Raw genomic sequence first — 56,840 nt, forward strand, 5'->3', positions numbered from 1 at the left:
TGGTGGATTGATGGTCGAGCGCGCGATATTCGATCTCGCCGAAGGGTATGGTGAGCTTCAGCCCCGCGAACGCCTTGATGAGCGCTTCGGTTTCGACGGAGCCCGCCGCCTTCATGCCGGCTGCCAGCGATTTGATGGCGCTGTAGCCCACCACCGAACCCAGCCGGGGGTAATCGTCGAACTTGGCCTGGTAGGCCTTGAGGAAGGCCTGGTGCGCGGGCGTGTCGATGAACTGCCACGGATAACCCGTGACGATCCAGCCCTGCGGCGTTTCGTCGCGCAGCGGATCCAGGTACTCGGGCTCGCCGCTCAGCACGCTGACCACCGGCATGTTCTGGAACAGCCCGCGCGTGGTGCCTTCGCGCACGAACTTCGCCAGGTCGGCGGCGAACAGCACGTTGAAGATGGCATCGGGTTTGGCATCGGCCAGCGCCTGCGCCACGCTGCCTGCATCGACCTTGCCCAGGGGCGGCGCCTGCTCGACCACGAATTCCACGTCGGGCTGGCCCGCCTTCATCAGGGTCTTGAAGGTGTCGACCGCCGACTGGCCGTATTCGTAGTTGGGATACACGATGGCCCAGCGTTTCTTCTTCAGCTTGAGCGCCTCGGGCACGAGCATGGCCACCTGCATGTAGGTCGACGTGCGCAGCCGGTAGGTATAGCGGTTGCCGTTGGCCCACACGATCTTGTCGGTGAGCGGCTCGCTGGCCAGGAAGAACACCTTCTTCTGCTTGGCGAAGTCGGTGAGGGCCAGCCCGATGTGCGACAGGAACGAGCCCGTGAGCACGTCCACCCGTTCGCGCGACACCAGCTCCTCGGCCGCCCGCACGGCCTCGCCCGGATTGGCGTTGTCGTCGCGCGTGATGAGCTCGAGCTGCTTGCCGTTGACCCCGCCCGCGGCATTGACTTCGTCGACCGCGAGCTGCATGCCCTTCTTGTATGGATCGAGGAATGCCGGCTGGGCCTTGTAGCTGTTGATCTCACCGATCTTGATGGTGCCCTGCGCGCCTGCCGAGGCGGCCAGCGCTGCCAGGCACATCGCGCCCAGCAGCTGGACGTAGCGCTTGCAACCCTTCATCGATTTCCCCTTGAATGACCGCCCGGCCGAACGCCGGAACGAAGCGCCGGACCCGGCTGTGCGGCCCCGACAATAAAAGCGTACACACTCGAATCGCGCCTGTAAATGCAGGCTAGCCATGAGTAAGACTAACGCATTGGAATCCGGAATGGCCAGTCCTACGGGATTACCCGGGTTCGTCCCAATACCAGTGCATTGAGGCTTGCCTGAATGCACCATTCCCACCCATCGCCAGGCCGCTCCCGGCACACCGGCCGCACGCCGCACGGCAGCGGCAATTCGAGCGATGACGCTTGATCTTCCCGCCATGCCGGCGCCTATCGCCCGGCCTCGTCGGCGCTGGCGTCCTCGTCTGCGCCGCACATCTTGCGCAGCAGATACAACATGGCCACCCGCTCGGCCGGATTGAGCTCGCCGAAGGTGCTCTCGGTGATCTGCAGCGCGAAGGGCACCATCTGCCGCACCAGGTTCAGGCCGGCGTCGGTGAGATCCACCAGCACCTTGCGGCGATCCGCAGGATCATGCGAGACGGTGATGAGCGCACGCGACTTCAGGCGTTCGATCACGCCTCTCACGGTGGCCTGGTCTATGGCCGTGTGCTTGACGATCTCGATCAGCGAGCACGCGCCGCGGTCGCGCACCGCGCACAGCACCACGAACTGCGCCGCCGTGAGCTGCGAATCGGGAATGGTCTGCTGGAAGATGGCGACGTGGCGCTGGTAGGCGCGACGCAGCAGGTGGCCGACCTGCTCGGAAAACTGGTAGTCGGGCGCGGGCGTGGCGGGACGTTTGGCGGCTTTCGTCATGGTCGGGAGCGTCGTGGAGAGTCGGTGCACGGCACGCCCGGCGCCTCGCGTCCGGCATGCGGCCCGGGACCGATGGTAACAGCAAGGCCCGCGCCACGCGGCCGCGGGGGCCGGCCACGCGGCGCCGCGGCCGCCCCTGCCGTCAGGCCAGCGCCTTCGCCACGTGGTAGCCCGAAGCGCCCGACAGGCCCGGACCGGGATGCGTGGCGGCGCCGATGTGATACAGGCCCTTGACCGGCGTGGCGTGGTTCCTGACGCCGCCCACGGGCCGCCAGAAGAAGTACTGGTCCATCGCGCATTCGCCGGAGTATGGGTCGCCGCCCACCAGGTTGATGTTCAGCCTGGCGAGGTCGGCTGGTGAAATCACCTTGCGGCCCACGATGCTGCGCTGGAGGTTGGGCACGTGCCGCGCGATGCGGCCCACGATGCGGTCGGCATAGGCTTCGCGCAGTTCCTCGGTCCAGCTGCCATCGGACGGCACGGCGATCTCGCCGGCGGCATCGCCGCGCACGACGCGCGGGCACTCGGGCACCTGCACCCACAGCACCCAGCCACCCTGCGGCGCACGCCCGGGATCCACGGCGCAGGGCTGGGACAGGCAGATCGTGCCTTCGGCGGGCAGCAGTCCGCGCTCGGCCTCGTTCACCGAACGCGATACCGCGTCGAGACCGCCGCTCAGGTGCAGGTAGATCACCTCGCGCAGCCTGGCATCGGCCCACTGCGGCGGCTCGGACAGGGCCAGGTGGATCTGCATGTTGCCCTTGCCGTAGCGGTACTGCGCCGCCTGGCGGCGCACCGGCTCGGGGATGTGGGCGGCAGGCAGCAGGCGGCCATAGAGCTGGGTGGGCGTGACGTTGCAGACCACCAGGCCCGCTTCGAAGCTGCGGCCATCGGCCGTGCGCACGCCGCGGACACGGCCCTGTTCGACGAGGACCTCCGTCACGTCGGCGCCCGTCTCGAAGCGTCCGCCCGCCGCCTCGATGACGGCGCGGAAGGCGTCGACGGTGCGGGCGTTGCCGCCCTTGACCAGGGGCAGCCCCACGGCTTCCAGCGTGAAGGCGATGACTTGCATCATCAGGGCCGACATGGCGCTTTCCGGCCCCAGGCCGGTGTGCAGCACCCAGGGCGCCAGCAATGCGCGCACCAGGTCGGATTGCACGTGCGTCTGGAGCCAGGCACGACAGCTTTGCATCGCGGGCCCGAAGAAGGCCACGGTGTCGTGGGCGCCCTGCTTCCACAACCGGCCCAGCAGTGTCCTGGCGACCTGCGCGCTCCAGAGCTCGTTGCCCAGGAGGGAGAAGATCAACGGTGCATTCTCTTCCACGAAACGCATGCCGGCCGCGTAGGCATCGCCGTCCCCGGGGGCCAGCGCATTCATGGCCGCGATATTGGCGGCCCTGTCGCGCCCCAGGATCAGGCTGCGGCCATCGGGCAGCAGCACGCCGGTGGGCGTGGCATTGGCGCCGTATTCCAGGCCGTTGGCATGCAGCGCGTCCTTCAGCTCGGCATAGGCGGGCGAAGTCACGAAGAGCGGATGCGCAGCCGAGAGGGTGTCGTGCAGATATCCCGGCGCGGTGAGCGCCTCGGTGCGGATGCAGCCGCCCAGCACGTCCTCGCGCTCCAGCACCAGCACCCGCTTGCCGCGGCGGGCGAGCAGGCTGGCGCACACCAGGGAATTGATGCCGCTGCCGACGAGGATGACGTCCTGGGCGCTCATCGGCAGGCTCCCTGCCAAGGCGGAACGGCGGCGTACGCGGGCGCGGCGGAGGCAATAAACGCGCTGGGCTTCATGGCGGAGTCCGTATCGGTGTGGCGGTATCGGCTTGCAAGGTGCCACGCAGGGCAGGCGCCGGCTAGCCGTTTTACGCCGCCGTTGTCCAGTTTGGTCACGCTCAATGCCGCAGCATGCCCCGCTCGCGGGGCAGCTCGCCGAAGCGCTCGCGGTAATAGGCGGAGAAGCGGCCCAGGTGGCCGAATCCGTATTCCAGCGCAACCTCGGTGACGCTGGCCCGCGGATCCGCCAGCAGGCGGGCACGCGCGGCGTCCAGGCGCACCTGCCGCAGCAGCAGCATGGGCGTGACGCCGCGCAGGCGGTGGCACAGCACGTTGAGCTTGCGCGCGCTGACGCCGGAAGCCTGCACCAGGTCGGCCAGCGAGATCGGCGCATAGGGCCGGCTGCGTATGTATTCTTCCACCGCCTCGAGGGCGCGACGCGCCTGGCGCATGGCGCCGGCAGGCATGACCAGGGCGGATCCGCCCTCGGCATCCGCGGCCAGCGCCGCCGGACGATGGGCCAGCAGGAACAGGGCGACAGTCTGCTCGAAATGCTGCAGCCAGGCCGGATCCAGCGCGGCATCGCCGGGCGCCGGCAGGAAATCGAGCAACTGCTGCACCAGCCTGCGCCACTGCGCCGTGACGGCCGGGTGCAGCACGAATGCGGACTCCCATTCGGCGGCCCGGGGCCCGTGCGGGTCGCCCTGCGCAAGGGCGCCGCTGCAACAGGAGAAGTCGCGCAGCAGGGCATGCGGCACCCGGAGCAGGAGCTGCTCGCAGTTGCGCTCCCAGCGCAGGCGGATCTGGCGTCGCGGCGCCACGAGCGCGGCCTGGCCCGGCTCGACCGACAGATGCGTGCCGTCGCATTCGATGTGGGCAGCGCCGCGCAGCGGCATCTGCACCAGGGCAAATCCCTTGAACGGCTCGGGCCGCACCTGCACCTCGGCGCCATAGCGCAGCACGAAGAAGCTCATGCGGCTGCCTTCGGCGCGAAACAACGCGGTGTCGACGCTGCCCCGCCCCCAGTCGAGGTCGTGGCGGGCCAGTTCCTGGCTGAGCTGGGCGTGGGAGGCCACAGCCGAGCGTGACTGGAAGACGCAGTTGCGGTAGACCTTGCTCAGGTCCAGGTTTGCCGTGGAATTCATCATGCCATGCCCCTTGCCGGCCATCTGCCCGCGCCAGCCGGGGCACTTGCGAGCCGCCCGGGCAAGCGCGCTATTAGTTTATGGTTAAAACTTTTACCCCTGGCGCACGGGGATGGCAATGGGCATTTTCCAGGGGACGCAGTCCGTGCCCGGCAACGGACCGGCAGCGCACGGCGGGCGGCACGAAAAAAAACCGCCGGCACGCGGCCGGCGGTTCTTGGTGGCGGGCGCCGGGCCGAAGCCTGGCGCCTGCGACAGGGATCACTCTTCGCTGGGCGCAGCGCCCTCGCCGGAGCCGGGTTCGGCGTCCGGTTCGGAGCCCATGGTGACCGGGGCTTCCTCGAAGGGGTTGGCCAGCTGGCGCGCGGCTTCGCGTTCGGCCGCTTCCAGGGCTTCCTTGTCCTTGCGGGCCAGGTGATAGGCCAGGCCGGTGCCGGCGGGGATCAGGCGGCCGACGATGACGTTCTCCTTGAGGCCACGGAGATCGTCGCGCTTGCCCATGATGGCGGCTTCGGTCAGGACACGCGTGGTTTCCTGGAACGAGGCGGCCGAGATGAACGAATCGGTCGACAGCGAGGCCTTGGTGATGCCCAGCAGGACGTTGTCGTACACCGCCGGACGCTTGTCCTCGGCAATCACGCGGTCGTTCTCGTTGAGCAGCTCGGAACGCTCGACCTGCTCACCCGGGATGAACGAGGTATCGCCCGGATCGACGATGTGCACGCGGCGCAGCATCTGGCGGACGATCACCTCGATGTGCTTGTCGTTGATCTTCACGCCCTGCAGACGGTAGACGTCCTGGACTTCGTCGACGATGTAGGTCGCCAGCTTCTCGATGCCCTGCAGGCGCAGGATGTCGTGCGGGTCGGCCGGGCCGTCGACGATCATCTCGCCCTTGTTCACCACCTGGCCGTCGTGCACCAGCACCTGCTTTTCCTTCGGGATCAGGAACTCGTGGCTCACGCCTTCCAGGTCGGTGATGACCAGGCGCTGCTTGCCCTTGGTGTCCTTGCCGAACGAGACCGTGCCGGTGACTTCCGCCAGCATGCCGGCATCCTTGGGCGAACGGGCTTCGAACAGCTCGGCCACGCGCGGCAGACCGCCGGTGATGTCGCGCGTCTTTTGCGATTCCTGCGGAATACGCGCCAGCACCTCGCCCACGGACACCTGCTGGCCGTCGCGCACCGTGATCAGGGCGCCGACCGGGAACGAGATGTTCACCGTGTGGTCGGTGCCGGCGATCTTGACGTCCTCGCCGTTCTCGTTGACCAGCTTGATCTGCGGACGCATGGCCGCCTTGCCGCCACGGGTCTTGGGCGTGATGACGACCAGCGTCGACAGGCCGGTGACCTCGTCGACCTGCTTGGCCACCGTGACGCCTTCCTCGATGTTCTCGAAGCGCACCGAGCCGGCGTATTCCGACACGATGGGACGGGTCAGCGGATCCCAGGTCGCCAGGCGCGCGCCGGCCTTGACCGCCTCGCCGTCGCCCACCAGCACGGTGGCGCCGTAAGGGATCTTGTGGCGCTCGCGCTCGCGGCCGTTGTCGTCGTAGATCGCCAGTTCGCCCGAGCGCGAGATCGCCACCCGTTCGCCCTTGGCATTGGTGACGTAGCGCATGGTGCTGGCAAAACCGACGGTACCGGCGGACTTGGTTTCCACCGCGCTGGCCAGGGCCGAACGCGATGCCGCGCCACCGATGTGGAACGTACGCATCGTGAGCTGCGTGCCCGGTTCGCCGATCGACTGGGCTGCGATCACGCCCACGGCCTCGCCGACGTTGACCATCGAGCCGCGGCCCAGGTCGCGACCGTAGCAGTGCGCGCACAGGCCATGGCGGGTTTCGCAGGTCAGCGGCGTGCGGACCTTGACTTCGTCGACGCCGAGGCGATCGATGGTGTCGACCAGGTCTTCGTCGAGCAGCGTGCCGGCCGGGATGGCGGTTTCCTGGGTGTCGGGGTTGACGATGTCGACCGCCGCCACTCGACCCAGGATGCGGTCGCGCAGCGGCTCGATGACCTCGCCGCCCTCGACCAGGGCCTTCATCGAGTAACCGTGCGAAGTGCCGCAGTCGTCCTCGGTGATGACCAGGTCCTGGGTGACGTCGACCAGGCGACGCGTCAGGTAGCCCGAGTTGGCAGTCTTCAGTGCCGTGTCGGCCAGGCCCTTGCGGGCGCCGTGGGTCGAGATGAAGTACTGCAGTACGTTCAGGCCTTCGCGGAAGTTCGCCGTGATGGGCGTCTCGATGATCGAGCCGTCCGGCTTGGCCATCAGGCCGCGCATGCCGGCGAGCTGGCGGATCTGGGCGGCCGAACCGCGCGCGCCCGAGTCGGCCATCATGTAGATGGAGTTGAACGATTCCTGGCGCACTTCCTCGCCGTGACGGTTGACCACCGGCTCGGTGGCCAGCTGCTCCATCATCGCCTTGCCGACCTTGTCGCCCGCCTTGCCCCAGATGTCGACCACGTTGTTGTAGCGCTCCTGGGAGGTGACCAGGCCCGACGAATACTGCTTGTCGATTTCCTTCACCTCGCGGCTGGCCTCGGCCAGGATGGTTTCCTTGGCCGCCGGGATCAGCATGTCTTCCATGGCGATCGAGATCCCGCCGCGCGTGGCCAGGCGGAAGCCCGACTGCATCAGCTTGTCGGCGAAGATCACCGTGTCGCGCAGGCCGCAGCGGCGGAACGACTGGTTGATCAGCTTGGAGATCTCTTTCTTCTTCAGGGCCTTGTTCAGCACCGTGAACGGCAGGCCGCGCGGCAGGATCTCGGACAGCAGCGCCCGGCCGACCGTGGTCTCGTAGCGCCGCACGACCGGCTGCCATTCGCCCTGCTCGTCGCGCTCGTATTCCTTCAGTCGCACGGTGATGCGGCTCTGCAGCTCGACTTCGCCGTTGTCGTAGGCGCGCTGAACCTCGGCCACGTCGGCGAAGAAAATGCCTTCGCCGCGGCCGTTGATGCGCTCACGCGTGGTGTAGTACAGACCCAGCACGATGTCCTGCGACGGCACGATCGACGGTTCGCCGTTGGCCGGGAACAGCACGTTGTTCGACGCCAGCATGAGGGTGCGGGCCTCGAGCTGGGCTTCGAGCGACAGCGGCACGTGCACGGCCATCTGGTCGCCGTCGAAGTCGGCGTTGAACGCCGCGCAGACCAGCGGGTGCAGCTGGATGGCCTTGCCTTCGATCAGCACCGGTTCGAACGCCTGGATGCCCAGGCGGTGCAGCGTCGGCGCGCGGTTGAGCATCACCGGGTGTTCGCGGATTACCTCTTCGAGGATGTCCCACACCACCGGTTCCTGGCTTTCCACCAGCTTCTTCGCGGCCTTGATGGTCGTGGCCAGGCCCATCATTTCCAGGCGATTGAAGATGAAGGGCTTGAACAGCTCCAGCGCCATCAGCTTGGGCAGGCCGCACTGGTGCAGCTTGAGCTGCGGGCCCACCACGATGACCGAACGGCCCGAGTAGTCGACGCGCTTGCCCAGCAGGTTCTGGCGGAAGCGGCCGCTCTTGCCCTTGATCATGTCGGCCAGCGACTTCAGCTGGCGCTTGTTGGCGCCCGTCATGGCCTTGCCGCGGCGGCCGTTGTCGAGCAGCGAATCGACAGCCTCCTGCAGCATGCGCTTCTCGTTGCGCAGGATGATCTCGGGCGCCTTGAGCTCCAGCAGGCGCTTGAGGCGGTTGTTGCGGTTGATGACGCGACGGTAGAGGTCGTTCAGGTCGGAGGTGGCGAAACGGCCGCCATCGAGCGGCACCAGCGGACGCAGGTCCGGCGGCAGCACGGGCAGCACTTCCATCACCATCCACTCGGCCTTGATGCCGGACTTCTGGAAGCCTTCCAGCACCTTCAGGCGCTTGGAGATCTTCTTGATCTTGGCTTCCGAGCCGGTGGCCTTGAGCTCGGCCCGCAGCGTCTCGACTTCGCGGTCGATGTCGATGGTGCGCAGCAGTTCGCGCACGGCCTCCGCGCCCATCAGGGCACGGAAGTCGTCACCGTATTCCTCGGTCTTGGCGAGGAAGTCGTCGTCGGACATGATCTGGCCGCGCTTGAGCGGCGTCATGCCGGGCTCGATCACGCACCAGGCCTCGAAGTACAGCACGCGCTCGATGTCGCGCAGCGTCATGTCGAGCACCATGCCCAGGCGCGACGGCAGGCTCTTCAGGAACCAGATGTGCGCCACCGGGCTGGCCAGCTCGATGTGGCCCATGCGCTCGCGGCGCACCTTGGCCACCGTGACCTCGACGCCGCACTTCTCGCAGATCACGCCGCGGTGCTTCAGGCGCTTGTACTTGCCGCACAGGCACTCGTAGTCCTTGATGGGACCGAAGATCTTGGCGCAGAAGAGACCGTCGCGCTCGGGCTTGAACGTGCGGTAGTTGATCGTCTCGGGCTTGCGGACTTCGCCGTAGGACCAAGAACGGATTTTCTCCGGCGAGGCGATGCCGATCTTGATGGCATCGAACTGCTCGTCTTGGGAGACTTGCTTGAAAAGGTCGAGTAGCGCTTTCATCAGTTACGCTCCAAATCCATGTCCAGGGCCAGCGAGCGGATTTCCTTGACCAGCACGTTGAACGATTCCGGCATGCCGGCATCGATGACGTGGTCGCCCTTGACGATGTTTTCGTAAACCTTGGTACGGCCGGTGATATCGTCGGACTTCACGGTCAGCATTTCCTGCAGCGTGTACGACGCGCCATAGGCCTCCAGGGCCCACACTTCCATCTCGCCGAAGCGCTGGCCGCCGAACTGCGCCTTGCCGCCCAGGGGCTGCTGGGTCACCAGCGAGTACGGGCCGGTCGAACGGGCGTGCATCTTGTCGTCGACCAGGTGGTGCAGCTTCAGGTAGTGCATGTAGCCCACGGTGACCGGGCGCTCGAATTTCTCGCCGGTGCGGCCGTCGAACAGCCAGGCCTGGCTGCGCGACGGCGTGAGCTGCAGGCGCTCGGCCACGTCGTCGGGGTACGCCAGCTCCAGCATCTTGCCGATTTCTTCCTCGGTGGCGCCGTCGAAGACGGGCGTCGCGAAAGGCACGCCGTTCTTCAGGTTCTGCGCCATCTCGATGACCTCGTCATCGCTGAGCTCGTCCAGGCGCGCGCCGGTGCCCGTGGTGTTGTACACCTTCTCGAGATAGGCGCGGATTTCCTTGGCCTGGGCCGTGCGCGCGTCACGCAGCATCTCGGCGATGCGGTGGCCCACGCCCTTGGCGGCCCAGCCCAGGTGCACTTCGAGAACCTGGCCCACGTTCATCCGCGAAGGCACGCCCAGCGGGTTCAGCACGATGTCGACGGGGGTGCCGTCGGCCATGTGCGGCATGTCCTCGACCGGGGTGATGCGCGACACCACGCCCTTGTTGCCGTGGCGGCCGGCCATCTTGTCGCCGGGCTGCAGGCGACGCTTGACGGCCAGGTACACCTTGATCATCTTGAGCACGCCCGGGGGCAGCTCGTCGCCCTGCGTGAGCTTCTTGCGCTTTTCCTCGAAGGCCAGGTCGAACTGGTGGCGCTTCTGCTCGAGCGATTCCTTGGCCTGCTCGAGCACCACGGCGTGCTGCTCGTCGGCCAGGCGGATGTCGAACCACTGCCAGCGGTCGAGCTCGGCCAGGTAGGCCTTGGTGATCGTGGCGCCCTTGGCCAGCTTCTTCGGACCGCCATTGACCGTCTTGCCCACCAGCATCTTCTCGATACGGTCGAACTGGTCGTTCTCGACGATGCGCAGCTGGTCGTTGAGGTCTTGCCGGTAGCGGCGCAGTTCATCGTCGATGATGGACTGGGCGCGCTTGTCGCGCACGATGCCTTCGCGGGTGAAGACCTGCACGTCGATCACGGTGCCGGTCATGCCGGAGGGCACGCGCAGCGAGGTGTCCTTCACGTCGGAGGCCTTCTCGCCGAAGATCGCGCGCAGCAGCTTCTCTTCCGGCGTGAGCTGGGTCTCGCCCTTGGGCGTGACCTTGCCCACCAGCACGTCGTCGGCGCTGACTTCGGCGCCGATGTAGACGATGCCCGAGTCATCCAGGCGGTTGAGCTGGGTTTCGGCCAGGTTGCTGATGTCGCGCGTGATTTCCTCGGGTCCGAGCTTGGTGTCGCGCGCCACGACCGTCAGTTCCTCGATGTGGATCGAGGTATAGCGATCGTCGGCCACGACCTTCTCGGAGATCAGGATCGAGTCTTCGAAGTTGTAGCCGTTCCAGGGCATGAACGCGATCAGCATGTTCTGGCCCAGGGCGAGCTCGCCCAGGTCGGTCGATGCGCCGTCGGCCAGCACGTCGCCCTTGGCGACCCGGTCGCCGCGCTTGACGATGGGACGCTGGTTGATGTTGGTGTTCTGGTTGGAACGGGTGTACTTGATGAGGTTGTAGATGTCCACGCCCACTTCGCCGGCGACGTTCTCGTCGTCGTTGACGCGGATCACCACGCGCTCGGCGTCGACGTGGTCGACGATGCCGCCGCGCAGCGCCTGCACGGTCGTGCCCGAGTCCACCGCCACGGTGCGCTCGATGCCGGTGCCGACCAGCGGCTTCTCGGGACGCAGGCAGGGCACGGCCTGGCGCTGCATGTTGGCGCCCATCAGGGCACGGTTGGCGTCGTCATGCTCCAGGAACGGGATCAGCGAAGCCGCCACCGACACGATCTGCGACGGCGCCACGTCCATGTAGTGCACGTTGGCGGGCGAGGTCAGCATGGTTTCGCCGGCCTCGCGGCAGGCCACCAGGTCGTCGATGAACCGGCCTTCCTCGTCGAGCGCGGCGTTGGCCTGCGCAATGACGTAGTGGCTTTCCTCGATGGCCGACAGGTAGTCGATCTGGTCGCTGACCTTGCCGTCGATGATCTTGCGGTAAGGCGTTTCCAGGAAGCCGTACTCGTTCAGGCGGGCATACAGCGCCATGGAGTTGATCAGGCCGATGTTCGGGCCTTCCGGCGTCTCGATCGGGCAGACGCGGCCATAGTGCGTGGGGTGCACGTCGCGCACTTCGAAGCCCGCGCGCTCGCGGGTGAGACCGCCCGGGCCCAGGGCGGAAACACGACGCTTGTGCGTGATCTCCGACAGCGGGTTGGTCTGGTCCATGAACTGCGACAGCTGGCTCGAGCCGAAGAACTCCTTGATCGCCGCGGAAATCGGCTTGGAGTTGATCAGGTCGTGCGGCATCAGGTTCTCGGTCTCGGCCTGGCCCAGACGCTCCTTGACGGCACGCTCGACGCGCACGAGGCCGGCGCGGAACTGGTTCTCGGCCAGTTCGCCCACGCAGCGCACGCGGCGGTTGCCCAGGTGGTCGATGTCATCGATCTGGCCACGGCCGTTGCGCAGCTCGACCAACACCTTGATGGTCTCGAGGATGTCGTCGTTGGTCAGCGTCATGGGGCCGTTGGCGTCGTCGCCACGGCCCAGGCGGCTGTTGACCTTCATGCGGCCCACGCGCGACAGATCGTAGGTTTCCTCGCTGTAGAACAGGCGCTGGAACAGCGCCTCGACGGCCTCCTCGGTGGGGGGCTCGCCGGGGCGCATCATGCGATAGATGGCCACGCGGGCAGCGGTCTGGTCGGCGGTCTCGTCGGTGCGCAGCGTCTGCGAGATGTACGGACCGCGATCCAGGTCGTTGGTGTAGAGCGTCTGGATCTCGCGCACGTTGGCGGCGCGCATGGCGGCCAGCACGCTCTCGGTGATCTCGTCGTTGGCGTGCGCAATGAGCTCGCCGGTGTCGGGATCGACGATGTTCTTGGCGAGCACGCGGCCGTACAGGAACTCCTCCGGCACGGATACGCGCTGGATGCCGGCATTGGCCATGTCGCGCAGGTGCTTGGCGTTGATGCGCTTGTCCTTCTCGACCAGCACCTTGCCGTCGCGGTCGGTGATGTCGAAGCGCGCCATCTCGCCCTTCCAGCGCTCGGGCACGAATTCCATCAGCCCGCCTTCGCTCTTCAGTTCGAAGTTGTCGAAGTCGAAGAAGTGCGCCAGGATGGCCTCGGGCGTCATGCCTATCGCCTTCAGCAGGATCGTCACCGGCATCTTGCGGCGGCGGTCGACGCGGAAGAACAGCACGTCTTTCGGATCGAACTCGAAGTCGAGCCAGGAGCCGCGATAGGGGATCACCCGCGCCGAGAACAGCAGCTTGCCGGAGCTGTGCGTCTTGCCGCGGTCGTGCTCGAAGAACACGCCGGGGGAACGGTGCAGCTGCGAAACAATGACGCGCTCGGTGCCGTTGATCACGAAGGAGCCGGTGCTGGTCATGAGCGGAATCTCGCCCATGTAGACTTCCTGCTCCTTGACTTCCTTGATGGTGGGCTTGCTGACTTCACGGTCGAGCAGCACCAGGCGCACCTTGGCACGCAACGGCGAGGCATAGGTCAGACCGCGCTGCTGACATTCCTTGACATCGAACACCGGTTCGCCCAGCGTATAGCTGACGAACTCCAAGCGCGCCATTCCGTTATGGCTGACAATCGGGAAAATCGACGAGAACGCCGCCTGCAGGCCTTCGTTCACGCGCGCGGCAGCGGGCGTATCGGATTGCAGGAAAGTTAGGTAGGATTGAAGCTGTGTCGCCAGCAGGAAAGGAACGTTCTGCACGTCCTCACGCTTGGCGAAGCTTTTGCGGATGCGCTTTTTTTCGGTGTACGAGTAAGGCATGAGCACTCCGACTCGAGGTTGCATGGGCCGTCAACCACGGCCCGGGGTGTTACGACTCCAGGAAACCCCTCCGAATTCCATCCGGACGGCAGGGGTTTCCTGGAAACGCAAAAGCCCGGGGACGGCCTGAAGCGCTGTCCCCGGGCAGTCGACGCAGGTCTTACTTGACTTCGACCTTGGCGCCGGCTTCTTCCAGCTTCTTCTTGGCGGCTTCGGCATCAGCCTTGGCAACGCCTTCCTTCACGGGCTTCGGAGCGCCGTCGACCAGGTCCTTGGCTTCCTTCAGGCCCAGACCGGTCAGCTCGCGCACGGCCTTGATCACGCTCACCTTGTTGGCGCCGGCTTCGGTCAGCACGACGGTGAACTCGGTTTGCTCTTCGGCAGCGGCGGCGCCAGCGCCACCAGCGGCCGGAGCGGCCACGGCCACGGCAGCGGCAGCAGCCGACACGCCGAACTTCTCTTCCATTTCCTTGATCAGCTCGGACAGCTCGAGCACGGTCATGCCAGCGATGGCGTCAAGGATTTCAGCTTTGCTAAGTGCCATTTTCTTTAGAACTCCAAAATTGGGTAATGCCAGGGTTGGGTGTCGCTTGGTCGTTCAGCGAATATCCGCAGACCGCGCCTGTCAGGCGGCGGCCTTCTGGTCGCGCACGGCAGCGAGGCCGCGGGCGAACTTGGTCGGAACTTCGTTGAGCGTACGCACGAATTGCGCGATCGGGGCTTGCATGGTGCCCAGCAGTTTCGAGAGCAGCTCTTCGCGCGAGGGCATGGTGGCCAGGGCCTTCACGCCTTCTTGCGACAGCAGGCTGTTGGGCAGCGAACCGCCCTTGATGACCAGCTTGTCGTTGCTCTTTGCGAAACCAGCGAGAACCTTGGCCGCCGCTACCGGATCGTCGCTGATGCCATAGATCAGCGGACCGGTCAGTTGCTCGGCGAGCGGCTCGAAAGCCGTGCCGGCAACTGCACGACGGGCCAGCGTGTTCTTCAGAACACGCAGGTAGACGCCCGATTCACGCGCAGTTTTGCGCAGTACGGTGACAGAGGCGACGTCCAGACCACGGTACTCGGCGATAACGATCGATTGGGCCTTGGCAACCTGCGCCGAGACTTCCTCGATCACCACCGCTTTCTCTTGGCGATTGAGACTCACGGTTTGAACACTCCATCAAAAGACGCCTGGGGCCGGGGCCTTGCGCGTCAACCGAATGCGGCGCCTGGTTGAGTTCTTCGGGTAAAGAAATCTTCCTGGGGACGCCGTCTACGCTGGATCCGAACACAACGGGCTTCGGGATTAAGCGCGCGGCCTGGTGTTGCGGGCCTTGCGCTCCAGCGGTCTTTGACAGCAGCATCCGGCGTATCCGGATGCAGCCCAAAGTACAGTACGTGCCGCGGCTGGCTTACGCCTGGGCCGACAGCGAAGCAATTTCCACGCGAGCACCGCCGCCCATCGTGGACGAAACGGCCAGCTTGCGCAGGTAGATACCCTTGGCAGCGGCGGGACGGGCCTTTTGCAGCGCGTCGACCAGCGCAGCCAGGTTGGTCTGCAGTTGTTCCACGCCAAAGGAGGCGCGGCCGATGGTGGCATGGATGATGCCGGCCTTGTCGGTGCGGTACTGCACCTGACCTGCCTTGGCATTCTTCACGGCGGTGGCCACGTCGGGCGTGACGGTGCCGACCTTCGGGTTCGGCATCAGGCCACGCGGACCGAGCACCTGGCCCAGGGTGCCGACCACACGCATGGTGTCGGGCGAAGCGATGACCACGTCGAAATCGATCTGGCCACCCTTGATGCGCTCGGCGAGGTCATCCAGGCCGACGATGTCGGCACCCGCGGCCTTGGCGGCCTCGGCCTTGTCGCCCTGGGCAAACACGGCCACGCGGACGGACTTGCCGGTACCGGCGGGCAGCACCACGGAGCCACGGACCAGCTGGTCGGACTTCTTGGGGTCGATGCCGAGCTGCACGGCCACGTCGATGGATTCATCGAACTTGGCGGTGGCGGTTTCCTTGACCAGGGTCAGGGCCTCACCCACCGGATACAGCTTGGTGCGGTCGATCTTCTGCGCAATGGCGGCGGCGCGCTTGGACAGTTTTGCCATGATTACACCCCCTCAACCGTGATGCCCATGCTACGGGCGCTGCCAGCAATCGTACGGACGGCGGCGTCGAGATCGGCCGCGGTCAGGTCGGGTTGCTTGGTCTTGGCGATTTCCTCGGCCTGGGCGCGCGTGAGCGTGCCGACCTTGTCGGTATGGGGCTTGGGCGAGCCCTTCTGGACGCCCGACGCCTTCTTGATGAGGACCGTCGCGGGCGGGGTCTTCATGATGAAGGTGAAGCTCTTGTCCGCGTAGGCGGTGATCACCACCGGAATCGGCAGACCGGGCTCCATGCCCTGCGTCTTGGCGTTGAACGCCTTGCAGAATTCCATGATGTTCAGGCCACGCTGACCCAGCGCCGGGCCGATCGGGGGGGACGGATTTGCCTTACCAGCCGGTACTTGCAGCTTGATAAAGCCGACGATCTTCTTCGCCATGCTTTGCTCCTTGCGGGTTCATGCGCCCGGCGTCGTGCGCCGCGGCTCCCCGGGGTTGAAAATCAGGTCTTCTCGACCTGGCTGAAATCGAGCTCGACGGGCGTGGCGCGACCAAAAATGGTGACAGACACGCGCACCTTGCTCTTTTCGTAATTGACTTCCTCGACGTTGCCGTTGAAGTCTGCAAACGGACCTTCCTTGACGCGAACCATCTCGCCCACCTCGAAGAGGATCTTGGGCCGGGGCTTCTCGACCCCCTCTTCCATCTGGGAGAGGATCTTCTCGACCTCGCGCTCGGAAATGGGCGTGGGGCGGTTGCCCGAGCCACCCAGGAAGCCGGTGACGCGGTTCGTGTTCTTGACCAGGTGCCAGGTCTCGTCGGTGAGGTCCATCTCGACCAGGACATAGCCCGGGAAAATGCGACGCTCGCTGATGGACTTCTGGCCGCCCTTGACCTCGACCACCTCTTCGGACGGCACCAGGATGCGGCCGAAGGAGGTCTGCAGGCCCGCGCGCTCGATGCGCTCGTTCAGGGCCTTCTGGACACTTTTTTCCATGCCGGAATACACATGGACGACATACCAACGTTTACTCATGCGCCGTCCTCATTTCCAGCCCAGCAACAGGCCATATAGAATCCACTCGATGCCTTTGTCCAGCAGCCACATGAACAATCCCATGACGGCGACGAAGGCGAAGACGATCCCGGTCATCTGGATCGTTTCCTTGCGCGTGGGCCAGGCAACTCGCTTGACTTCGTTGTACGATTCGCCGGCAAAGCTCAGGGTGCGGCGACCGGGCTCGCTGGACCAGGCGATCAGCGCGGCGACCACCAGACCGCCGATGAACACCCCCACGCGCGCAACCATGGGTTGCGTGGCGAGCACGGAAAACCCCACGATGCCAGCAATGACGACGAGTACCGCCAGACCGAGCTTTACGCGGTCGGCAGTACTGGTTACGGTTTCTACGCTGGTATTAGACATTTTTCGACGCGGCCCGCCGTGATGCGCGGCTCGCGATGATCTCCGGCAGGCTGAGCCGATGGCGAGATGGCAGGGGCAGTAGGAATCGAACCTACAACCTTCGGTTTTGGAGACCGACGCTCTGCCAATTGAGCTATACCCCTATACGCTACGCACGGCGCCTCGCGGAACCATACATAGTACTACTTTTTCAGCAAACATGGACAGGGGGCCTTGCGGCCCCTCCATCCATGCTGAAAATCGTCTTTTGGCGTAAGACTTACTTGATGATCTTGGCGACGACGCCGGCACCCACGGTGCGGCCGCCTTCGCGGATGGCGAAGCGCAGGCCTTCTTCCATGGCGATCGGCGCCAGCAGCTTGACCGTCATCGACACGTTGTCGCCCGGCAGCACCATCTCCTTGTCTTGCGGCAGGTCGATCGTGCCCGTCACGTCCGTCGTGCGGAAGTAGAACTGCGGACGGTAGCCGTTGAAGAACGGCGTGTGGCGGCCGCCCTCTTCCTTCGACAGAATGTACACCTCGGCCGTGAAGTCCGTGTGCGGCGTGATCGAACCCGGCTTGGCCAGCACCTGGCCACGCTCGACTTCCTCGCGCTTGGTGCCGCGCAGCAGAATGCCCACGTTGTCGCCCGCCTGGCCCTGGTCCAGCAGCTTGCGGAACATCTCCACGCCCGTGCAGGTCGTCTTCAGCGTCGGCTTGATGCCCACGATCTCGATTTCCTCGCCGACCTTGATCACCCCGCGCTCGATACGGCCCGTGACCACCGTGCCCCGACCCGAGATCGAGAACACGTCTTCCACCGGCATCAGGAACGCGCCGTCGACCGCACGCTCCGGCGTCGGGATGTACGTGTCCAGCGCCTGCGCCAGCGCCAGGATCGCCTGCTCGCCCAGCTCGCCCTTGTCGCCTTCGAGCGCCAGCTTGGCCGAACCCTTCACGATCGGCGTGTCATCGCCCGGGAAGTCGTACTTCGACAGCAGTTCGCGGACTTCCATCTCCACCAGCTCGAGCAGCTCGGCGTCATCGACCATGTCGGCCTTGTTCAGGAACACGATGATGTACGGCACGCCAACCTGGCGGCTCAGCAGAATGTGCTCGCGCGTCTGCGGCATCGGGCCGTCGGCGGCCGACACCACCAGGATCGCCCCGTCCATCTGCGCCGCACCCGTGATCATGTTCTTCACGTAGTCAGCGTGGCCCGGGCAGTCAACGTGCGCGTAGTGACGCGTCTCCGTCTCGTATTCCACGTGCGCCGTGTTGATCGTGATCCCGCGCGCCTTCTCTTCAGGCGCCGCATCGATCTGGTCGTAGCCCTTGGCTTCGCCGCCGAACTTCGTCGACAGCACCGTCGTGATCGCCGCCGTCAACGTCGTTTTGCCGTGGTCAACGTGACCAATCGTACCCACGTTCACGTGCGGCTTGGTACGTTCAAACTTACCCTTTGCCATGGCTGACTCCCTGACCTGGATTGAAGCTTCTGACTTGAAGAAGAACTGGAGAGAATAGTGGTGCCCATGACGCGGATCGAACGCGTGACCTCTCCCTTACCAAGGGAGTGCTCTACCACTGAGCCACATGGGCATTTAAAAACCGGCCCACACCCACACAGGCCGGCTTGCAACACTTGGAGCGGGTGAAGGGAATCGAACCCTCGTCGTAAGCTTGGAAGGCTTCTGCTCTACCATTGAGCTACACCCGCGGCATACCCTTTCACCTTGCTACACCCATACTGGCATCTGCTTCGGCTCGGAAAGCGCCAGCCCGAAAGTTTTCCAAAAGGCTTTCTTCCAGGGCTTCTTTCGCAAACCAGCCGCTCCAGACTGCAAATCCAGGCCAACTGCGCCTGGATTCTGAGCATGGTTTCTCTGGTGGAGGAGGTTGGATTCGAACCAACGTAGGCGCAAGGCCAACAGATTTACAGTCTGCCCCCTTTAACCACTCGGGCACCCCTCCAGCGGAGAACTTGAGATTATGCAGAGTTCGAAATCGCTTGTCAAATCAGGTGGCGCTATCCTGAACTGAATCCAGCCACCCCTGCGACGACGCCGCGTCGAACAGGGCCTGCAGGCCGCCAGGCGGCGGATGCGGCAGCGCGAGCAACAGCAGGATGCGCGCCTTCTGCGGGCTGAGGGACCCCGCCGCCACGAATCCCAGCCTGCCGTCGTCGACTTCGACGTCGCGCCCCACCCAGCCGGACCCGGTACGCGTGGCGCGCACCACCACCACGCCCGCGGAGGCGGCGCGCGCCAGGGCCTGCAGCACTGCCTCGCACGCATTGCCGGCTCCCACGCCGGCCAGGACGATGGCCTGGGCCCGCGCAGCCATGAAGTCCACCACATCGGGGCCCTGGTCGGCGCACGCGTAGAACACCTCCACACGCGGCCATGGGCGGACGCCCGAGCCGGGAGTCCTGCTGGGCAAGGGCAGCCGCGCTGGCAGCGCGGCGTCGGCCGGCGCCACGAAGCGCGGCGCACCGCCATGCAGGGAACCGATCCGACCTCCGTCGGGCGAGCCGAAGGCGCCGACGCCGCTGGCCGACATTTTCTGCACCAGGCGGGCAGCGTGGATCTCGTCATTCATGCAGACCAGCGGACCCCGCCCCGCGGCCGCCGGATCCGCCGCCAGACGCACGGCGCCGTACAGGTTGGCGGGGCCATCGGCACTGCGGGCCGTGGCCGGGCGCATCGCGCCCACCAGCACCACCGGCTTGGTCCAGGGCACGGTGAGAGCCAGGAACCAGGCGGCTTCTTCCAGGGTGTCGGTGCCATGCGTGACCACGATGCCGTCGATGGCCGGATCGCCGCACAGCGTGGTGATGCGCTCGGCAAGATCGGCCCAGATGTCCAGGCGGATGTCCTGGCTGCCCACGTTGGCGAGCTGTTCGGCGCGCAGGCGGGCGACGTGTTCCAGGCCCGGCACGGCGGCCAGCAGCGACGCCACCGGATACGTGCCTGCGCGGTAGCCCTTGCCTGCAGGATCGGCCTGGGCGCCGGCAATGGTGCCTCCGGTGGCCAGAACAGCGACACAGGGCAGCATGGCGTCAGGCATCGAAGACACCGGCCAGGCCCTGGCGCTCGAGCAGCGCATTCAGGTGCTCCCAGCCGTGGAAGTCGATGACGATCTGACCCTTTTCGCGTGCGCCGACCTTGAGCGCCACGCGCGTGCCGAGATGGTCGGAGAGCGCCTCCTCGAGGCGCGTGAGATCGCGCGAGGCGCCATTGGCCTTCTTGCGCGGCGCCGCCTCGGGCGCGTCTTTCTGCGCATTGGCAACCAGCTTCTCGGCTTCCCGCACCGACAGGCGTTTGGCGATGATGTGGTTGGCCAGCTGGATCTGGGTGGCGGCGTCGACGGACAACAGCGCGCGCGCATGGCCCATGTCGATGTCGCCGGCGAGCAGCATGGTCTGTACCGGTGCGGCGAGATTGAGCAGGCGCAGCAGGTTGCTGGTGGCCGAACGCGAACGGCCGATTGCCTGGGCCGCCTGTTCGTGCGTAAGGCCGAATTCGTCGAGCAGACGCCGGACGCCGTGCGCTTCTTCGAGCGGATTCAGGTCTTCGCGCTGGATGTTCTCGATCAGCGCCATGACTGCAGCATTTTCATCCGCGACTTCGCGCACCAGCACCGGCACTTCCTTCAGGCCGGCCAGCTGCGCGGCACGGAAGCGCCGTTCGCCCGCAATGATTTCATACTCGCCCGGCGCTTCGTCGCCCAGGGCGCGCACCAGGATGGGCTGCATGATGCCCTGCGTGCGGATGGATTCCGCCAGCTCGGCCAGCGCGCCCTCGTCCATGCGGGTGCGCGGCTGGTATTTGCCGGCGCGCATGCGCGCCACGGGCAGCACGGAAGGCGGCCCTTCGGGCTTGGCAGGCGCCTTGCCCATGCTGTCGAGCACCGGGGCATCCGCGCCGAGCAGTGCGTCCAGGCCGCGGCCGAGACCTTTGGGTTTCTTGGTCGCCATAGGAATTCCTCTTTCTCTGTCTGGGCAATGTCGCTTGCGCTGGGCGATCTCAGGCCGACATGCGCTTGACGCGTTCTATCATCTCGGCGCCGAAGGCCAGGTAGGCCTTCGCGCCGCGCGACTGGCGATCGTAGACCACCCCCGGCATGCCGTAGCTGGGCGCTTCGGCCAGCCGCACGTTGCGCGGGATCATGGTCTTGAATACCTTCTCGCCGAAGTGTTCCTCGAGCTGGGCCGACACTTGTTGCTGGAGGGTCACGCGCGGATCGAACATCACGCGCAGCAGCCAGATGACATGCAGGTCGCGGTTGATGTTCATGTATACGCGCTTGATGGTGTTGACCAGGTCCGACAGCCCTTCCAGCGCGAAGTATTCGCACTGCATGGGGATGATGACGCCGTTGGCGGCCGCCAGGCCGTTGAGCGTGAGCAGGGAGAGCGTGGGAGGGCAATCGATCAGCACGAAATCGTATTGGTCTTTCACGCTGTCGATGGCCTGCCTGAGGCGCTTCTCGCGCGATTCCATCTCGACCAGGTCGATTTCCGCGCCCGAGAGTTCACGGTTGGCAGGCAGGACGTCGTAGCCGCCGGATTCCGAATGCACGCGGGCCTGCTCGATGGTGGATTCCCCGATGAGCACCTGGTAGAGATTCGCCTGCAGCGTGCTCTTGTCGATGCCGCTGCCCATGGTGGCGTTGCCCTGCGGATCCAGGTCGACCAGCAGTACCCGCTGCGAATGCGAGGCCAGGCCCGCGGCCAGGTTGATGGCGGTGGTGGTCTTGCCCACGCCGCCCTTCTGGTTGGCGATGCAGAATACTCGGGCGGACTGGCTGGGCGGAATCTTGGTCATGGGTTTCCTTAACGGCGGCGCATCCAGATCAGGCAACGTTGGGCCTGCAATTCGGGCACGGCCAGCGTCTCCACGCGCTGCACCTGCCATGTATCCTGCGCGTGCAGCGCATCGATTTCTTCTTCGGGCAGCTTGCCCTTCATCGCCACGAGGGTACCATCCGGCCCGACGTGACGGCCTGCCAATTCGGCAAAATCCGACAGGGACGCAAAGGCCCTGGAAATCACCACGTCGCACTCGCCGGGTGGCAGCGACTCGACCCGCGCATGCACGCCCCGCAGGTTGCCCAGGTGCAGCACGCCGCTCATCTGGCGCACGAACGTGGCCTTCTTCTCGACCGCGTCGATGCAGGTCACTTGCCAGCCTTGCCTCAGGATGGCGATGACGGCGCCGGGCAGCCCGCCGCCGGAGCCCACGTCGTAGAGCCGGGGCGCAGGCCGATCGGCGAGCGCGGCACTCAGCGGCCCCACCACCGACAGGCTGTCGTGGATGTGCTGCACCAGGATCTGCCCGGGATCGCGGATCGCCGTGAGGTTGTAGGTACGGTTCCAGCGCTGCAACTGGCCGGCATAGCCCAGCAGCGTCTCGACCTGCTGCGGCGTGACGTCCAGCTGCAGCTGGCCGCATGCCTCGGCCAGCCGGCGCGGGGCGTCGGCGGGGATCGACGTACCGACGGTCATGCCGCTTGCTTGCGCGAGCCGTAATGCAGGCGCTTGAGATGGATCAGCAGCAGAGAAATCGCCGCGGGCGTGACGCCGGACACACGGGCTGCCTGGCCTATGGTCTGGGGCCGATGCGTCTTGAGCTTCTGCCGCACTTCGAAGGACAGGCTGGTGACCGCGTCGTAGTCGATGTCTTCGGGTATGGGCTGCTGTTCCTGGGACAGATGCTTGCGGACCTCGTCCTGCTGGCGCGCGATGTAGCCCGCGTACTTGATCTGGATCTCGACCTGCTCGGCCAGCACCGCGTCGCCCTTCAGGCCGGGCCCGGCCAGCAGTGCGCCCCCCGCGTCGCAGACCTCCATCAGCTTTTCGTAGCTGACGTCCGGGCGTTTGAGCAGGTCTGCTAGTGAGTACTCACGTTCAATAGCCTTGCCCAGCAGGGATTCGGCCTGCTCCGCGGGCAGAAGCCGCGGGTTCACCCAGGTGGATTTGAGGCGCTCCACTTCGCGCTCGATGGCGTCACGTTTGCGTTGGAAAGCGTCCCAGCGGGCATCGTCCACCAAGCCCAGACGACGCCCCGTCTCGGTAAGGCGCAGGTCGGCATTGTCTTCGCGCAGGCTGAGGCGATACTCCGCGCGCGATGTAAACATCCGATAGGGCTCGCTGACGCCGCGGGTGACCAGGTCGTCGACCAGGACTCCCAGATAAGCCTCATCGCGGCGAGGTATCCAAGGCTCCTCGCCGCGTGCCTGGCGTGCGGCGTTCACGCCGGCCAACAGGCCCTGGGCAGCCGCTTCTTCGTAGCCGGTGGTACCGTTGATCTGGCCGGCGAAGTAAAGCCCGGCGATGGACTTGGTTTCCAGCGAGGACTTCAGGCCGCGCGGGTCGAAATAGTCGTACTCGATGGCGTAGCCGGGCCGCAGAATGTGCGCCTGCTCGAGCCCGGGCAGGGAATGGATGAGCGCATACTGGACGTCGAACGGCAGGCTGGTGGACACGCCGTTGGGATAGACCTCATGGGTATCCAAGCCCTCCGGCTCCAGGAACACCTGGTGCGAAGACTTGTCGGCAAAGCGATGGATCTTGTCTTCGATGGAGGGGCAGTAGCGGGGCCCCACTCCTTCGATCACGCCGCTGTACATCGGTGAGCGATCCAGCCCGCCCCGGATGATCTCGTGGGTCCGCTCGTTGGTGTGGGTGATCCAGCACGGCAGCTGCCGCGGATGCATCTCCGCACGGCCCATGAACGAAAACACGGGCACGGGATCCAGGTCGCCCGGCTGCACCTCGAGCACGCTGTAGTCGATCGTACGGCCATCGATGCGGGGTGGGGTTCCGGTCTTGAGGCGACCTTGGGGAAGCCTGAGCTCCTTGAGCCGAGCGCCCAGCGAGACGGCGGGGGGATCACCCGCACGACCCGCAGCGTAGTTCTGCAGCCCCACATGGATCAAACCATTGAGAAACGTCCCTGCAGTGAGCACTACGGTGCGGGCATGAAACTTCAGACCGATCTGGGTGACAGCGCCTACGACGCGATCCCCCTCCACCATCAGGTCGTCCACAGCCTGCTGGAACAACCATAGGTTGGGTTGGTTCTCGAGCCGCGTGCGTATGGCCTTGCGGTACAGCACTCTATCGGCCTGGGCACGCGTGGCACGAACGGCTGGACCCTTGGAGCCATTGAGGATCCGAAACTGGATCCCCGCTTCATCGGTTGCGATGGCCATAGCGCCACCCAGGGCGTCCACTTCCTTCACCAGATGGCCCTTCCCTATCCCGCCGATCGACGGGTTGCAAGACATCTGTCCGAGTGTCTCGATATTGTGCGTGAGCAGGAGCGTCGATGCGCCCGTGCGCGCCGAAGCCAATGCCGCTTCCGTGCCGGCATGGCCACCACCGACGACGATCACGTCAAACTCGCGGGGAAAATCCATGATGAAGTGAAGATAAAGAGCTGATCAGAGCCATTATAGAGCGAGCGGCCTCGATGTTTCACGTGAAACATCGATGTACTCGGGATATGTATATTTGAACGACGTGGACGGCTATGTCGCAAGGTACCGGCCTCGGGAAATGTTCCACGTGAAACACCCGTTGTCTTGTTTCACGTGGAACATCCACCATGCACCCTGACCTTATTCGGCAGCGCGAGAGCGCGGCGACTTAACCGGGGATGAACCATCGGCGATGCCACGAGAACTTTCCGATGCGCCCATTGGGTCGCTGCGATCGAATAGCAGGACTCTCGGAACGGGAAATGGTTCCCAGCCCGAGCGGCTCCAGCTCCTATCTAGCTCCCAAATAAGCTGCCGTACGTCACGCACATGGGAAGGTTCTGGACACTGTCAGCTAACGCGCTTGGTTACCGCGCCCAGAGTAGGATGTGCCGCCCCGGGGCCTGCTGCGCAATCCACAAGGTAGAGCGTGAGCATCATTGCATTGGCCCGCAGTGTGCCCTACTCCTGCCTGATTCCCCGCAGATTGGGTCTGGGTACGGACGCCACCCGGGCCGGCGTGTGTGCCAGGGCGGCAAGGCGGTCTTGCACCCGCGAGCTCTCCCTCGCTTAGCCGGAAAGGTGGTTTCCGGAAAGCGTAGAAAGAGCTCACCCTTGTCCCACCCAGGGCGGTGCCCGCATCTATCCCGGCTACATTCCGTGCGCGATGCCAACGCTACCCCTGCGACCACGGCTCAGCCTCACAGCCGCCTTGGGTGTCCTATCGGACAGGCAAGCCTGTTGAAGCAGGAATGCACATTGGCAGGTCTACCACCATCTCGATACAGGCCATGGACCTCCAGTAGGCAGCTCGAGACAGGTTGTTCCCGCCGCCCCACTCGTGGAGCTGCGGAGGATGTTTCACGTGGAACGTGCCATCACCTGGCGCTATCGAGGCTATAGCCGACGACAAACATCTACGGCAAATATGGTCTTGGGAAGTGCCATAGCCCCCAGTAATCCCCAGAACTATCCACAGGGAAGAGCACCGTCCCACCCGGTGCGAGCGGCCTGCATTCCAGCTCAAAACTACGTGGGGATATCTTTGTGAATAATTTGGCCGGCACCGATCGCGCCGTGAGTGCGTTCCATGGGCACCGGACCACCAGGATCGATCTTTGGGGTGCTTTTCCCCACTTTGACCCCAAAATTTCGGTTCGAACTACACCTGGAAGTAGAAAAAGCGGGTATTTACGACAATACGCCGACCGCCGACTACTGGTATTGCCGCCGGGAGATATGCTCTGCCCTGTGTAAAACCCCGGAAGCCGCTTCGTTGCCCATGAAGCCAGGACACGGCTGGAGGGCCGCTGTTATCCCCATGCCGGGAAGACCTATCCACAAGGTTATCCACCGACGTGCGCACCCAGGCCCATGATGTGACAACGCCCCGCAGCACGGGGCTGTCGGGGCGTTGCGCCAGGGCGGCCAGGCCGCCTCTGGTTCCGGGAAAACGGGATTTCCCGATTAGAGCGGACGGATCTCCGCTGCCTGCGGCCCCTTGGGGCCGTCTTTCACTTCGTATTCGACTTCCTGGCCTTCATTCAGGCTGCGATAGCCACGGCCCTGGATTGCCGAGAAATGTGCGAACACGTCGGTGCCACCGCTATCCGGCGTGATGAAACCGTAACCCTTGTCGGCGTTGAACCACTTGACTTTGCCCTTTTGAGCCATTTGTATAGCGTCCTGATAGTTAAAACGAAATGCAAGTGAATCAAGGACGCTGGAACCAAGCGGGAGTAATCTCCCTTGCAACGTTGCGTTCCCCGCGGACGTAGCATTACCGCCTTGCGCACTGCTTGAGTCAACTGCAAGGGCAGCATACTCAGCGCTTTTCTGGGATACAAATAGCTGTTTTCCCTAATGTCGTTTTTTTCATCCTGGCGTACCGCAGCACCACTTCCCACATGACGATCCGTTCCAAACTTCCCGACGTCGGCACCACCATTTTCACGGTGATGAGCCGGCTTGCCATCGAGCACCGTGCCATCAACCTCGGCCAGGGCTTTCCCGACTTCGATCCCGATCCCGCCCTGTGCGAACGGGTCACGCAGGCCATGGCGGCCGGGCACAACCAGTATCCCTACATGCCGGGCGTGGCGCCGCTGCGCACCGCCATCGCCGACAAGGTGCGCACGCTGTACGGCCGCACCTACGATCCCGAAACTGAAATCACGGTCACCAGCGGCGCCACCGAAGCGCTGATGGCCACCATCCTGGCCGCTGCCGGGCCCGGGGACGAAGTCGTGGTGATCGAGCCCTGCTATGACTCCTACCTGCCCGCGATACGCCTTGCGGGCGCCACGGCGGTTCCGGTGCCCATGCAACCACCCACCGAGACCGATCCCCGCTACCGCGTGGACTGGCAACGCGTGCGCGACGCAATCACGCCTCGCAGCCGCCTGCTGATCCTGAACTTCCCGCACAACCCCACGGGCGCCGTGCTGGAGGAGGCCGACCTGGACGCCCTGGAACAGATCGTGCGCGATACCGGCATCCTGCTGCTGTCCGACGAAGCCTACGAGCACATCGTCTTCGACGGCCAGCCGCACCGCAGCCTGGCCCGCCGGCCGCTGTTGTCCGACCATGCATTCGTGATCTCGTCCTTCGGCAAGACTTATCACATCACCGGCTGGAAGATCGGCTATTGCTGCGCCCCGCGCCAGCTCAGCGCGGAACTGCGCAAAGTGCACCAGTTCATGGTGTTCACCGTGTCCTCGCCCATGCAGCACGCCCTGGCGGAATACATGCAGGATCCACGCCCCTACCTGGACCTCGCCGCGTTCTACCAGGCCAAGCGGGACAGGTTGGCCGCGGGCCTGGCACAGACGGCGTTCCGCCCCCTGCCCAGCCCCGGCACCTTCTTCATGCTGGCAGACTACAGTCGCATCTCGGACCAGAAGGAAGCCGACTTCGCCCTGTATCTCACCGAACACGTCGGCGTCACCGTCATACCGGTTTCGGCGTTCTATCGGGATCCGGACGCCGCGTCGTCGAATCGCCAGACCGTACGCTTCTGCTTTGCCAAGCAGGACGCCACGCTGGACGCGGCGATCGAGCGACTCAAGCGGCTGGCCGCCTGAACAGGCGCGCGAACAAAAAAAAGGGGCCGCATCAGCGGCCCCTGCAGATTGCAGCCGAGATGGTTCAGCCCACAGCGGGCGCCTCGCGCCGGCGGCGCAGACGCCGCAACATCTGCGGCACGACCACCACGGCCACGGCGGCAATCCACAACCCGACGGAGACATTGCTGGCATACAGCACTTCCACATCCCCGTTGGTGATCGACAGGGCACGGCGCAGGTTCTGCTCCATCATGTCGCCCAGCACTACCCCCAGCACCAGCGGAGCCATCGGCACCCCGAACTTGCGCAGGAAGTAGCCGATGGTTCCGAGGCCCACGACCATCAGCAGGTCGAACGTGCCGGCGTTGATGGCATACACGCCCACATAGCTGATGCACAGGATGCCGGGCACCATGAGCCATCCCGGCACCGACAGCACCTTGGAGAACACGCGCACCATCGGCACGTTCATGATGAAGAGCAGCACGTTGGCGATGAGCAGCGAGGCGATCAGGCCCCACACCAGCTCGGGTTTGCTGTCGAACAGCACCGGCCCGGGGGTGATGTTGTAGAGCGTGAGGGCTCCCATCATGACGGCCGTGGTGCCTGAGCCGGGCACGCCCAGCGTGAGCATGGGCACGAAGGAACCGATGGCGGAAGCCGTGGCGGCGGACTCGGGCGCCACCAGGCCCCGCATGTCGCCCTTGCCGAACTTGGCGTCGGGATCCTTGCTCTCGATGATGCGCTTCTCCTGCGAATAGGCCACCGCCGCCGCCACGCTGGCCCCGGCGCCCGGCAGCACGCCCACCACGAAGCCCACGAGCGAGCTGCGCACCACGCTCCACCAGGTGAACGCCAGCTCTTTCAGGTTGAACATCTTGCGTCCGCTGGGCGTGACCTCGACGCTCTGCCCGCCGACGACCTTCTCCAGCATTTCCAGCATTTCGGCCACGGCGAACAGCGCGATCACCACCACCACGAAATCGATGCCATCCGACAGGTGGACGAGGTCGAAGGTGTAGCGGTAGACGCCCGAATTGGCGTCCACGCCGACCACCGAGATGGAGAGGCCTATCATGGCTGCCAGCACGCCCTTGACCGGCTGCTTGCCCAGCAGACTGGTCAGGCAGCAGAAGGCAAACACCATCAGCACGAAGTATTCGGCCGGGCCGAAGGCCAGCGCCCAGCGCGCCAGCAGCGGCGCCAGCAGCGTGATGCCCACCACCGAGACGATGGCGCCGAAGAAGGCCGACCAGGCCGACAGCGAGAGCGCCACATTGGCCAGCCCCTGGCGTGCCAGCGGGTATCCGTCCAGCGTGGTCATGATGGCGCTGGCTTCCCCGGGCACGTTCAGCAGGATCGACGTGATGCGCCCGCCGTATTCCGCGCCCACATACACCGCAGCCAGCAGGATCAGCGCCGTTTCCGGCGGCAGGTTCATCGCGAAGGCGATGGGAATCAACATGGCCACGCCGTTGATGGGACCCAGGCCGGGCAGCACCCCCACCATGGTGCCGAAGAACGACCCTATCGCTGCCACCAGGATGTTGGTCCAGGAGAAAGCAACGCCGAAGCCGATCGACAGATGATCCAGGATGCCGTTCATATCAGCCCCTCCAGCACGCCGCCGGGCAACACCACGTCTAGGGCCCGGTCGAACAGAAAGAAGAAAAACAGGCCCATCACCACGCCGCCCAGCGCACACTTGCCCCAGCCACCGCCGAACAGGCGGCCCACGAGAACGGTGATCAGGGCCGTGGAAAGCACGAAGCCGAGCCACTGGAAGAGGAACGCGTAGAGGGCCGCGTACACCACCATCATGGCAATGCGCCCGTTGGCACCCGCCGGATTGGGCTCTATGGGATTCCCGCCCTTGTAGACCAGCCACAGCCCGCACAGGGCAATGATCAGCGCCACCAGCAGCGGGAAAGCCCGCGGCCCCACAGGCTCATAGGAAAACGGTGCTTCGATGCCCCAGCCGGCCCAGGTCATGAAGGCGGCAAAGGCCAGGGCGCATGCGCCCAGGAATCGATCGTTCATGATCAGATCTTCCGATATGGGTTGGCGGACCGCGCATCCTGCCCACGCGGCGCGAGCGCCGGTCCCGCTCATTCTTCGCCGGGTGCGCCGGGCATGACGCGCCCGGCGCACCCCGGCAACCGCACGGCTACTTCTTCACCAGGCCGAAGCTGTCGGCCAGCTCGGCGTAATGCCGGACCTGCTGCTTGACGTATTCGTCCAGATCCTTGCCGGTCTTGTTGAAGGGAAACAGGCCTTGCTGCTCACGCAGCCTGGCGAACTCGGGCGCCGCCATCATCTTGTCGAAGGCCGCAACCCAGAACTGGTAGTCGGCATCCGAGACCTTGGGCCCCACGTAGAAACCGCGGATGATGGGCCAGACGATGTCGTAGCCTTGTTCCTTGGCCGTGGGCACGCTGTTGAGCTTGCCCGGCAGGCGCTCGTCGTTGAACACCGCGAGTATGCGGATGGGCGCTCCCCCTTCCAGCATGGTGAAGGCCTCGGCCGCATCTCCCATGTAGGCCTGGATGTGGCCGCCGCGCAGCGCGGTGACCGCCTCGCCGCCGCCCTCGAATGCCACGAAGCGCATCTTCCTGAAGTCCACGTCGGCCGCCTTGGCGGTGAGCGCGGCCTTCATCCAGTCCTGGCTGCCCACGGTGCCGCCCGCGCCCAGCACGATCTTGGTGGGATCTTTCCTGAAGGCCTCCATGAGGCTCTTGAGATCCGTGTACGGCGAATCGTTGCGCACCACCGCCACGCCGTAGTCGGTGCCGATGCCGGCCAGCCAGCGCACGTCGTCGACGGTGTACTTGCCGAACTTGCCTTGCGCCAGGTTGAGCAGCGAACCGCCCGAGAAGGCCACGATGTTGCCGGGTTCGTCGGGATGCTGCGCCACCACGTTGTTGTAGGCCACGGCGCCGATGCCGCCGGGCATGTAGACCACGCGCATGGGCGTCTGCAGCGCACCGCTTTGCTTCAGGCCTTCCGTGGCCAGGCGGCAGGTCAGGTCAAAGCCGCCTCCCGGCTGCGCCGGGGCGATGCACTCGGGACGACGGGGTTCGTCGGCGGCTTGGGCCGTCAGGCCGGTCAGCGCGAGCGCGCACGCGCCCAATACCGCGGCAAGGCGGACTTTCAGCGATGTCTGCATGATTGCGGTCTCCGTAAGGGATTTGTTGGTTATCTCGGCAGGCGCGGGCGATGCGTGATCACCGGCTGCTGGAGCGCAACCGTACCGGAGCTTGCCTTTCCGGACCCTTTCAAAAAACCGCTTTTTCGTGACGCGCCGCAGCATCGGGCGGCACGCCGAGAGGAAACGCCAGGCCCACTCTCAAGCCTGGCCGCGAGGAGCGGTTCTCGAGCACGAGCCGCGCGCCATGCAGCTGGACGATGGTACCCACGATGGCCAGCCCCAATCCTGCGCCCGGCTTGTTCTTGCCGGAAGCGCCGCGGCGAAAACGCAGGCCTGCACGCGCCAGGTCATCCTCCGACATGCCGGGGCCGTTGTCTTCCACGGCAATGCCTGCCCCTGCCTCGTCGTGCCAGACCCGCACGGTGACCTCGCCGCCAGCCGGTGTATAGCGGATGGCGTTGTCCAGAAGATTCGACAGCGCTTCGCGCAGCAGCCATTCGACCCCGTTGACCACCACCGCATGGTCCGGCAGGTCCAGGCCCAGGTCGAGGTGGCGCAACCGGGCCGTCGGCAGCAGGGCGCGTATCACGCTGTGGGCCAGCTCTCCGAGGTCCACGGGGCCGAAGACCAGGTCCTCGGCCAGCGAGGCGTCTTTCGCCCGCGCGAGCGCCAGCATCTGGTTGGTGGTGCGCACTGCGCGGTCCAGGCCTTCCTGCATGGCCTGCAGGGCCGCCCGCACTTCGGCAGGATCGGTTTCGCGCAGCGCATACGCAGTCTGCGTACGCAATACGGACAAGGGCGTGCGCAACTGGTGCGAGGCATCGTCGAGGAACTGTCGCTGGACCCTCACCTGGGCCGTAAAACGGGCCATATGGACGTTTACGGCGTCGACCAAGGGGCGGACCTCACCCGGCATCCCGGAAGCCTCTATGGGGCTGAGATCGTCTGCAGAGCGCCTTTGCAGATCGTCGCGCAGGCGTTCGAGCGGACGCAACGCCATGAAGACGCTCCAGATCACCACCAGCACGCAGATGGCCACCACCATCAGGTCCCGTCCCATGGACTGCAGCAGCGCCTGGTCGAGGAAGTCCTGGCGGGTTTCCAGCGTCTCGGCCACCTGCACCACGACGCGTCCGCCGGTGTCGTTGTAGAGCGGCGGATCCATCGGCCGGGCCAGTGCGGCCACGCGTACCGGCTGCCCTTCGTATTCGGCGTAGAAGAACTGCGGCCTGCCGGACACCAGCGGGCGTTCCGGCATGGGCAGGCCGGGATAGCCGATCTCGGCCAGGCCGTCTTCGGTGGCGACGCGGTAATAGACGTTGCCGTTGGCCGTGAGCTCGAAAAATTCGAGCAGCAGGTAGGGCTGCTCCATCGACAGCCCGCCGCTGGCTGTGGATATGTTGTGGTCGATGGACCGGAGCGCCCCTGCAAGAGAGCGATCGTAGGCCGCGTCGACCTGATTGCGCAGCTGGTGGTTGGACAGCCACAGCCCGCCCACCATGACCGCCACCAGCGCCGGGATCAGCCACCAGAGCAGCAGCGCCTTCAGCGTGGAATTACGGCCGGACACCGGGGTTGGCTTCGGGGTTGGCTTCGGATTGGGCTTCGTTCGACGGGTTTTCAACAGCCGCAGCCTCCAGACTATAACCCATGCCGCGCAGCGTCACGATCTGTACCCCGGTATCGGCCAGCTTCTTGCGCAACCGGTGCACCAGCACTTCCACGGCCTCGAGATTGACGTCGCTGTCGTCCGGCTGGACGCGGTCCAGGATCTGCTGCTTGCTCACCGGTTCGCCGCTGCGCTGGATCAGCACGCGCAGCACGGCGTGCTCCCTTGGGGATAACTGCAGGAGCTGGCCGGACACCGTGAATCGCTGGGCCGCGGTGTCCAGGGTGAGGTTGCCCAGGGAAAGGCGCGGATGCTCGCGTCCCCGGCTGCGGCGTATCAGCGCGGTGAGCCTGGCTTCCAGTTCCTCGAGCACGAAAGGCTTGGGCAGGAAATCGTCGGCACCCTCATGGAGGGTGCCGACCCGTTCGGCCAGCGAGTCCCTGGCGGTGAGCACCAGGACGGGCGTGCGATCGTCGCGGGCACGCATCTTGTTCAACAGGGTATGACCGTCCATGCCGGGCAGGCCCAGGTCCAGCACCACGGCATCGAATTCCTCCATCGCCAGCCGGCGGTCGGCCACGACGCCGTCATCGGCCCATTCCACGATGAAGCCGGCATGACGTGCCAGGCTGCGGGACAGCCAGCGGGCCAGTTCGGCTTCGTCCTCGATCAGCAGGATGCGCATGGGGCGACCGCGGTAGCGGGGTGGGGGCTGGCTGGCATGTTTTATGTTTTTCCTTATTTAGTTTTTTATATACAGACTGGTAATGGATAAGGCCTGTGGATAACTGCATCAACCCGAAAAACCGATTCTATTTCAGCTGCTTGCCGGCGTTTTTGGCTGTGCAAGAACTCTGTTTTCGGACATGGGCCGGATTGAACAACATTTTGCTCCCTGTCCGGAACCCCGGCTTGTTCATCCTGCGTCCACACACTGTGCACAACTGGCCGCCACAGAGGTTATCCACAGCCCCTTGCCTGCCGGGCGAGGCGCGCTTGCGCCCGCCGCCTACGAAGGTTAGCGTCGGACGTGGCCCCGTCCACCCGGAGGAATGCGTGCCCTGCCGACCCGATTTTTCCCGCCGCAACCCGCGCTGAGGCCGAGCGGATGCCCACACCTGCCTCCTCCCCCATGCCGCTACGGGCACGGGCCGCCCGGCTCTTCGGCCTGGAGGCCCACGAAGCGCCGGCGGTGCTGGCAGGCGCCGCGATGTTCTTCCTGCTGTTCTGCGGCTATTTCATGCTCAGGCCGGTGCGTGAAACCATGGGAATCGCCGGGGGCGTGGACCAGCTGCAATGGCTGTTCACCGCAACGTTCCTGGCCACCATAGCGGCCTTGCCCTGCTTCGGCTGGGCCGCCTCGCGTATCGCGCGGCGCCGCATCCTGCCCTGGGTATACGGCTTCTTCTGCTGCCACCTGCTGGCTTTCGCTGCCGGTTTCCTCTGGTGACCCCACGGCGTCTGGGCGGGTCGCGTTTTCTATGTGTGGCTGTCGGTGTTCAATTTGCTGGCCATTTCCCTGGCCTGGAGCGTGCTGGCCGACCTGTTTCCCCCGCGTCCGGCCAGGCGATTGTTCGCACTGATCGCTGCGGGCGCAAGCCTGGGCGGACTGGTCGGGCCGGCGCTGGGCGCCCTGCTGGTGGGGCCCGTGGGCCATGCCGGCCTGCTGCTGCTTTCGGCGTTCCTGCTGGCGGGCAGCGCCGCATGCGGCATCGCCTTGCAGCGGTGGCGCGACCGCCATCCCCTGCCGGCGGGCGATGAGGCGCCGCGGCGCGCTCCGCTCTCCGGCAATCCCTGGACGGGCGCCACCGAAGTGCTGCGTTCGCCCTATCTGCTGGCCATCGCGCTTTTCGTATTGCTGCTGGCCAGCGTCAGCACCTTTCTGTATTTCGAGCAGGCCCGCCTGGTGGCCGAACAGTTTCCCGACCGCACACGGCAGACGCAGGTCTTCGGCATGCTCGATACCCTGGTGCAGGCGCTGGCCATTCTGTCCCAGCTGTTCATCACTGGCCGCGTCGCGCAGCGGCTGGGCGTGGGCGTGCTGTTGACCGCCGTGCCGCTGGCGGTGGCGGCCGGCTTCCTCTGGCTTGCCCACGCGCCGGTGTTTGCCGTGTTCGCCGTGGTGATGGTGGCGCGGCGCGCCGGCGAATACGCTTTCGTGCGGCCCGGCCGCGAGATGCTCTACACCGTCGTGTCTCCGGAAGAGAAATACAAGGCGAAGAACTTCATCGACACGGTGGTCTATCGCGGCGGGGACGCGGTAAGCGGCTGGATCAAGCGCGGGCTGGACGCGCTCGGCGAACATCCCGGCCTGGCGATGGGCATGGGCGCAATCATCGCACTGGCATGGGGCGGAACAGGGTGGTGGCTGGGACGGCGGCAGTCGCGTAGCGAAGAGCGGTAGCGCGGCATTGTCGCCAGCTGTGTCGACAGCTGCGAGGAAAGCGAGGTGGCATCGGGCACCAAGGCCTGATGCCACCTGGAGTTCACCCCACGCCCAGTTCGCGCCGCGCGCGGCGCGAGTAATAGGCGAAGGTGGCTTCGTAGCGCTTCTGCGTGCTGACCCAGCGCTGCGCCTCGCGGCCCAGTTCCGGGTCGATGGGCTGGATTTCGCCGGCGCCCATGGCCAGCAGCTGCAGGCGCGCGGCGCGCTCGAACATCACACCCATGACGCAGGCCTCCTCCACGCTGCGGCCTGTGACGAGCAGCCCATGGTGGGCCAGCAGGATGGCACGCTTGTCGCCGATGGCCGAGGTGATGAGCTCGCCCTCTTCGTTGCCCACGGGAATGCCGGGCCACTTGGGCAGGAACGCGCACTGGTCGTAGAGCAGGCAGGTGTCCATGTGCGAGATGGTGAGCGGCACTTCCAGCATGGCCAGCGCGGACACGTGCGGTGCGTGCGAATGCACGATGCACTGGATGTCGGCGCGGGCGCGGTACAGCCAGGAGTGGAAACGGTTGGCCGGGTTGGGCATGCCGCTGCCTTCCAGCACGTTGAGATCCTGGTCGACCAGCAGCAGGTTGTCGACGGTGATTTCGTCGAAGCCCAGCCCCAGGCGCTGCGTCCAGTAGGTGCCGGGCTGTTCGGCCCGGGCCGTGATCTGGCCCGACAGGCCGGAGTCGTGCCCGAAGGCGAACAGAATGCGGCACGTTTCGGCAACCGCTTCGCGAAGCGACATTTTTTCTGTGCCGAGCGAGGTTTCCATCCGCTTCAGTGAAGCGGCGACGATCTCGCCCTTGCTCAATTGCATGGTGTCGGCCACGTGAGTCTCCCGTATTGAAGCCTGTATTGATGAAGCCTGTATTGATGAAGCCTGTATTGATGAAGCCGGTATTGATGAAGCCGGTATTGATGAAGCCGGTATTGATGAAACCCGGGGGCGCTCAGTTGCTGGCAAGCGCCGGTGCCAGTATTTTTGCCCAGCGGGCGTCTTCGCGCTGGACCAGGTCGCGGAAGGCCTGGGGCGTGGACGATTCGGTCGCGGTGCCCTGCGCCAGCAGCGCCGCCTTGAATTCGGCGCTGTCCACGGCCTTGGCCAGCGCGGCATTGAGCTTCTGCACCACCTCGTCGCTGAGGCCGGCCGGCCCGATCACGCCGGCCGTAGAGCCGGACAGGATCTCGGGATGGCCAAGCTCGGCGGTGGACGGCAGGTCGGGCGCGATGGCGATGCGGTCGGTATGGGCCACCGCCAGGGCGCGCAGTTTCTGTACGCCGACGAAAGGCATGATGACCGGGGTGGCTTCGAAAGTGAGGTCGATCTGGCCGGACACCACGTTGGTGACGGATTCGGCGCCGCTCTTGAAGGGCACGTGCAGGAATTCCACGCCCGTGGAACCCTGCATGATCTGCATGCCCTGGTAGGGCGAGCTGCCCACGCCTGCGGTGCCGAAGCTGAGGCTCTCGGGTTTGCGCTTGGCCAGCTCGATGAGTTCTTCCAGCGTCTGGGCGGGCAGGGCGGGATTCACCGCGATCACGTGCGGCGTGGAAGCCACCAGCGACACATAGGAGAAATCCTTGAGGTTGTCGAAGGGCGCGTTCTTCACCGTGTGCGGATTGACCGCCAGCACGCCCATGGTGGCGAACATCAGCGTATAGCCGTCGGGCTGCGCGCGGCGCACGTAGTCGGCCGCGATGTTGCCGCCGGCGCCCGGCTTGTTCTCGATGATGACCGGCTGGCCGATCTGTTCGGACAGCGCCTTGCCGGTGGCACGCGCCACCAGGTCCGTGATGCCGCCCGCGCCGAAGGGCACGACCAGCGTGATGGGGCGCTGGGGATACCCCGCAGCGTGGGACAGCGCGGGCAGCACGGCGCAACAGAGCAGCACGGCGCGCAGCGCGTGGCGTAGGATGGGAGTCATCGAGGGCATCTCTGTGGAAACAACGTTGGAGGGAGCGCCCTGGACGGCAAATGCGTCCGGGGCATCGGATTTACCAATGACACTAGTGTGTCATATGAGAAACCAGGTTTCCAGTGGGTAAACCCTAGGCGGTAGAATCCGGCATGCCTGCCCGGCTGCCCGCGGCAGGGGGAACCGGACGCATTCGGGAAACATGGACGACAAGCTGAATACCAACGTGGTGGGCGAACGCCTGGCGGCGCTGCGCAAGCTCAATGCGCTGACGCTCGAAGAGGTGGCCCAGCGCTCGACGCTCACCAAGAGCTATCTGTCCAAGCTGGAGCGTGGCCTGTCTTCGCCCACGATCGCCACCGTGCTCAAGCTGGCTCGCGCCCTGGAGATCAGCCCCGACCAGCTCGTCGGCGCCACCACCGACACGCGCGAGATCCTGCACCAGCGGCCCGGCGATCGTGTTCCGTTCAGTCCTTCGAAAGGGCGCCAGGGTTATACCTACGAGGCGATCGCCACCGACCGCGCCGACAAGGCAATGACGCCCTTCGTCATGTCGCCGCCCTTCACGCTGGATGGCCAGGAACTGGTGAGCCACCCCGGCGAGGAATTCATCTTCGTGATCTCGGGCGAACTGGAAGTCGTGTTCGAGGATCGCGCGGTACGCATGGCGCAGGGCGACACCCTTTACTTCAATGCCTCGCTGCCGCACCGCTCGCGTTCGCTGGGCGACACGCCGGCGCACGCGCTGGTGGTGGTGAGCGACCCGGCACGGCGCCGCGCGGGCGAAGCCGGCGCGGGCTGAGCCTGCCCTCGCGGCGTGGGGCGCGGCGGGCGCAGCCCTTATGCTTGTCCTGCTGCATGCTCTCACGCGCCCCTGGTGCGTTTTCCGTTTGCATCGACTGCCCGGTCCGCCTCATGAAACCCGTCCTGCTCGTCCTCATCCACCTTTCGGACAACTACCTGGCCGCGCTGCGCCAGCATTTCGTGCTGCACTATGCGCCCACTGCCGAAGCCCGCGCCGCCGCGCCCGACCATCCCGAGGCCGGTTCGATCCGCGCCGTGCTGACCAACGGCACGGTGGGCTTCAGCGGCGCCGAACTCGCGCGCCTGCCCGCCGTGGAGCTGATCTGTGCATTGGGCGCCGGCTACGAGAACATCGACCTCGCTGCCGCCGCGCGCCGCAACGTGGCCGTGGCCAACGGCGCCGGCACCAACGACGACTGCGTGGCCGACCATGCCTTCGGTTTGCTGCTGGCCTGCGTGCGCGCACTGCGCCAGCTGGACATGCATTGCCGCGCCGGCCGCTGGCGCGACGAACTGCCGGTGATGCCCAACTTCTCCGGCCAGCGCCTGGGCATCCTGGGGCTGGGCACCATAGGCCGCAAGATCGCGCGGCGCGGCCTGGGCTTCGACCTGGACATCGGCTACCACAACCGGCGGCCGCGCGACGAGGTGTCGTACACCTACTTCGACAGCCCCGTGGCGCTGGCGCAATGGGCCGACTACCTGGTGGTGGTGACCCCGGGCGGCGCGGGCACGCGGCACCTGGTGAATGCGGAGGTGCTGCGCGCGCTGGGCCCGCGCGGTTTTCTGGTGAACGTGGCGCGCGGCAGCGTGGTGGACACTGCGGCGCTGGCGAGCGCGCTGCGGGACGGCACGATCGCCGGCGCCGGGCTGGATGTGTACGAGAGCGAGCCGAACCCGCCCGCAGAACTCCTGGACCTGGACAACGTGATCCTCACGCCGCACGTGGGCGGGCACTCGCCCCAGGCCATGGGTGCGACGGTGCAACGCTTCATCGACAACGCCACGCGGCACTTCGCGGGTTTGCCGATGGTGTCGCCGGTGCCGGTGGGGTAGGAGAAGGAGCGGTAGATCGGCGCGTCCGGCGGGCGGCCTGCCGCCGCACGGACACCGCTTACTTCAGCAGGCCCACCGGCCAGGGATAGGCCACGATCATGTCGGCGGAAAGCGTGTCGTCGGCCTCGTCAGCCCGGACGAGGTGGACCTTTTCGGCGTCGACGGGGTACGACGAAGCGATGTGGGCAATGACGGATTGCGAGGCCGTTACGACGATGCGCGCAGGCGCGGCATGGCTCAGGCCGAGCACGGCATCCAGGGCTGCGATGACTTGACGCGCAAGCGTTTCGTGGTCGTCTGCGCTTTCGGTGCCGAGCACGCACAGCAGGTTGGCCTCGGCCAGGTCATGCAGGTTCCAGCGATGCCTGCTGTCAGGATCCAGTGCTGGTCCGAGGAGGGTGCGCGCAATGATGCCAAGGGCGTCCATGGCGCTGCGGCTTCCGGACGCAATCCAGCAGCCATAGCGTTTCTGCGGAATCGAACTTGCCCGGCCCAGCACCAGCGCGATTTCCTTGTCGCCACGGCGAAACGCGCGGCGCATGGCCGCGTCCGGTTCCAGTTCGCTGCCCTGCGGATTCACGGCCGGATCCGCCTGCAGGTAGGACGGCTCGATCAGGTGTATCACCAGGTCCGGCTGGTGCGCCGACCGCTCATCGTCCGTCCAGACCACACGGTTGTCGAAGTCGGGCAGGCTCTGCACCAGCGCAGGACTTTGACGTGGCACGGGACCCCAGTATCGGAGCAGGATGCGTTGCTCGCAGGGGCGCCTGTGGCCTTGATGGTGGATTGTCCTGCTCGTCGATGCGGGGGAGTGGTTCATGTCCCGGGGTATCCGTTGCAGGGCAGCGCAATCAGTGCGATGACCTTTTTATCGTTATAGATTCTATAATCATTTGAGGCTTCGCAACGGGATTTTTCACAGAGACTACCGGATGAGGAAAACTCACCCGGACCGGCGGAATCGAAGGTTCTTGCCGGCCACGCTTTGCGCCGCGCAAAGCAGAAGCTTCATCACATAACACACCAGCAGCGCGCCCGATGCATCGCCGACGAACATGACGACCAGCACCTCGGCCGGATGGCCACCGGCACGAGACACCACGGCCCAGGCGTAATGGAGGGCCGGGTTGAGGAATGCGTAAAGAAGCACGCAGAGCAGCAGGCCAGCGGGCGTCAGGTTCCGCAGGTTGCGGCCCATCTTCAGCAGGTTGTTGGCCAGGAGATACGCGGCCAGCGGCGCGACCGCAGAGATGATGCCTCCCACGGCCGCACGCAGGAAGTCATCCGGGAAATAGTAGTAGAAGGAACTTATCCAGGATGCGATCAGGACACCCGTGGCGCCGGCAAACCCGAACAGCAGGGTTGCGAGCAGACGGACTCCGGCTGGCAGATAGATCCAGTTGGCGCCGCGTACGAATTCCGAATGGACGAAGATCAATTCGTTGGCGGCGAGGCTCAACAAAAACGTCATAGCCGTAATCGATGCCCACTTCAGATGGGCCAGCACGCTTGTCATGTAGGGAGCCGGTCGGTTAGAGTTTTTGCTGTTTCGAGATTACAAGCGCATGACGAGTAAGAGCCTGAGCAAGCGCCCGAGCAAGACCCCGAGCAAAACCCGTCCGGCAGACATCTACATCCGCTTCCTGCGTCTGGCAGAAGCGCTCAATGGGCTGCCTACCCTGCCGTCGCTGGATCCGCTCGAGGAGCGGCTCCTGGCCTTCATTGCCGTGTCCACACGCGAAGGCCAGCCGCTGTCGGTCGGCGAAGTCATCAATGTGGATGATATGGGTTCACCCGCAACTTTGCATGCCCGCCTGAAGTCGATGCGCGAAAAAGGATGGCTGACGCTGGCGGATACCGAGGATGCCCGTCGCAAGAACGTGGTGCTTACCCGCTCCGCGCTCGAGCATTTCGATCGCCTGTCGGAATGTCTGGTGAAAGCGGCCAGGACAGGCTGACCGGGCGGCGCGATCCCATGCTGCGGGCTTGCGCCTATTTCCCGATGCAGAAACTCGAAAAAATCTCCCCCAGCAGATCGTCGCTGGTGAATTCCCCCGTGATCCCCGCCAGGCTTTCGTGCGCCAGCCGCAGCTCTTCGGCGAACAGGTCCAGCACGCGGTCGTCCTGGGCTGCGTGCTGCGCCGCCAGCGCCAGGTGATCCGCCGCCTGCTGCAGTGCATGCAGGTGTCGCTCGCGCGCCAGCCACGGCGATTCCCCACCGGGGTTCCAGCCGGCCACGCGCAGCAGCTCCGCGCGCAGGATGTCCAGGCCCTGCCCCTGCCTGGCGGAGATTCCCAGCCTGCCCGGGCTGCCTGCGAAGGGCGCCGGCAATAGATCCACTTTGTTGAAGACCTTGAGCACGGGCGTGCGCGCCGGCAGGCGCGCGGTGATCTGATCGTCCAGAGCGTCCTCGGGCTGGGTGGCGTCCTGCAGGTGCAGGATGAGGTCGGCGCGCTCGATCTCCTTCCAGGTGCGGGCGATGCCCAGGCTCTCCACGGTGTCGTCGGTTTCGCGCAGTCCGGCGGTGTCGACGATGTGCAGCGGCACGCCCTCGATGTGGATTTCCTGCACGACCTTGTCGCGCGTGGTGCCGGCGATCGGCGTGACGATGGCGATTTCGTCGCCGGCCAGGGCATTGAGCAGGCTGGACTTGCCCACGTTGGGCCGTCCGGCCAGCACCACGTGCAGGCCTTCGCGCAGGATGACGCCCTGGCGGGCCTGGGCGATCAGCGCGGCCAGGTCGCTGCGCAGGCCGTCGAGCAGCGGCCGGGCCTGGTATTTCTCGAGGAAGTCGATTTCCTCCTCGGGAAAGTCCAGGGTGGCCTCGACCAGCATGCGCAGGTGCACGATGCGGTCGGACAGCGCATTGACGCGGCCGGAGAACTCGCCCGACAGCGAGGCCATGGCGCCGCGCGCCGCGGCCTCCGACGAGGCGTCGATGAGGTCGGCCACGGCCTCGGCCTGGGCCAGGTCCATGCGGTCGTTGAGGAAGGCCCGGCGGGTGAATTCGCCGGGCTCGGCCAGGCGTATGCCGAGGTCGCGGCCGGCCTCCAGGCAGCGCGCCAGCACGCGCCGCAGCACGGCCGGGCCGCCATGCCCCTGCAGCTCGAGCACGTCTTCGCCGGTATAGGAGTGCGGGCCCTTGAAGTACAGCACGATGCCTTCGTCCAGCACTTCGCCGTCGGCGGCGGTGAAGGGCAGGAAATGCGCATGGCGGGGCGCGAGAGGCTTGTGGAAAAGCCGCTGCGCCAGCGGGGCGAGGTCGGCGCCCGAGACGCGCACCACGCCTATGCCCCCGCGGCCGGGGGCGGTGGCGATGGCAGCGATGGGAGCAAGGGGGGACATAGTCGAACACTCGGGACGGGCATAAGCAATAAGGGAATATAACTGTTGCGCCGGGCGGATCTTGCTGGTTAAGTTGGCGCCTTGGTCGGCCGTCGGCATGCCCGATCCGATCCACCGAACCTACACGGAGAGCTTCCATGGCATTCCCCTACGCACGGGCATTGGTCCGGGGCGCGGTAGCAGTGGCATTGGTGTTCGGCAGCATCGCGACGGCCAGCGCGCGCGACCTCATCGTGGGCCTGAAGACCGAGCCCAGCTCGATGGACCCGCACTATCACAACCTCACTCCCAACAACCAGTTCGCCGACACGCTGTTCGACGGGCTCACCAGCACGGACGCGCAGTTCAAGCCGGAGCCGGCACTGGCCGAGTCCTGGACGGTGGACGGCAATGTCTGGACCTTCAAGCTGCGCAAGGACGTGAAGTTCTCCGACGGCTCGCCCTTCACGGCGGACGACGTGGTGTTCACCTACGACCGCGTGGGCAAGGTGCCCAACAGCCCATCGCCCTTCACGCTGTTCCTGAGCGCCGTCGACAAGGTCGAGGCCGTGGATCCTCATACGGTGCGCATCACCACCAAGGAGCCTTCCCCGCTCATGCTGGTGAACCTGGCCCAGCTCGCCATCATGTCCAGGAAGGCGGCCTCCGGGCCGGTGCCCGAGGGCAAGACCACCACCGAGCTCAACAGCGGCGACGGCCTGGTGGGCACGGGCCCGTACAAGTTCGCGTCCTGGCGGCGCGGCGCCGAGATCGTGCTCGAGCGCAACGAGCATTACTGGGGCCCCAAGCCGGCCTGGGATCGCGTGGTCTACCGGCCCATGACGAACGCGGCGTCCCGGGTGGCGGCGCTGATGGCGGGCGACGTGGACCTCATCGAGGATCCCCCCACCGACGACCTGCCGCGCCTGAAGGAAGACAAGAACCTGTATATCGAGCAGACGCCGTCGTCGCGGGTCATCTACGTGGCGCTCGACCAGTTCCAGGACAAGAGCCCGGGCATCGAGGGCACGGACAAGAACCCGCTGAAGGACGTGCGCGTGCGCCAGGCCCTTTCCCTGGCCATCGACCGCCATGCCATCGTCGACCGCGTGATGGGCGGCGTGGCCGAGGCGGGCTTCAACCTGCTGCCCTATCCCATGTTCGGCACCTCGAAGGCCCTCACCGAGGTGCCCAAGGCCGACGTGGCCAAGGCCAAGGCGCTGCTCAAGGAGGCGGGCTATCCGGACGGCTTCGCGATCACGCTGGGCACGCCTTCCGGCCGCTACATCAACGATGCCAAGGTGGCGCAGGCGGTGGCTTCCATGTGGACCCGCATCGGCGTGAAGACCGCCGTGAACGCCCTGTCGCCTCCGGTGTTCTTCAAGGCGCGCGACAGCTACCAGTTCAGCGCCTACCTGGCCGGCTGGGGAGCCTCCACGGGCGAGATGTCCAACCCGCTGCGCTCGCTGCTGGTCACGCAGGATCCGAAGCGGGGCCTGGGCACCACCAACCGCGGCCGCTATTCCAATCCGGAAATGGACAAGCTGGTGGCGCAGGCCGATGCCACGATGGACGACCAGGCGCGCAGCGAGCTGCTGCAGAAGGCCGCCGCCATGGCCATGCAGGACTACGCCCTGCTGCCGCTGCATTTCGAGCTCTCGGTATGGGCCATGAAGAAAGACCTGCGCTACCAGGGCCGCGCCGACCAGAGCACGCTGGCGCAATTCGTGACGCCCGCGCCCTGACGGTGACGCGCATGCCGGAGGCCGTGCAGTGCTAGCCACCATCATCCGGCGGCTGCTGCAGACCGTGATCGTCATGCTGGTGATGTCGGCGCTGGTGTTCGCCGGCATCTACATGGTGGGCGACCCGGTATCCATGCTGGCCAGCCCGGAGGCCACCGAGGCGCAGCGCGAGGCCATACGCCAGTCGCTGGGGCTGCACCTGCCGCTCTGGGAGCAATACCTGATCTTCATGGGCCAGGCGGTGCGGGGCGATTTCGGCAACAGCTTCCTCACCGGCGAGCCGGCCATGCGGCTGATCCTGCAGCGCATGCCGGCCACGCTGGAGCTGGCCACCGTGGCCATGCTGCTGTCGGTGCTGATCGGCGTGCCGCTGGGCATCCTGGCGGGGCTGCGGCCCAAGGCCATCGGCTCGCGCGCCATCATGACCGGCTCCGTGCTGGGTTTCTCGCTGCCCAATTTCTGGGTGGGCCTGATGCTCATCATGGTGTTCGCCGTGATGCTGGGCTGGCTGCCCGCCAGCGGACGGGGCGCCACGGTGTCGGTGGGCCCGGTGGGCCTCAGCGTGCTCACGCTGGACGGCTGGTCGCGGCTGATCCTGCCCGCCGCCACGATCGCGCTGGCCAAGTGCGCCATGATCGTGCGCGTGACGCGGGCCGCCACGCGCGAGTCGCTGCCCATGGACTACATCAAGTTCGCGCGCGCCAAGGGGTTGCATGAAAAGCGCGTGCTGGGCGTGCACCTGCTGAAGAACATCCTGATTCCCGTGGTGACGGTGGCGGGGCTCGAATACGGCCAGGTGATCGCCTTCGCGGTGGTCACGGAAACCGTGTTCTCGTGGCCCGGCATGGGCAAGCTGCTGATCGATTCCATCATCAACCTCGACAGGCCGGTGGTGGTGGCCTACCTGATGCTGGTGGTGTTCCTGCTGGTGATGCTGAACCTGGTGGTGGACATCGTCTACACCATACTGGACCCCCGGGTCCGCCTGGATGCGCGCCGATGAGCAGCCTGCCCGCAATGCCTGATCCCGCCGTCCCGCCCGCGGCCGTGGCCGAATCGCCGTGGCGCCGGCTGGCCGCCGATTTCTTCGCCAGCAAGCTGGCCGTGCTCGGCCTGGCGGTGCTGCTGCTGACCGTAGGCGCGGCCCTCTGCGCGCCCTGGATCGCGCCGCAGAATCCCTATGACATCGGCACGCTGGACATCATGGATTCCAAGATGCCGCCGGGCAGCGCCAGCATGGACGGCTCGACCACGTACTGGCTGGGCACCGACGGACAGGCGCGCGACCTGCTCTCGGCCATCCTGTACGGACTGCGCACCAGTCTGCTCGTGGGCTTCGTCTCGGTGACCGCGGCCTTCGCCATCGGTGCGGCGGTGGGGCTCGTGGCGGCCTACTTCGGCGGCCGCATCGACGCGCTGCTGATGCGCATCGTGGACATCCAGCTGTCGTTCCCTGCCATCCTGGTGGCCCTGATCCTGCTCGCCATCCTGGGCAAGGGCGTGGACAAGGTCATCATCGCGCTGGTGGTGGTGCAGTGGGCGTATTTCGCGCGCGCGGCGCGCGGCGCGGCCCTGGTCGAGCGCGGCAAGGAATACGTGGAGGCGGCGCGCTGCATGTCGCTGGGCGCCGGGCGCATCCTGTTCCGCCACGTGCTGCCCAATTGCATGCCGCCGCTCATCGTCATCGCCACCATCGACCTCGCGCACGCCATCGCGCTGGAGGCCACGCTGTCGTTCCTGGGCGTGGGCGTGCCGGTGACGGAGCCCTCGCTCGGCATGCTGATCGCCAATGGGTTCGAATACCTGCTGTCGGGCCAGTACTGGATCTCGTTCTTCCCCGGCATCGCGCTGGCGGTGGCCATCGTGGCCATCAACCTGGTGGGCGACCACCTGCGCGACGTGCTCAACCCGCGCAACGCCAACTAGAGGACCCGCATGCAGCAAGCCGTGGCAGCCGCAACCGCAGACCGCAGCGCCGCCGGGCGCGTGCTGGAGGTGCGTGGGCTCAAGACGCAGTTCCCGACGCGCGCGGGCGTGGTGCGCGCCGTGGACGGCGTGGACCTGCACCTCGACCGCGGCGAGATCCTGGGCCTGGTGGGCGAGTCGGGCTCGGGCAAGAGCATCACGGGCTTCTCGCTGATGGGCCTGCTGGATCCGCCGGGCCGCGTGGTCGAAGGCGAGGTCCTCTTTGACGGCACCGACCTGCGGCAGGCCTCGCCGGCGCGGTGGCGCGCGCTGCGCGGCAACGAGATCGCCATGATCTTCCAGGACCCGATGATGACGCTCAATCCGGTCCTGCGCGTGGACACGCAGATGATCGAGACCGTGCTGGCGCATCGCCGCGTGAGCCGCGCGCAGGCGCGCGAACGGGCGCTCCAGGCCCTCTCCATGGTGGGCATCCCGGCGCCGCAGGAGCGGCTGCGCGCCTATCCGCATGAATTGTCGGGCGGGATGCGGCAGCGCGTGGCCATCGCCATCGCCCTGCTCAACCAGCCGCGGCTCGTCATCGCCGACGAGCCCACCACGGCGCTGGACGTCACCATCCAGGGGCAGATCCTGTACGAGATGCAGAACCTGTGCCGCGACACCGGCACCGCGCTGATCTGGATCACGCACGACCTGGCCGTGGTGGCCGGGCTGGCCGACCGCGTGGCCGTGATGTATGCGGGGCGCATCGTCGAGACGGGCAGCACCGCGGACGTGATCGGCCGGCCGCTGCATCCCTATACCCATGGGCTGATCGCCTCGATCCCCACGCCCGGTCGGCGCGGCCAGCCGCTGGCGCAGATCCCGGGCATGACGCCCTCGCTGCTGGACCTGCCGGCCGGCTGTGCGTTCCGGGCACGCTGCCCGCGCGCCAGCGCCGCCTGCGAGGTTGCCCCCGAGCCCGTGGCGCACGGACCGGGGCACTGGGTGCGCTGCTGGCACGCCGGAGCTGCGTGATGGATATGCCGCTTTCCCACCCCCCTCTTTCCCCCGCTCCTGCCGGCGCGCCGCTGTTGTCGCTGCGCGCGGTGCAGATGCGCTTCGTGCAGCCGGTGGACCTGGCCGGCCGCATCGCCAACCTGTTCGGCGCGGGGCTGCGGACCCAGGTGGTCCATGCCGTCGATGGCGTGGACCTGGACGTGCGACCGGGCGAAGTCATCGGCATCGTGGGCGAATCCGGTTGCGGCAAGTCCACGCTGGGCCGCATGGCGGCAGGCATATTGCGGCCCACGGCCGGCAGCATCCACTACGGGGGGCGCGACGTGGCGGCGCTGCCCCGCACGCAGCGCCGGGAGTACGAGCTGGGCGTGCAGATGATCTTCCAGGATCCCTATGCCTCGCTCAACCCGCGCATGCGCGTAGCCGACATCGTGGGCGAGGCGCCGGTGGCGCATGGCCTGATCCGCGCCGGCGAGCGCCGCGACTATGTGGCCGGACTGCTGCGCCAGGTGGGCCTGGACCCCTCCTATGCGCAGCGCTATCCGCACCAGTTCTCGGGCGGCCAGCGCCAGCGCATCGGCATCGCGCGCGCCCTGGCGCTCAAGCCGCGCGTGATCGTGTGCGACGAGGCCGTGGCGGCGCTGGACGTATCCATCCAGGCCCAGGTGCTCAATCTCTTCGAGCGGCTGCGCGACGAATTCGATCTCACCTACCTCTTCATCAGCCACAACCTGGGGGTGGTGAGCCACATCTCCGATCGCGTGGCCATCATGTACCTGGGCCGCGTGGTCGAGCTGGCGCCCGCCGAGACGGTGTTCGCCGGCGCCAACCATCCCTACACCCAGGCCCTGCTGGCCGAGCTGCCCACGCTCGTGCCCGGACGGCGCAGCTATCGGCCCATCCGGGGCGAACTGCCCTCGCCCCTGGCGCCGCCCACCGGCTGCGCCTTTCATCCGCGCTGCCCGCACGCCATGCCGCGCTGCAAGGCCGAGCAGCCCCTGCTGCGCGCCGTGGCGCCGGGCCATCACAGCGCCTGCCACCTCAACGACGGGGCCGGCGCCGGCATGTGATAAAAGAAAAGCATGCCCGGCAATACCCACAGGATTTCCCCATGAAGACCCTAGACGAAATCGAACGCGCGCATGCCGGCCTCACGGCCCTGCGGCGCGACATCCATGCCCATCCGGAACTGGCGTTCGAGGAAACGCGCACTTCGGCCCTGGTGGCGCAGCGCCTGCAAGACCTCGGCCTGGAAGTGCATGCCGGATTGGGCAAGACCGGCGTCGTGGGCGTGCTGCGCGCCGGTTCTTCCGGGCGCAGCATCGGCCTGCGGGCCGACATGGACGCCCTGCCCATGCCCGAACTCAACCGTTTCGAGCACAAGTCCACCGTGCCGGGCCGCATGCACGGCTGCGGCCACGACGGCCATACCACCATGCTGCTGGGGGCGGCGGAATACCTGGCCCGGCACCGCAATTTCGACGGCACGGTGAACTTCATCTTCCAGCCGGCCGAAGAGGGCGGCAACGCGGGCGCGCGCGCCATGATGGAAGACGGCCTGTTCGATCGATTCCCGTGCGACGCGATATTCGGGCTGCACAACATGCCCGGCATGCCGGCCAACCGTTTCGGCTTCCGCGTAGGCCCGCTGATGGCGTCCAGCAACCGCTGGGACATCGTCATCAAGGGCGTGGGCGGCCATGCGGCGCAGCCGCACCGTTCGGTGGATCCCATCGTGATCGCCGCCGAGATGGTGCAGGCCCTGCAGACCGTGATCTCGCGCAGCCGCGATCCGCTCGACACCGCCGTGCTGACCATCACCCAGATCCACGCGGGCGACGCCTACAACGTGATTCCCGGCGAAGCGGTGCTGCGCGGCACGGTGCGTACGTATTCGGTGGATGCGCTGGACAAGATCGAGGCCGACATGCGCCGCATCGCCACCACGCTGCCGCAGGTATATGGCGGCACGGGCGAACTGCATTTCGTGCGCGCCTATCCGCCGCTGGTCAACTGGGAGAAGGAAACCGCGTTCGCCGCCGGCGTGGCGCGCGAGGTATTCGGCGACGAGCAGGTCGAGGAGGACATCCCGCCCTTCATGGGGGCCGAGGACTTTTCCTTCTACCTGGAGAAGGTGCCGGGCTGCTATTTCTTCCTGGGCAACGGCGAGGGCGAGCATCGCCTGGCCTCCTACCATGGCATGGGCCCTTGCCAGCTGCACAACTCCAACTACGACTTCAACGACGCATTGCTGCCGGTGGGCGCCACCTATTGGGTGAAGCTGGTCGAGGCTTACCTGCCCAAGGGCTGACCGGCGCGCGCCGTGCGTATAAGCATATGCCCCGCAGTCCATATGACGCGGGGCTTTTTTCTAACGCGGATTAATTCGTTCGTCCGCGGATGCCAGCTTTGCATAATGACTCGCTCCTGACCGGCATGGTGCCGGTCTCCCACGCCGGGCCGCGTTTCGCGGCCTCCCGGAGCGATACATGTCCCTCAGCATTGCCCCGCAGGGCGCTGCCGCGCGCCCGGTTCCTCCTGTGCCGGCACCGCAGGCCGACGCCCCGCGCCAGGATTTCGAGATCCGGCCTTTCGACTGCGCCACCGGCGCCGAGATCATCGGCCTGGACCTGCGGGAGGCGCTGCATCCCGCCGACTTCGCGCGCGTGCATCGCGCCCACCTCGACTATCACGTGCTGGTGTTCCGCGACCAGCGCATCACGCCGCAGCAGCACATCGCGTTCAGCCGCCGCTTCGGCCAGCTGATGATCCACGTGCTGCACCAGTTCCACCTGGCCGGCCATCCCGAGATACTGGTGATCTCCAACATCATCGAGAACGGCCAGCCCATCGGCCTGGGCGATGCCGGCAAGCTCTGGCATTCGGATATCTCGTACAAGCCGGTGCCCGCGATGGGCTCGCTGCTGCATGCGCAGGAGCTGCCCGGCGAGGGCGGCGACACGCTGTTTGCCAACATGCACCTAGCCTACGACACGCTGCCTGCGCATCTGCGCAAGGCCATCGAGGGCCGCCGTGCGGTGCACTCGTACCTGGCCCGCTACGCGCGCCTGCAGAGCGAAGGCAACTGGCGGCCGGAACTGAGCGATGCGCAGCGCGCGCAGGTGCAGGAAGTGGAGCATCCGGTGGTGCGCACCCATCCCGAGACGGGCCGCCGAGCGCTGTTCGTGAGCGAGGGCTTCACGACCCGCATCGTCGGCCTGCCCGAAGACGAAAGCCGACAGATCCTGGACGCGCTGCATGCGCACAGCGTGCGTCCGCAGCACGTGTATCGCCACGTCTGGCGCGAACACGACCTCGTGTTCTGGGACAACCGTTCCCTGATCCACCTGGCCGCCGGCTGCCCGGCGCACCTGCGTCGCAAGCTGTACCGCACCACCATCGAAGGCGACGTGCCGTTCTGAACGGCACGCCCATTGCCAGAATCACAATCAAGGAAGTCCGCATGTCCCATCCGGTGTTCCTGCGCGCGAGCCTGGCGCGTTACCTGACCGGCGGCCTGCTGGCCGCTTTCCTCGCCGTGGTGGCGCTTGCTTCGCCCACGCCGGCGCAGGCGGCCGAGTCCGGCCGTATCCGCATCGCCGAGCAGTACGGCATCGTGTACCTGCTGCTGAACGTGGTGCGCGACCACCAGCTGATCGAAAAGCACGCCCGCGCAGCGGGCCTGGACGTGGAAGTTGCGTGGACGCGGCTGTCGGGCGGTGCGGCGGTGAACGAGGCGCTGCTTTCCGGCGCGGTGGACATCGGGGGCGCCGGCGTGGGGCCGCTGCTCACGCTCTGGGACCGCACCCGCGGCCGCCAGAACGTGCGCGGCGTGGCGTCGCTGGGCAATTTCCCGTATTACCTGGTGAGCAACAATCCCAAGGTTCGCACGCTGGACGATTTCACCGACCAGGACCGCATCGCCGTGCCGGCGGTCGGCGTGTCGGTGCAGTCGCGCATATTGCAGATGGCTGCCGCCAAGCGCTGGGGCGACGGGCAGTACAACCGGCTCGACCGCATTTCGGTGGCGCTGCCGCACCCGGACGCCGTGGCGGCGATCCTGTCCGGAGGGACCGAGATCACCGCGCACTTCGGCAATCCCCCTTTCCAGGAACAGGAGCTGGCGGGCAACCCCGACGCACACGTGGTGCTGGATTCCTACGAGGTGCTGGGTGGCCCGAGTTCGGCCACCGTGTTGTTCGCCACCGAGGCCTTCCGCCGCGACAACCCCAAGACCTATGCCGCCTTCCAGGCGGCCCTGGCCGAAGCGGCAGCCTATGTGAGCGCCAATCCCGAAGGGGCGGCCGACAGCTACCTGCGCGTGACGGGAACCAAGCTGGACCGTGCCTTCCTGCTCGAGGTCATCCGCAATCCCAAGGTGCAGTTCAAGCTGGCTCCGCAGAACACCTATGCGCTGGCGGAGTTCATGCATCGCGTGGGGGCCATCAGGCAGAAGCCGCAAGACTGGCGCGATTACTTCTTCGACGATCCCGTCCTGGCCGAGGGGAGCTGATCATGCTGCAACGCCTGTCCGAATATCCGCGCCTGCCGCGGCCGCTGCTGCGCGCCGACGCGGTCAGCATCGAGTACAAGACCGCCGAACGACGCGTGCGCGCCACCCACCAGGTGAGCTTCGACGTCCTGCCTGGCGACCGCTACATCCTGCTCGGGCCTTCGGGCTGCGGCAAGTCCACGCTGCTCAAGGCCGTGGCCGGCTTCATCGCGCCCACCGAGGGCCGCATCCTCCTAGACGGGCGCGAGGTGCGCGGTCCGGGCCCGGACCGGGTGGTCGTCTTCCAGGAATTCGACCAGCTGCCGCCGTGGAAAACCGTGCGCGAGAACGTGGCGTTTCCGCTGCGGGTGGCCCGCAAGCTGGGGCGCGCCGAGGCCGACGAACGGGCGCTGCATTACCTCGACAAAGTCGGCCTGGCCGGCTTCGCCGGCGCGTATCCGCATACGCTGTCGGGCGGCATGAAGCAGCGCGTGGCGATTGCCCGCGCCCTGGCGATGCAGCCCAGCGTGCTGCTCATGGACGAGCCGTTCGCTGCCCTGGACGCACTCACGCGCCGCCGCATGCAGGAGGAGCTGCTCGGCTTGTGGGAGGAGGCGCCGTTCACCCTGTTGTTCGTCACCCATTCGATCGAGGAGGCCCTGGTGCTGGGTTCGCGCGTGCTGCTGCTATCGCCGCATCCGGGGCGGGTGCGTGCCGAACTCGACACCCAGGCATACGGGCTGCACGGACAGGGTTCGGCGGCGTTCCAGTCGGCCGCGCAGCGCATCCACGCGCTGCTGTTCGACCATGCCGAGCCGCGCGCTCCCGAGCCGGTACGCCGCGCCGCCTGAGGAATGCCATGACCGCACATACGGACGTCCGGCCCGCGCGGCCCGATTTCGAGCTGGTGCTGCCGCCGCTTCCCACCGGCCGTGTCGCCGAGGTGGCGCTGCCCTGGCACGAGCGTGTGCTGGCCCTGGGCTGGGTACGCAAGAGCGCCATGCTGCTGCTGCTGGCGATAGTCTGGGAGGCCGCCGCGCGCTACACCGGCAACGACCTGCTGCTGCCCGGCGCCTGGCAGACGGCGCAGGCATTCCTGCAGGGGCTGCGCGACGGCGAGCTGCCGGCTCGCGCCGCGGGCTCGCTTTCGGTGCTGCTCAAGGGCTACGTGCTGGGATGCGTGCTGGCGTTCGCGTTCACCACCGTGGCCGTGTCCACCCGGGCGGGGCGCGACCTGCTGTCCACCCTGACCGCCATGTTCAATCCCTTGCCAGCCATCGCATTGCTGCCGCTGGCCATGCTGTGGTTCGGGCTGGGCCAGGGCAGCCTGATCTTCGTGCTGGTGCACTCGGTACTGTGGGCCCTGGCGGTGAACATGCTGGCCGGTTTCCTGGGCGTGTCGGAGACGCTGCGCATGGCGGGCCGCAATTACGGGCTCGGCGGACTGCGCTATGTGCTGGCGATACTGGTGCCGGCGGCGCTGCCCGCGATCCTTTCCGGGCTGCGCATCGCATGGGCCTTCGCGTGGCGCACGCTCATTGCCGCCGAACTGGTGTTCGGCGCCTCGAGCGGGCAAGGCGGCCTGGGCTGGTACATCTTCCAGAACCGCAACGAGCTCTACACCGACCGCGTGTTCGCCGGACTGGCGGCGGTAGTGCTGATCGGCCTGCTGGTGGAAAACCTGGTGTTCGACACGCTGGAGCGCATGACGGTGCGCCGCTGGGGCATGCAGCGCTGACGCCGGAAAAAGAAAAGGCGCCAGGCATCGGGTGCCTGGCGCCTTGCGGACCGCGCCGGTCAGGCGGCGAGGTCGTAGCGGTCGAGGTTCATCACCTTGGTCCAGGCAGCGACGAAGTCCGTGACGAACTTCTCTTGCGCATCCGCGCTGCCATAGACCTCGGCCAGGGCGCGCAGCACCGAATTCGCGCCGAAGACCAGGTCGAAGCGCGTGCCGGTCCATTTGAGGGCGCCCGTCTTGCGGTCATGGCCTTCGTACGTATCGCCCACCGCCTTCCAGGCCGTGCCCATGTCGAGCAGGTTCACGAAGAAGTCGTTGGTGAGCGTGCCCGGCCTGTCGGTGAACACGCCATGCTTGCTGCCGCCCACGTTGATGTTGATGGCGCGCAGGCCGCCCAGCAGCACGGTCATCTCGGGGGCCGTGAGCGTGAGCAGCTGGGCCTTGTCGATCAGCAGCGTCTCGGCGGGCACGGCGAACGTGCCGCGCAGGTAGTTGCGGAAGCCGTCGGAGATGGGTTCGAGCGCGGCGAACGACGCGGCGTCGGTCTGTTCGGCCGAGGCATCGGTGCGTCCGGGGGTGAACGGCACCTGGATGGTCTGGCCGGCATCGCGGGCAGCCTTTTCCACGCCCGCACACCCGGCCAGCACGATCAGGTCGGCCAGCGAGATCTTCTTGCCGCCGGCGGCCGTCCGGTTGAAGTCGGACTGGATGCCGCCCAGCGTTTCGAGCACCTTGGCCAGCTGCGCAGGCTGGTTGGCTTCCCAGTCTTTCTGCGGGGCCAGGCGGATGCGTGCGCCATTGGCGCCGCCCCGCTTGTCGGAACCGCGGAAAGTGGAGGCCGAGGCCCAGGCGGTGCCCACCAGTTCGGCCACCGTGAGGCCCGAAGCCAGCACCTTGGACTTCAGCGCGGCCACGTCCTGTTCGTCGACGAGCGGATGGGTCACGGCGGGAACGGGATCCTGCCAGATGAATTCTTCCGACGGGACTTCCGGGCCGAGGTATCGCGCCCGCGGGCCCATGTCGCGATGGGTGAGCTTGAACCAGGCGCGGGCGAAGGCGTCGGCGAACTCCTGCGGATTCTCCATGAAGCGGCGCGAGATCTTCTCGTAGGCCGGATCGAAGCGCAGCGACAGGTCGGTGGTGAGCATGTAGGGCGGGATCTTCTTCTGCGGATCGAAGGCATCGGGAATGATCTCCGGCGCGCCCTTGGCCACCCACTGGTGGGCTCCCGCGGGGCTCTTCGTGAGCTCCCATTCGAAGCCGAACAGGTGCTTGAAGAAGTCGTTGCTCCATTGCGTGGGCGTGGTGGTCCAGGTGACCTCGGGGCCGCCGGTGATCGCATCGGGGCCCACGCCGCTGCCATGCCGGCTCTTCCAGCCCAGGCCCTGCTGCTCGAGCGGGGCCGCCTCGGGCTCGGGGCCGAGATTGTCCACGGGCGCAGCGCCGTGGGTCTTGCCGAAGGTGTGGCCGCCTGCGATCAGCGCCACGGTTTCCTCGTCGTTCATCGCCATGCGCGAGAAGGTCTCGCGGATGTCGTGGGCCGCCGCCACAGGATCCGGGTTGCCTTCCGGCCCTTCCGGATTGACGTAGATGAGCCCCATGGTGGTGGCGCCCAGCGGATTCTCGAGATCGCGCTGGCCCGAGTAGCGCTTGTCGGTGCCCAGCCAGGTGTTCTCGCTGCCCCAGTTCACGTCGAGGTCCGGTTCCCAGGTGTCGGGACGGCCGCCGCCGAAGCCCAGGGGCTTGAATCCCATGGACTCCAGCGCCACGTTGCCGGCGAGGATCAGCAGGTCGGCCCAGGAGATCTTCCGGCCGTATTTCTGCTTGACGGGCCACAGCAGCCGGCGCGCCTTGTCGAGGCTCACGTTGTCGGGCCAGCTGTTGAGGGGGGCGAAGCGTTGCTGGCCGCGCCCTGCGCCGCCGCGGCCGTCGCCGGTACGGTAGGTGCCGGCGCTATGCCAGGCCATGCGGATCATCAGCCCGCCATAGTGCCCGAAGTCTGCCGGCCACCACTCCTGGGAGTCTGTCATCAGCGCGCGCAGGTCCTGTTTCAGCGCGTCGTAGTCGAGGCTGTTGAACTCCTTGGCGTAATCGAAGTCAGGCCCCATGGGGTCGGACCTGGAGGAATGCTGGTTCAGGAGGTCGACTCGCAGCTGCTCCGGCCACCAGTCCAGGTTGGAGGTTGCGCGGGGCTTCGGCGCAGTGGCGTTGTGGCCCGAAAAGGGGCATTTTGCTTCGGTGTCCATGATGCTTCTCCCTGAAATGTCTCACGCCGGTAAAGGCCCGCGCGCAGGCACAGGCTGCGGTCAATCATAGACGTGGCCAGTGACATGGAGAAATAGATTTACCTCATGGCCGTGTATCAGAATGCCAATGGCGGCCCGTTTTTACCGGTAATCTCTGCCAGCCGGGCGGCGTGCGCCCGCGTCGGAAAGCAAAGGGCCGGCTCCGTGGAGCCGGCCCTTTGATGCGGTGCCGCAGATCAGGACGCGCGCGGCGTCCGGTTCAGGATGGCGGGCGTCAGCTGTTGGCCGCGTTCGCTGCCTTGCGCTCCAGCCCGCGGGTGATGGTCCACTGCTGCAGGATCGACAGCGTATTGTTCACGCACCAGTACAGCACCAGGCCGGCCGGGAAGAAGAACATCATCCCGCCGAACACCAGCGGCATGATCATCATGACCTTGGCCTGGATGGGATCCGGCGGCGTGGGGTTCAGCTTGATCTGCAGGAACATCGTGCCCATCATGATGGCGGGCAGGATGAAGTAGGGATCGCGCACCGAGAGGTCGTGCACCCAGAGGATCCACGGCGCGCCGCGCATTTCCACGCTGGCCAGCAGCACCCAGTACAGCGCGATGAACACCGGGATCTGCACCACCATGGGCAGGCAGCCGCCCAGCGGGTTGATCTTCTCGGTGCGGTACATCTCCATCATGGCCTGGTTGAGCTTCTGGCGATCGTCGCCGTACTTCTCTTTCAGGGCCTGCAGCCGCGGCGCCACCTGCTTCATGCGGGCCATCGAGCGGTAGCTGGCCGAGGCCAGCGGGAAGAACACCGCCTTGATGATCACCGTGAGCGCCACGATGGTCCAGCCCCAGTTGCCCAGCAGCCCATGCAGCCAGGTCATCAGGGTGAAGAGGGGCTTGGCGATGATGGTGAGCCAGCCGTAGTCCACCACCAGTTCCAGGCCCGGGGCGAGCGCCGCCATGGCCTTCTGGTCTTGCGGGCCCACCCACAGGTGCGAATCGACGCTGGCGGTGGAACCCGGGGCCACCTGGCCCACCGCTTCCACCGTGCGGGCGGCATACAGGTTGGGTTGCAGCTGCAGCAGCTCGTTGGTGCGGGGTTTGCCCTGCGGCGGGATCCAGGCGCTGGCGAAGTAATGCTGCACCACGCCGATCCAGCCGTTGTCGGTCTGCTTGATGTAGCTGGCCTTGTTCTTCTGGATGTCGGAGAACGTGACTTTCTGGAATTTGTCCTGCTCCGAGTACACCGCGACGCCGGTGAACGTATGGTAGAAGCTGGACGTGCCCTTGGGATCGTTGCCGTCGCGTTCGAGCTGCAGGTACAGGGCGGGCGAGACGGGCGCCGTGCCGGTATTGGTGAGATCGTGGCGCACGTCGATGTCGTAGCGGCCGCGATGCAGGGTGAAGGTCTTGGTGACCTTCAGCCCGCCGGATTCGGCCTCGAACGTCACCGCCATGCTGTCGCCCGTGAGCTGCCGTTCGGACGAGGTGATGCGGAACGGGGTCTGGTGCGTGGGGAAGCTCTGGCCCTGCGGGGCGCCGACCACGCCGGTCTGGGCCACGTAGGTGAGTTCCGGCGAGCGGTCGAGCAGCACGGTGGGGCGGCCCGTGTCGCCGTCCGTGAACTTCAGCAGTTCGGCGCGGATGAGCTGCGCGCCCTGCGTGTCGAAGGTCAGGCGCAGGCTGTCGGTGCTGACGACGACCTGCTGCGATTGCTCCACTGGCGCCTGCGTGGCGGTGCCCGGTACGGCGCCGCCGCCGGGGGCGGCCGCCGTGGCCGGCACGTTGGGCACCGAGGGCGTGGCGTTGTCGGCCGGCGCCTGGGCCGGCGTGCCGGCCTGCTGGGTCGGGGGCGTGCCGAAAAGCGAGGGCTTGCCGCTATGGACCTGCCAGTTGTTCCAGAGGAGCAACAGGGAGAAGGAGAAGATCAT

The 56,840-nt window shown here is 66.2% G+C and carries 47 protein-coding genes, 4 tRNA genes and 1 pseudogene (2 of these 52 running past the window's edge); 16 read left to right on the forward strand and 36 right to left on the reverse strand.

Translation table 11 applies throughout. The features are described 5' to 3' along the window. The 23 genes from ACYBYQ_RS20605 to ACYBYQ_RS20715 form a co-directional block, all read right to left on the reverse strand. Positions 1-1,078, reverse strand: partial view of an ABC transporter substrate-binding protein gene (locus tag ACYBYQ_RS20605; protein WP_459616276.1) — the 5' portion only. It extends 128 nt beyond the left edge of the window; the window shows 1,078 of its 1,206 coding nt (coding positions 1-1,078); it begins with the start codon at positions 1,076-1,078; its stop codon lies beyond the left edge, outside the window. A gap of 317 nt (positions 1,079-1,395) precedes the next feature. Then, positions 1,396-1,884 carry a MarR family winged helix-turn-helix transcriptional regulator gene (locus tag ACYBYQ_RS20610; protein WP_459616277.1) on the reverse strand — a complete coding sequence of 163 codons (489 nt, stop codon included), beginning with the start codon at positions 1,882-1,884 and terminating at the stop codon, positions 1,396-1,398. A 142-nt stretch (positions 1,885-2,026) separates the two neighbouring features. Further along, positions 2,027-3,601, reverse strand: coding sequence for a phytoene desaturase family protein (locus ACYBYQ_RS20615; RefSeq protein WP_459616278.1), 1,575 nt, complete (start codon positions 3,599-3,601; stop codon positions 2,027-2,029). Positions 3,602-3,776: 175 nt separating this feature from the next. Next, positions 3,777-4,805 carry an AraC family transcriptional regulator gene (locus ACYBYQ_RS20620; RefSeq protein WP_459616279.1) on the reverse strand — a complete coding sequence of 343 codons (1,029 nt, stop codon included), beginning with the start codon at positions 4,803-4,805 and terminating at the stop codon, positions 3,777-3,779. Between the two features lie 258 nt (positions 4,806-5,063). Further along, positions 5,064-9,311: a DNA-directed RNA polymerase subunit beta' gene (rpoC, locus tag ACYBYQ_RS20625; protein WP_459616280.1), complete on the reverse strand. Its 4,248-nt coding sequence runs from the start codon at positions 9,309-9,311 to the stop codon at positions 5,064-5,066. Further along, positions 9,311-13,423: a DNA-directed RNA polymerase subunit beta gene (gene rpoB, locus ACYBYQ_RS20630; protein ID WP_459616281.1), complete on the reverse strand. Its 4,113-nt coding sequence runs from the start codon at positions 13,421-13,423 to the stop codon at positions 9,311-9,313. Before rpoB ends, rpoC begins: the two co-directional genes overlap by 1 nt. 160 nt (positions 13,424-13,583) lie before the next feature. After that, on the reverse strand, positions 13,584-13,967 hold the full coding sequence (rplL, locus tag ACYBYQ_RS20635) for a 50S ribosomal protein L7/L12 (RefSeq protein ID WP_459616282.1): 384 nt from the start codon (positions 13,965-13,967) through the stop codon (positions 13,584-13,586). 81 nt (positions 13,968-14,048) lie between these two features. Further along, on the reverse strand, positions 14,049-14,573 hold the full coding sequence (gene rplJ, locus ACYBYQ_RS20640) for a 50S ribosomal protein L10 (protein WP_459616283.1): 525 nt from the start codon (positions 14,571-14,573) through the stop codon (positions 14,049-14,051). Between the two features lie 247 nt (positions 14,574-14,820). After that, complete coding sequence (gene rplA / locus ACYBYQ_RS20645; RefSeq protein WP_459616284.1) at positions 14,821-15,522, reverse strand: 50S ribosomal protein L1; 702 nt, start codon at positions 15,520-15,522, stop codon at positions 14,821-14,823. A gap of 2 nt (positions 15,523-15,524) precedes the next feature. Then, complete coding sequence (rplK, locus tag ACYBYQ_RS20650; RefSeq protein WP_459616285.1) at positions 15,525-15,956, reverse strand: 50S ribosomal protein L11; 432 nt, start codon at positions 15,954-15,956, stop codon at positions 15,525-15,527. A 62-nt stretch (positions 15,957-16,018) separates the two neighbouring features. Further along, on the reverse strand, positions 16,019-16,552 hold the full coding sequence (gene nusG, locus ACYBYQ_RS20655; RefSeq protein WP_459616286.1) for a transcription termination/antitermination protein NusG: 534 nt from the start codon (positions 16,550-16,552) through the stop codon (positions 16,019-16,021). A gap of 9 nt (positions 16,553-16,561) precedes the next feature. Beyond that, on the reverse strand, positions 16,562-16,942 hold the full coding sequence (gene secE / locus ACYBYQ_RS20660) for a preprotein translocase subunit SecE (protein WP_459616287.1): 381 nt from the start codon (positions 16,940-16,942) through the stop codon (positions 16,562-16,564). A gap of 67 nt (positions 16,943-17,009) precedes the next feature. Further along, positions 17,010-17,085 (reverse strand) — tRNA-Trp (locus ACYBYQ_RS20665). Between the two features lie 116 nt (positions 17,086-17,201). Next, the gene (gene tuf / locus ACYBYQ_RS20670) at positions 17,202-18,392 is read right to left on the reverse strand and encodes an elongation factor Tu (RefSeq protein WP_459616262.1); all 1,191 of its coding nucleotides are present in this window, start codon (positions 18,390-18,392) and stop codon (positions 17,202-17,204) included. A 58-nt stretch (positions 18,393-18,450) separates the two neighbouring features. Then, positions 18,451-18,525: transfer RNA gene (locus tag ACYBYQ_RS20675), tRNA-Thr, on the reverse strand. 44 nt (positions 18,526-18,569) lie between these two features. Next, positions 18,570-18,643 (reverse strand) — tRNA-Gly (locus ACYBYQ_RS20680). Positions 18,644-18,810: 167 nt separating this feature from the next. Further along, positions 18,811-18,897 (reverse strand) — tRNA-Tyr (locus ACYBYQ_RS20685). A gap of 45 nt (positions 18,898-18,942) precedes the next feature. Then, positions 18,943-19,992 carry an asparaginase gene (locus ACYBYQ_RS20690; RefSeq protein WP_459616288.1) on the reverse strand — a complete coding sequence of 350 codons (1,050 nt, stop codon included), beginning with the start codon at positions 19,990-19,992 and terminating at the stop codon, positions 18,943-18,945. Continuing rightward, positions 19,985-20,902 carry a ParB/RepB/Spo0J family partition protein gene (locus tag ACYBYQ_RS20695; protein ID WP_459616289.1) on the reverse strand — a complete coding sequence of 306 codons (918 nt, stop codon included), beginning with the start codon at positions 20,900-20,902 and terminating at the stop codon, positions 19,985-19,987. Before ACYBYQ_RS20695 ends, ACYBYQ_RS20690 begins: the two co-directional genes overlap by 8 nt. A 49-nt stretch (positions 20,903-20,951) precedes the next feature. After that, complete coding sequence (locus ACYBYQ_RS20700) at positions 20,952-21,752, reverse strand: ParA family protein (protein WP_459616290.1); 801 nt, start codon at positions 21,750-21,752, stop codon at positions 20,952-20,954. An 8-nt stretch (positions 21,753-21,760) separates the two neighbouring features. Then, positions 21,761-22,432, reverse strand: a complete 672-nt coding sequence (rsmG, locus tag ACYBYQ_RS20705) for a 16S rRNA (guanine(527)-N(7))-methyltransferase RsmG (protein WP_459616291.1) — start codon at positions 22,430-22,432, stop codon at positions 21,761-21,763. Beyond that, positions 22,429-24,348, reverse strand: a complete 1,920-nt coding sequence (gene mnmG / locus ACYBYQ_RS20710; protein ID WP_459616292.1) for a tRNA uridine-5-carboxymethylaminomethyl(34) synthesis enzyme MnmG — start codon at positions 24,346-24,348, stop codon at positions 22,429-22,431. The genes rsmG and mnmG overlap by 4 nt, the downstream gene beginning before the upstream one ends. 1,527 nt (positions 24,349-25,875) lie before the next feature. Then, on the reverse strand, positions 25,876-26,082 hold the full coding sequence (locus tag ACYBYQ_RS20715; protein WP_459616293.1) for a cold-shock protein: 207 nt from the start codon (positions 26,080-26,082) through the stop codon (positions 25,876-25,878). Between the two features lie 233 nt (positions 26,083-26,315). Between ACYBYQ_RS20715 and ACYBYQ_RS20720 the strand changes: the two genes are divergently transcribed. Further along, the gene (locus tag ACYBYQ_RS20720; protein WP_459616294.1) at positions 26,316-27,491 is read left to right on the forward strand and encodes a pyridoxal phosphate-dependent aminotransferase; all 1,176 of its coding nucleotides are present in this window, start codon (positions 26,316-26,318) and stop codon (positions 27,489-27,491) included. A gap of 64 nt (positions 27,492-27,555) precedes the next feature. Here the strand turns inward: ACYBYQ_RS20720 and ACYBYQ_RS20725 are convergent, their stop codons facing one another. From ACYBYQ_RS20725 to ACYBYQ_RS20745, 5 genes are all read right to left on the reverse strand, one after another. Next, entirely contained in the window at positions 27,556-29,079 is a 1,524-nt protein-coding gene (locus tag ACYBYQ_RS20725) for a tripartite tricarboxylate transporter permease (RefSeq protein WP_459616295.1), read from the reverse strand. After that, complete coding sequence (locus ACYBYQ_RS20730; RefSeq protein ID WP_459616296.1) at positions 29,076-29,513, reverse strand: tripartite tricarboxylate transporter TctB family protein; 438 nt, start codon at positions 29,511-29,513, stop codon at positions 29,076-29,078. The genes ACYBYQ_RS20725 and ACYBYQ_RS20730 overlap by 4 nt, the downstream gene beginning before the upstream one ends. A gap of 127 nt (positions 29,514-29,640) precedes the next feature. Continuing rightward, positions 29,641-30,639, reverse strand: coding sequence for a Bug family tripartite tricarboxylate transporter substrate binding protein (locus ACYBYQ_RS20735; RefSeq protein WP_459616297.1), 999 nt, complete (start codon positions 30,637-30,639; stop codon positions 29,641-29,643). 109 nt (positions 30,640-30,748) lie between these two features. Further along, positions 30,749-32,122 (reverse strand): sensor histidine kinase, encoded by a 1,374-nt coding sequence (locus ACYBYQ_RS20740; protein WP_459618839.1) that lies wholly within the window; start codon positions 32,120-32,122, stop codon positions 30,749-30,751. Between the two features lie 55 nt (positions 32,123-32,177). Then, on the reverse strand, positions 32,178-32,915 hold the full coding sequence (locus ACYBYQ_RS20745; protein ID WP_459616298.1) for a response regulator: 738 nt from the start codon (positions 32,913-32,915) through the stop codon (positions 32,178-32,180). A 423-nt stretch (positions 32,916-33,338) separates the two neighbouring features. On the opposite strand from ACYBYQ_RS20745, the gene ACYBYQ_RS20750 reads away from it, so the two are divergent. Together ACYBYQ_RS20750 and ACYBYQ_RS20755 are read left to right on the forward strand one after the other, a co-directional pair. Then, positions 33,339-33,680 (forward strand): hypothetical protein, encoded by a 342-nt coding sequence (locus tag ACYBYQ_RS20750; protein ID WP_459616299.1) that lies wholly within the window; start codon positions 33,339-33,341, stop codon positions 33,678-33,680. Between the two features lie 54 nt (positions 33,681-33,734). Next, on the forward strand, positions 33,735-34,634 hold the full coding sequence (locus tag ACYBYQ_RS20755; protein ID WP_459616300.1) for an NTP/NDP exchange transporter: 900 nt from the start codon (positions 33,735-33,737) through the stop codon (positions 34,632-34,634). An 82-nt stretch (positions 34,635-34,716) separates the two neighbouring features. On the opposite strand, the gene ACYBYQ_RS20760 is transcribed toward ACYBYQ_RS20755, so the two are convergent. From ACYBYQ_RS20760 to ACYBYQ_RS20770, 3 genes and pseudogenes are all read right to left on the reverse strand, one after another. Continuing rightward, positions 34,717-35,493 carry an aldolase gene (locus tag ACYBYQ_RS20760; protein WP_459616301.1) on the reverse strand — a complete coding sequence of 259 codons (777 nt, stop codon included), beginning with the start codon at positions 35,491-35,493 and terminating at the stop codon, positions 34,717-34,719. 58 nt (positions 35,494-35,551) lie between these two features. Further along, a pseudogene (locus ACYBYQ_RS20765) lies at positions 35,552-35,599 on the reverse strand (hypothetical protein); the annotation flags it as partial. Positions 35,600-35,614: 15 nt separating this feature from the next. Next, positions 35,615-36,589: a Bug family tripartite tricarboxylate transporter substrate binding protein gene (locus tag ACYBYQ_RS20770; RefSeq protein ID WP_459616302.1), complete on the reverse strand. Its 975-nt coding sequence runs from the start codon at positions 36,587-36,589 to the stop codon at positions 35,615-35,617. 193 nt (positions 36,590-36,782) lie between these two features. Here ACYBYQ_RS20770 and ACYBYQ_RS20775 point away from each other — a divergent pair, with 193 nt between their 5' ends. Together ACYBYQ_RS20775 and ACYBYQ_RS20780 are read left to right on the forward strand one after the other, a co-directional pair. Continuing rightward, positions 36,783-37,382 (forward strand): helix-turn-helix domain-containing protein, encoded by a 600-nt coding sequence (locus ACYBYQ_RS20775; RefSeq protein ID WP_459616303.1) that lies wholly within the window; start codon positions 36,783-36,785, stop codon positions 37,380-37,382. A gap of 113 nt (positions 37,383-37,495) precedes the next feature. Next, positions 37,496-38,440 carry a 2-hydroxyacid dehydrogenase gene (locus tag ACYBYQ_RS20780; protein ID WP_459616304.1) on the forward strand — a complete coding sequence of 315 codons (945 nt, stop codon included), beginning with the start codon at positions 37,496-37,498 and terminating at the stop codon, positions 38,438-38,440. Between the two features lie 58 nt (positions 38,441-38,498). On the opposite strand, the gene ACYBYQ_RS20785 is transcribed toward ACYBYQ_RS20780, so the two are convergent. Further along, on the reverse strand, positions 38,499-39,164 hold the full coding sequence (locus ACYBYQ_RS20785; RefSeq protein WP_459616305.1) for a hypothetical protein: 666 nt from the start codon (positions 39,162-39,164) through the stop codon (positions 38,499-38,501). 219 nt (positions 39,165-39,383) lie between these two features. Next, positions 39,384-39,956, reverse strand: a complete 573-nt coding sequence (locus tag ACYBYQ_RS20790) for a hypothetical protein (protein ID WP_459616306.1) — start codon at positions 39,954-39,956, stop codon at positions 39,384-39,386. A 49-nt stretch (positions 39,957-40,005) separates the two neighbouring features. Between ACYBYQ_RS20790 and ACYBYQ_RS20795 the strand changes: the two genes are divergently transcribed. Next, a complete protein-coding gene (locus tag ACYBYQ_RS20795) occupies positions 40,006-40,398 on the forward strand; it encodes a winged helix DNA-binding protein (protein WP_459616307.1) in 393 nt (130 codons plus the stop codon). Positions 40,399-40,432: 34 nt separating this feature from the next. On the opposite strand, the gene mnmE is transcribed toward ACYBYQ_RS20795, so the two are convergent. Next, positions 40,433-41,785, reverse strand: coding sequence for a tRNA uridine-5-carboxymethylaminomethyl(34) synthesis GTPase MnmE (gene mnmE, locus ACYBYQ_RS20800; protein ID WP_459616308.1), 1,353 nt, complete (start codon positions 41,783-41,785; stop codon positions 40,433-40,435). A gap of 137 nt (positions 41,786-41,922) precedes the next feature. Here mnmE and ACYBYQ_RS20805 point away from each other — a divergent pair, with 137 nt between their 5' ends. From ACYBYQ_RS20805 to ACYBYQ_RS20850, 10 genes are all read left to right on the forward strand, one after another. After that, positions 41,923-43,509, forward strand: coding sequence for an ABC transporter substrate-binding protein (locus ACYBYQ_RS20805; RefSeq protein ID WP_459616309.1), 1,587 nt, complete (start codon positions 41,923-41,925; stop codon positions 43,507-43,509). A 28-nt stretch (positions 43,510-43,537) separates the two neighbouring features. Then, positions 43,538-44,512: an ABC transporter permease gene (locus ACYBYQ_RS20810; protein ID WP_459616310.1), complete on the forward strand. Its 975-nt coding sequence runs from the start codon at positions 43,538-43,540 to the stop codon at positions 44,510-44,512. 14 nt (positions 44,513-44,526) lie between these two features. Next, positions 44,527-45,435: an ABC transporter permease gene (locus ACYBYQ_RS20815; RefSeq protein ID WP_459616311.1), complete on the forward strand. Its 909-nt coding sequence runs from the start codon at positions 44,527-44,529 to the stop codon at positions 45,433-45,435. 21 nt (positions 45,436-45,456) lie between these two features. Beyond that, positions 45,457-46,452, forward strand: a complete 996-nt coding sequence (locus ACYBYQ_RS20820; protein ID WP_459616312.1) for an ABC transporter ATP-binding protein — start codon at positions 45,457-45,459, stop codon at positions 46,450-46,452. Between the two features lie 5 nt (positions 46,453-46,457). Further along, positions 46,458-47,504 carry an ABC transporter ATP-binding protein gene (locus tag ACYBYQ_RS20825; RefSeq protein ID WP_459618840.1) on the forward strand — a complete coding sequence of 349 codons (1,047 nt, stop codon included), beginning with the start codon at positions 46,458-46,460 and terminating at the stop codon, positions 47,502-47,504. A gap of 41 nt (positions 47,505-47,545) precedes the next feature. Then, the gene (locus ACYBYQ_RS20830; RefSeq protein WP_459616313.1) at positions 47,546-48,745 is read left to right on the forward strand and encodes a M20 aminoacylase family protein; all 1,200 of its coding nucleotides are present in this window, start codon (positions 47,546-47,548) and stop codon (positions 48,743-48,745) included. Positions 48,746-48,923: 178 nt separating this feature from the next. Then, the gene (locus ACYBYQ_RS20835; protein ID WP_459616314.1) at positions 48,924-49,856 is read left to right on the forward strand and encodes a TauD/TfdA dioxygenase family protein; all 933 of its coding nucleotides are present in this window, start codon (positions 48,924-48,926) and stop codon (positions 49,854-49,856) included. Between the two features lie 41 nt (positions 49,857-49,897). Next, positions 49,898-50,947, forward strand: a complete 1,050-nt coding sequence (locus ACYBYQ_RS20840) for an ABC transporter substrate-binding protein (RefSeq protein ID WP_459616315.1) — start codon at positions 49,898-49,900, stop codon at positions 50,945-50,947. Positions 50,948-50,949: 2 nt separating this feature from the next. Continuing rightward, the gene (locus ACYBYQ_RS20845; protein WP_459616316.1) at positions 50,950-51,777 is read left to right on the forward strand and encodes an ABC transporter ATP-binding protein; all 828 of its coding nucleotides are present in this window, start codon (positions 50,950-50,952) and stop codon (positions 51,775-51,777) included. An 8-nt stretch (positions 51,778-51,785) separates the two neighbouring features. Continuing rightward, positions 51,786-52,664 (forward strand): ABC transporter permease, encoded by an 879-nt coding sequence (locus ACYBYQ_RS20850; RefSeq protein ID WP_459616317.1) that lies wholly within the window; start codon positions 51,786-51,788, stop codon positions 52,662-52,664. A gap of 59 nt (positions 52,665-52,723) precedes the next feature. Here the strand turns inward: ACYBYQ_RS20850 and katG are convergent, their stop codons facing one another. Then, positions 52,724-54,910, reverse strand: coding sequence for a catalase/peroxidase HPI (gene katG / locus ACYBYQ_RS20855; protein WP_459616318.1), 2,187 nt, complete (start codon positions 54,908-54,910; stop codon positions 52,724-52,726). A gap of 274 nt (positions 54,911-55,184) precedes the next feature. Beyond that, positions 55,185-56,840 carry the 3' portion of a membrane protein insertase YidC gene (yidC, locus tag ACYBYQ_RS20860; protein WP_459616319.1) on the reverse strand. Its footprint extends 27 nt past the window's final position, so only the last 1,656 of its 1,683 coding nucleotides appear in the window; its start codon lies off the right edge, out of view — the gene reads right to left on this strand; the stop codon is at positions 55,185-55,187.

This window comes from Bordetella sp. 2513F2, from assembly GCF_054642735.1.

What these genes read in the sequence shown, in the direction of transcription:
- ACYBYQ_RS20840 (WP_459616315.1), top strand. Translation starts at nt 49,898, where the DNA reads ATGTCCCATCCGGTGTTCCTGCGCGCGAGCCTGGCGCGTTACCTGACC.
- ACYBYQ_RS20610 (WP_459616277.1), bottom strand. Translation starts at nt 1,884, where the DNA reads ATGACGAAAGCCGCCAAACGTCCCGCCACGCCCGCGCCCGACTACCAG.
- nusG (WP_459616286.1), bottom strand. Translation starts at nt 16,552, where the DNA reads ATGAGTAAACGTTGGTATGTCGTCCATGTGTATTCCGGCATGGAAAAA.
- ACYBYQ_RS20835 (WP_459616314.1), top strand. Translation starts at nt 48,924, where the DNA reads ATGTCCCTCAGCATTGCCCCGCAGGGCGCTGCCGCGCGCCCGGTTCCT.
- rpoB (WP_459616281.1), bottom strand. Translation starts at nt 13,423, where the DNA reads ATGCCTTACTCGTACACCGAAAAAAAGCGCATCCGCAAAAGCTTCGCC.
- secE (WP_459616287.1), bottom strand. Translation starts at nt 16,942, where the DNA reads ATGTCTAATACCAGCGTAGAAACCGTAACCAGTACTGCCGACCGCGTA.
- ACYBYQ_RS20620 (WP_459616279.1), bottom strand. Translation starts at nt 4,805, where the DNA reads ATGATGAATTCCACGGCAAACCTGGACCTGAGCAAGGTCTACCGCAAC.
- ACYBYQ_RS20730 (WP_459616296.1), bottom strand. Translation starts at nt 29,513, where the DNA reads ATGAACGATCGATTCCTGGGCGCATGCGCCCTGGCCTTTGCCGCCTTC.
- ACYBYQ_RS20745 (WP_459616298.1), bottom strand. Translation starts at nt 32,915, where the DNA reads ATGCGCATCCTGCTGATCGAGGACGAAGCCGAACTGGCCCGCTGGCTG.
- ACYBYQ_RS20850 (WP_459616317.1), top strand. Translation starts at nt 51,786, where the DNA reads ATGACCGCACATACGGACGTCCGGCCCGCGCGGCCCGATTTCGAGCTG.
- ACYBYQ_RS20700 (WP_459616290.1), bottom strand. Translation starts at nt 21,752, where the DNA reads ATGACCAAGATTCCGCCCAGCCAGTCCGCCCGAGTATTCTGCATCGCC.
- rplA (WP_459616284.1), bottom strand. Translation starts at nt 15,522, where the DNA reads ATGGCAAAACTGTCCAAGCGCGCCGCCGCCATTGCGCAGAAGATCGAC.
- rpoC (WP_459616280.1), bottom strand. Translation starts at nt 9,311, where the DNA reads ATGAAAGCGCTACTCGACCTTTTCAAGCAAGTCTCCCAAGACGAGCAG.
- ACYBYQ_RS20750 (WP_459616299.1), top strand. Translation starts at nt 33,339, where the DNA reads ATGCCCACACCTGCCTCCTCCCCCATGCCGCTACGGGCACGGGCCGCC.
- ACYBYQ_RS20830 (WP_459616313.1), top strand. Translation starts at nt 47,546, where the DNA reads ATGAAGACCCTAGACGAAATCGAACGCGCGCATGCCGGCCTCACGGCC.
- ACYBYQ_RS20815 (WP_459616311.1), top strand. Translation starts at nt 44,527, where the DNA reads ATGCCTGATCCCGCCGTCCCGCCCGCGGCCGTGGCCGAATCGCCGTGG.
- ACYBYQ_RS20740 (WP_459618839.1), bottom strand. Translation starts at nt 32,122, where the DNA reads ATGGTGGGCGGGCTGTGGCTGTCCAACCACCAGCTGCGCAATCAGGTC.
- mnmG (WP_459616292.1), bottom strand. Translation starts at nt 24,348, where the DNA reads ATGGATTTTCCCCGCGAGTTTGACGTGATCGTCGTCGGTGGTGGCCAT.
- tuf (WP_459616262.1), bottom strand. Translation starts at nt 18,392, where the DNA reads ATGGCAAAGGGTAAGTTTGAACGTACCAAGCCGCACGTGAACGTGGGT.
- katG (WP_459616318.1), bottom strand. Translation starts at nt 54,910, where the DNA reads ATGGACACCGAAGCAAAATGCCCCTTTTCGGGCCACAACGCCACTGCG.
- rplK (WP_459616285.1), bottom strand. Translation starts at nt 15,956, where the DNA reads ATGGCGAAGAAGATCGTCGGCTTTATCAAGCTGCAAGTACCGGCTGGT.
- mnmE (WP_459616308.1), bottom strand. Translation starts at nt 41,785, where the DNA reads ATGTCCCCCCTTGCTCCCATCGCTGCCATCGCCACCGCCCCCGGCCGC.
- ACYBYQ_RS20720 (WP_459616294.1), top strand. Translation starts at nt 26,316, where the DNA reads ATGACGATCCGTTCCAAACTTCCCGACGTCGGCACCACCATTTTCACG.
- ACYBYQ_RS20790 (WP_459616306.1), bottom strand. Translation starts at nt 39,956, where the DNA reads ATGACAAGCGTGCTGGCCCATCTGAAGTGGGCATCGATTACGGCTATG.
- ACYBYQ_RS20775 (WP_459616303.1), top strand. Translation starts at nt 36,783, where the DNA reads ATGGACGACAAGCTGAATACCAACGTGGTGGGCGAACGCCTGGCGGCG.
- ACYBYQ_RS20780 (WP_459616304.1), top strand. Translation starts at nt 37,496, where the DNA reads ATGAAACCCGTCCTGCTCGTCCTCATCCACCTTTCGGACAACTACCTG.
- ACYBYQ_RS20695 (WP_459616289.1), bottom strand. Translation starts at nt 20,902, where the DNA reads ATGGCGACCAAGAAACCCAAAGGTCTCGGCCGCGGCCTGGACGCACTG.
- ACYBYQ_RS20690 (WP_459616288.1), bottom strand. Translation starts at nt 19,992, where the DNA reads ATGCCTGACGCCATGCTGCCCTGTGTCGCTGTTCTGGCCACCGGAGGC.
- ACYBYQ_RS20795 (WP_459616307.1), top strand. Translation starts at nt 40,006, where the DNA reads ATGACGAGTAAGAGCCTGAGCAAGCGCCCGAGCAAGACCCCGAGCAAA.
- ACYBYQ_RS20805 (WP_459616309.1), top strand. Translation starts at nt 41,923, where the DNA reads ATGGCATTCCCCTACGCACGGGCATTGGTCCGGGGCGCGGTAGCAGTG.
- rsmG (WP_459616291.1), bottom strand. Translation starts at nt 22,432, where the DNA reads ATGACCGTCGGTACGTCGATCCCCGCCGACGCCCCGCGCCGGCTGGCC.
- ACYBYQ_RS20770 (WP_459616302.1), bottom strand. Translation starts at nt 36,589, where the DNA reads ATGACTCCCATCCTACGCCACGCGCTGCGCGCCGTGCTGCTCTGTTGC.
- ACYBYQ_RS20735 (WP_459616297.1), bottom strand. Translation starts at nt 30,639, where the DNA reads ATGCAGACATCGCTGAAAGTCCGCCTTGCCGCGGTATTGGGCGCGTGC.
- ACYBYQ_RS20725 (WP_459616295.1), bottom strand. Translation starts at nt 29,079, where the DNA reads ATGAACGGCATCCTGGATCATCTGTCGATCGGCTTCGGCGTTGCTTTC.
- ACYBYQ_RS20715 (WP_459616293.1), bottom strand. Translation starts at nt 26,082, where the DNA reads ATGGCTCAAAAGGGCAAAGTCAAGTGGTTCAACGCCGACAAGGGTTAC.
- ACYBYQ_RS20615 (WP_459616278.1), bottom strand. Translation starts at nt 3,601, where the DNA reads ATGAGCGCCCAGGACGTCATCCTCGTCGGCAGCGGCATCAATTCCCTG.
- ACYBYQ_RS20825 (WP_459618840.1), top strand. Translation starts at nt 46,458, where the DNA reads ATGCCGCTTTCCCACCCCCCTCTTTCCCCCGCTCCTGCCGGCGCGCCG.
- rplL (WP_459616282.1), bottom strand. Translation starts at nt 13,967, where the DNA reads ATGGCACTTAGCAAAGCTGAAATCCTTGACGCCATCGCTGGCATGACC.
- ACYBYQ_RS20845 (WP_459616316.1), top strand. Translation starts at nt 50,950, where the DNA reads ATGCTGCAACGCCTGTCCGAATATCCGCGCCTGCCGCGGCCGCTGCTG.